At 63.1% G+C, this 57,325-nt stretch carries 51 protein-coding genes (2 of these 51 cut by a window edge); 24 read left to right on the top strand and 27 right to left on the bottom strand.

Features of this window, described 5'->3' with window-relative positions:
- Positions 1-1,308, bottom strand: the 5' portion of a protein-coding gene (locus art_RS11305; RefSeq protein ID WP_038465042.1) for a DUF5129 domain-containing protein. It extends 141 nt beyond the left edge of the window; 1,308 of the gene's 1,449 nt are visible here — the first part of the coding sequence; its start codon is at positions 1,306-1,308; the stop codon falls past the left edge of the window.
- A 196-nt stretch (positions 1,309-1,504) separates the two neighbouring features.
- On the opposite strand from art_RS11305, the gene art_RS11300 reads away from it, so the two are divergent.
- A complete protein-coding gene (locus art_RS11300) occupies positions 1,505-3,532 on the top strand; it encodes a PhoX family phosphatase (RefSeq protein WP_038469786.1) in 2,028 nt (675 codons plus the stop codon).
- Here the strand turns inward: art_RS11300 and art_RS11295 are convergent.
- The 5 genes from art_RS11295 to art_RS11275 all read right to left on the bottom strand — a co-directional run bounded on the left by art_RS11295 (position 3,529) and on the right by art_RS11275 (position 13,764).
- On the bottom strand, positions 3,529-4,710 hold the full coding sequence (locus art_RS11295; protein ID WP_052136315.1) for a Wadjet anti-phage system protein JetD domain-containing protein: 1,182 nt from the start codon (positions 4,708-4,710) through the stop codon (positions 3,529-3,531). The genes art_RS11300 and art_RS11295 overlap by 4 nt on opposite strands.
- Complete coding sequence (locus tag art_RS11290; protein ID WP_052136313.1) at positions 4,700-8,080, bottom strand: ATP-binding protein; 3,381 nt, start codon at positions 8,078-8,080, stop codon at positions 4,700-4,702. The genes art_RS11295 and art_RS11290 overlap by 11 nt, the downstream gene beginning before the upstream one ends.
- On the bottom strand, positions 8,077-8,763 hold the full coding sequence (locus art_RS11285) for a DUF4194 domain-containing protein (RefSeq protein WP_082000250.1): 687 nt from the start codon (positions 8,761-8,763) through the stop codon (positions 8,077-8,079). Before art_RS11285 ends, art_RS11290 begins: the two co-directional genes overlap by 4 nt.
- On the bottom strand, positions 8,760-10,202 hold the full coding sequence (locus art_RS11280; protein ID WP_038465040.1) for a DUF3375 domain-containing protein: 1,443 nt from the start codon (positions 10,200-10,202) through the stop codon (positions 8,760-8,762). The genes art_RS11285 and art_RS11280 overlap by 4 nt, the downstream gene beginning before the upstream one ends.
- A 364-nt stretch (positions 10,203-10,566) precedes the next feature.
- Positions 10,567-13,764 carry a type I restriction endonuclease subunit R gene (locus art_RS11275; protein WP_038465038.1) on the bottom strand — a complete coding sequence of 1,066 codons (3,198 nt, stop codon included), beginning with the start codon at positions 13,762-13,764 and terminating at the stop codon, positions 10,567-10,569.
- A gap of 162 nt (positions 13,765-13,926) precedes the next feature.
- Here art_RS11275 and art_RS11270 point away from each other — a divergent pair, with 162 nt between their 5' ends.
- On the top strand, positions 13,927-14,379 hold the full coding sequence (locus art_RS11270; protein WP_038465036.1) for an OsmC family protein: 453 nt from the start codon (positions 13,927-13,929) through the stop codon (positions 14,377-14,379).
- 98 nt (positions 14,380-14,477) lie between these two features.
- Here the strand turns inward: art_RS11270 and art_RS11265 are convergent, their stop codons facing one another.
- A complete protein-coding gene (locus art_RS11265; protein WP_038465034.1) occupies positions 14,478-15,554 on the bottom strand; it encodes a YhcG family protein in 1,077 nt (358 codons plus the stop codon).
- Between the two features lie 213 nt (positions 15,555-15,767).
- Between art_RS11265 and art_RS21060 the strand changes: the two genes are divergently transcribed.
- A complete protein-coding gene (locus tag art_RS21060) occupies positions 15,768-17,585 on the top strand; it encodes a plasmid pRiA4b ORF-3 family protein (protein WP_052136310.1) in 1,818 nt (605 codons plus the stop codon).
- A gap of 12 nt (positions 17,586-17,597) precedes the next feature.
- On the opposite strand, the gene art_RS21055 is transcribed toward art_RS21060, so the two are convergent.
- From art_RS21055 to art_RS21045, 6 genes are all read right to left on the bottom strand, one after another.
- Positions 17,598-18,092 (bottom strand): DUF1801 domain-containing protein, encoded by a 495-nt coding sequence (locus art_RS21055; protein ID WP_052136308.1) that lies wholly within the window; start codon positions 18,090-18,092, stop codon positions 17,598-17,600.
- Between the two features lie 189 nt (positions 18,093-18,281).
- Positions 18,282-19,298, bottom strand: a complete 1,017-nt coding sequence (locus art_RS11250) for a helix-turn-helix domain-containing protein (protein WP_038465031.1) — start codon at positions 19,296-19,298, stop codon at positions 18,282-18,284.
- Positions 19,299-19,360: 62 nt separating this feature from the next.
- Positions 19,361-20,323, bottom strand: coding sequence for an alpha/beta hydrolase (locus tag art_RS11245; protein WP_038465029.1), 963 nt, complete (start codon positions 20,321-20,323; stop codon positions 19,361-19,363).
- Between the two features lie 181 nt (positions 20,324-20,504).
- On the bottom strand, positions 20,505-20,642 hold the full coding sequence (locus tag art_RS22245; protein ID WP_157875242.1) for a hypothetical protein: 138 nt from the start codon (positions 20,640-20,642) through the stop codon (positions 20,505-20,507).
- Between the two features lie 64 nt (positions 20,643-20,706).
- Entirely contained in the window at positions 20,707-21,411 is a 705-nt protein-coding gene (locus art_RS21050; RefSeq protein WP_253901595.1) for a DUF418 domain-containing protein, read from the bottom strand.
- A gap of 50 nt (positions 21,412-21,461) precedes the next feature.
- Positions 21,462-21,881, bottom strand: a complete 420-nt coding sequence (locus tag art_RS21045; protein WP_052136304.1) for a heparan-alpha-glucosaminide N-acetyltransferase domain-containing protein — start codon at positions 21,879-21,881, stop codon at positions 21,462-21,464.
- Positions 21,882-22,288: 407 nt separating this feature from the next.
- Between art_RS21045 and art_RS11235 the strand changes: the two genes are divergently transcribed.
- From art_RS11235 to art_RS11225, 3 genes are read left to right on the top strand one after another with little or no spacing between them, the layout of a single operon-like run.
- Positions 22,289-22,612, top strand: coding sequence for a helix-turn-helix domain-containing protein (locus art_RS11235; protein WP_038465027.1), 324 nt, complete (start codon positions 22,289-22,291; stop codon positions 22,610-22,612).
- Positions 22,613-22,614: 2 nt separating this feature from the next.
- Complete coding sequence (locus art_RS11230; protein WP_038465025.1) at positions 22,615-23,499, top strand: ImmA/IrrE family metallo-endopeptidase; 885 nt, start codon at positions 22,615-22,617, stop codon at positions 23,497-23,499.
- A gap of 14 nt (positions 23,500-23,513) precedes the next feature.
- Positions 23,514-24,119, top strand: coding sequence for a hypothetical protein (locus tag art_RS11225; protein ID WP_038469773.1), 606 nt, complete (start codon positions 23,514-23,516; stop codon positions 24,117-24,119).
- 150 nt (positions 24,120-24,269) lie between these two features.
- Here art_RS11225 and art_RS21040 read toward each other — a convergent pair whose 3' ends face one another.
- The 3 genes from art_RS21040 to art_RS11210 are packed head-to-tail and all read right to left on the bottom strand — an operon-like array spanning position 24,270 to position 29,193.
- Entirely contained in the window at positions 24,270-25,463 is a 1,194-nt protein-coding gene (locus art_RS21040; RefSeq protein ID WP_052136302.1) for a restriction endonuclease subunit S, read from the bottom strand.
- Positions 25,460-27,037, bottom strand: a complete 1,578-nt coding sequence (locus art_RS11215) for a class I SAM-dependent DNA methyltransferase (protein ID WP_052136949.1) — start codon at positions 27,035-27,037, stop codon at positions 25,460-25,462. The genes art_RS21040 and art_RS11215 overlap by 4 nt, the downstream gene beginning before the upstream one ends.
- 41 nt (positions 27,038-27,078) lie before the next feature.
- Positions 27,079-29,193, bottom strand: a complete 2,115-nt coding sequence (locus art_RS11210; RefSeq protein ID WP_052136301.1) for a hypothetical protein — start codon at positions 29,191-29,193, stop codon at positions 27,079-27,081.
- A gap of 320 nt (positions 29,194-29,513) precedes the next feature.
- Between art_RS11210 and art_RS21035 the strand changes: the two genes are divergently transcribed.
- The 4 genes from art_RS21035 to art_RS22530 all read left to right on the top strand — a co-directional run bounded on the left by art_RS21035 (position 29,514) and on the right by art_RS22530 (position 32,254).
- Entirely contained in the window at positions 29,514-30,041 is a 528-nt protein-coding gene (locus tag art_RS21035) for a hypothetical protein (protein WP_052136299.1), read from the top strand.
- Positions 30,042-30,247: 206 nt separating this feature from the next.
- A complete protein-coding gene (locus art_RS11200) occupies positions 30,248-30,895 on the top strand; it encodes a hypothetical protein (protein ID WP_157875241.1) in 648 nt (215 codons plus the stop codon).
- A gap of 131 nt (positions 30,896-31,026) precedes the next feature.
- On the top strand, positions 31,027-31,794 hold the full coding sequence (locus art_RS21685) for a TM2 domain-containing protein (RefSeq protein ID WP_082000246.1): 768 nt from the start codon (positions 31,027-31,029) through the stop codon (positions 31,792-31,794).
- Between the two features lie 130 nt (positions 31,795-31,924).
- Positions 31,925-32,254, top strand: a complete 330-nt coding sequence (locus tag art_RS22530; RefSeq protein ID WP_052136297.1) for a hypothetical protein — start codon at positions 31,925-31,927, stop codon at positions 32,252-32,254.
- A gap of 570 nt (positions 32,255-32,824) precedes the next feature.
- Here art_RS22530 and art_RS11185 read toward each other — a convergent pair.
- Complete coding sequence (locus art_RS11185) at positions 32,825-33,256, bottom strand: PLD nuclease N-terminal domain-containing protein (RefSeq protein WP_038465020.1); 432 nt, start codon at positions 33,254-33,256, stop codon at positions 32,825-32,827.
- Between the two features lie 82 nt (positions 33,257-33,338).
- Here art_RS11185 and art_RS11180 point away from each other — a divergent pair, with 82 nt between their 5' ends.
- Positions 33,339-33,665, top strand: coding sequence for a DUF4229 domain-containing protein (locus tag art_RS11180; protein WP_038465018.1), 327 nt, complete (start codon positions 33,339-33,341; stop codon positions 33,663-33,665).
- 23 nt (positions 33,666-33,688) lie between these two features.
- Here the strand turns inward: art_RS11180 and art_RS11175 are convergent, their stop codons facing one another.
- From art_RS11175 to art_RS11160, 4 genes are all read right to left on the bottom strand, one after another.
- A complete protein-coding gene (locus art_RS11175) occupies positions 33,689-34,573 on the bottom strand; it encodes a 1,4-dihydroxy-2-naphthoate polyprenyltransferase (RefSeq protein ID WP_038465016.1) in 885 nt (294 codons plus the stop codon).
- Positions 34,574-34,673: 100 nt separating this feature from the next.
- Positions 34,674-35,816 carry an AMP-binding protein gene (locus tag art_RS11170; RefSeq protein ID WP_038465014.1) on the bottom strand — a complete coding sequence of 381 codons (1,143 nt, stop codon included), beginning with the start codon at positions 35,814-35,816 and terminating at the stop codon, positions 34,674-34,676.
- A gap of 29 nt (positions 35,817-35,845) precedes the next feature.
- Positions 35,846-36,802, bottom strand: a complete 957-nt coding sequence (locus art_RS11165; protein ID WP_038465012.1) for a 1,4-dihydroxy-2-naphthoyl-CoA synthase — start codon at positions 36,800-36,802, stop codon at positions 35,846-35,848.
- A gap of 44 nt (positions 36,803-36,846) precedes the next feature.
- Positions 36,847-37,281: a VOC family protein gene (locus art_RS11160; protein ID WP_038465010.1), complete on the bottom strand. Its 435-nt coding sequence runs from the start codon at positions 37,279-37,281 to the stop codon at positions 36,847-36,849.
- 291 nt (positions 37,282-37,572) lie between these two features.
- On the opposite strand from art_RS11160, the gene art_RS11155 reads away from it, so the two are divergent.
- The 5 genes from art_RS11155 to art_RS11135 all read left to right on the top strand — a co-directional run bounded on the left by art_RS11155 (position 37,573) and on the right by art_RS11135 (position 42,992).
- Positions 37,573-38,196 (top strand): GNAT family N-acetyltransferase, encoded by a 624-nt coding sequence (locus art_RS11155; protein WP_038465008.1) that lies wholly within the window; start codon positions 37,573-37,575, stop codon positions 38,194-38,196.
- Positions 38,193-38,876: a tyrosine-protein phosphatase gene (locus art_RS11150; RefSeq protein WP_038465006.1), complete on the top strand. Its 684-nt coding sequence runs from the start codon at positions 38,193-38,195 to the stop codon at positions 38,874-38,876. The genes art_RS11155 and art_RS11150 overlap by 4 nt, the downstream gene beginning before the upstream one ends.
- Positions 38,877-38,908: 32 nt before the next feature.
- On the top strand, positions 38,909-39,592 hold the full coding sequence (locus art_RS11145) for a peptidylprolyl isomerase (protein WP_052136295.1): 684 nt from the start codon (positions 38,909-38,911) through the stop codon (positions 39,590-39,592).
- 331 nt (positions 39,593-39,923) lie between these two features.
- Positions 39,924-42,347 (top strand): accessory Sec system translocase SecA2, encoded by a 2,424-nt coding sequence (secA2, locus tag art_RS11140; RefSeq protein WP_038465002.1) that lies wholly within the window; start codon positions 39,924-39,926, stop codon positions 42,345-42,347.
- Positions 42,348-42,416: 69 nt separating this feature from the next.
- On the top strand, positions 42,417-42,992 hold the full coding sequence (locus art_RS11135; protein WP_038465000.1) for a dihydrofolate reductase family protein: 576 nt from the start codon (positions 42,417-42,419) through the stop codon (positions 42,990-42,992).
- On the opposite strand, the gene art_RS11130 is transcribed toward art_RS11135, so the two are convergent.
- Positions 42,989-43,747 (bottom strand): M50 family metallopeptidase, encoded by a 759-nt coding sequence (locus art_RS11130; RefSeq protein WP_038464998.1) that lies wholly within the window; start codon positions 43,745-43,747, stop codon positions 42,989-42,991. The genes art_RS11135 and art_RS11130 overlap by 4 nt on opposite strands.
- A gap of 93 nt (positions 43,748-43,840) precedes the next feature.
- Between art_RS11130 and art_RS11125 the strand changes: the two genes are divergently transcribed.
- Together art_RS11125 and art_RS11120 are read left to right on the top strand one after the other, a co-directional pair.
- Positions 43,841-44,923, top strand: coding sequence for a hypothetical protein (locus art_RS11125; protein WP_038464997.1), 1,083 nt, complete (start codon positions 43,841-43,843; stop codon positions 44,921-44,923).
- 236 nt (positions 44,924-45,159) lie between these two features.
- Positions 45,160-46,905 (top strand): ABC-F family ATP-binding cassette domain-containing protein, encoded by a 1,746-nt coding sequence (locus tag art_RS11120; protein WP_038464995.1) that lies wholly within the window; start codon positions 45,160-45,162, stop codon positions 46,903-46,905.
- Here art_RS11120 and art_RS11115 read toward each other — a convergent pair.
- Positions 46,902-47,186, bottom strand: coding sequence for a hypothetical protein (locus art_RS11115; RefSeq protein ID WP_038464993.1), 285 nt, complete (start codon positions 47,184-47,186; stop codon positions 46,902-46,904). The two genes, art_RS11120 and art_RS11115, sit on opposite strands and share 4 nt — an antisense overlap.
- Positions 47,187-47,407: 221 nt before the next feature.
- On the opposite strand from art_RS11115, the gene art_RS11110 reads away from it, so the two are divergent.
- The 3 genes from art_RS11110 to art_RS11100 all read left to right on the top strand — a co-directional run bounded on the left by art_RS11110 (position 47,408) and on the right by art_RS11100 (position 48,596).
- Complete coding sequence (locus art_RS11110) at positions 47,408-47,698, top strand: hypothetical protein (RefSeq protein ID WP_052136293.1); 291 nt, start codon at positions 47,408-47,410, stop codon at positions 47,696-47,698.
- A gap of 108 nt (positions 47,699-47,806) precedes the next feature.
- Positions 47,807-48,046 (top strand): hypothetical protein, encoded by a 240-nt coding sequence (locus art_RS11105; protein WP_052136291.1) that lies wholly within the window; start codon positions 47,807-47,809, stop codon positions 48,044-48,046.
- A gap of 220 nt (positions 48,047-48,266) precedes the next feature.
- Positions 48,267-48,596: a type II toxin-antitoxin system HicB family antitoxin gene (locus tag art_RS11100; protein WP_038464989.1), complete on the top strand. Its 330-nt coding sequence runs from the start codon at positions 48,267-48,269 to the stop codon at positions 48,594-48,596.
- Between the two features lie 87 nt (positions 48,597-48,683).
- Here art_RS11100 and art_RS11095 read toward each other — a convergent pair whose 3' ends face one another.
- Entirely contained in the window at positions 48,684-49,649 is a 966-nt protein-coding gene (locus art_RS11095; RefSeq protein ID WP_253901328.1) for a serine protein kinase RIO, read from the bottom strand.
- A 126-nt stretch (positions 49,650-49,775) separates the two neighbouring features.
- Complete coding sequence (locus tag art_RS11090) at positions 49,776-50,519, bottom strand: hypothetical protein (RefSeq protein WP_038464987.1); 744 nt, start codon at positions 50,517-50,519, stop codon at positions 49,776-49,778.
- Between the two features lie 170 nt (positions 50,520-50,689).
- Here art_RS11090 and pta point away from each other — a divergent pair, with 170 nt between their 5' ends.
- Together pta and art_RS11080 are read left to right on the top strand one after the other, a co-directional pair.
- The gene (gene pta / locus art_RS11085; RefSeq protein ID WP_038464985.1) at positions 50,690-52,792 is read left to right on the top strand and encodes a phosphate acetyltransferase; all 2,103 of its coding nucleotides are present in this window, start codon (positions 50,690-50,692) and stop codon (positions 52,790-52,792) included.
- The gene (locus art_RS11080) at positions 52,792-53,925 is read left to right on the top strand and encodes an acetate/propionate family kinase (RefSeq protein ID WP_038464983.1); all 1,134 of its coding nucleotides are present in this window, start codon (positions 52,792-52,794) and stop codon (positions 53,923-53,925) included. The genes pta and art_RS11080 overlap by 1 nt, the downstream gene beginning before the upstream one ends.
- 93 nt (positions 53,926-54,018) lie before the next feature.
- Here the strand turns inward: art_RS11080 and art_RS11075 are convergent, their stop codons facing one another.
- The gene (locus art_RS11075) at positions 54,019-55,503 is read right to left on the bottom strand and encodes an aminotransferase class V-fold PLP-dependent enzyme (RefSeq protein WP_038464981.1); all 1,485 of its coding nucleotides are present in this window, start codon (positions 55,501-55,503) and stop codon (positions 54,019-54,021) included.
- Positions 55,500-56,882 carry an MFS transporter gene (locus art_RS11070; protein ID WP_038464979.1) on the bottom strand — a complete coding sequence of 461 codons (1,383 nt, stop codon included), beginning with the start codon at positions 56,880-56,882 and terminating at the stop codon, positions 55,500-55,502. The genes art_RS11075 and art_RS11070 overlap by 4 nt, the downstream gene beginning before the upstream one ends.
- A gap of 250 nt (positions 56,883-57,132) precedes the next feature.
- On the opposite strand from art_RS11070, the gene art_RS11065 reads away from it, so the two are divergent.
- Positions 57,133-57,325, top strand: the 5' portion of a protein-coding gene (locus art_RS11065; RefSeq protein WP_038464977.1) for a GNAT family N-acetyltransferase. It continues 380 nt past the right edge of the window; only the first 193 of its 573 coding nucleotides appear in the window; the start codon lies at positions 57,133-57,135; its stop codon lies off the right edge, out of view.

Raw genomic sequence — 57,325 nt, 5'->3', positions numbered from 1 at the left:
CACCGGGTAAAACATGTACCAGTTGGAGACGGAGCCCAAGATGGTCGCGGGGCGGGCGCCGATGTTGTCGCGGCGGCTGCGATCCATGGCTTTTTGCATGGAGGTCCGCTCGGAGCTGGTTTTGGCGTAGAGGCCGATCATGGCCTCCGAATGCTGCTGCAGAAGGTTTGTCAGCTCCACTTGAATATTCCGGAGCTCATCCAAGGCCACATCCGGGGTGATGATGCCCGCTTGGACGTCGGCGGACAATTGCTGGAGTCCCTGCGTACGTTGGGCTTGAAAGGCAGCCAGGGCTGCGGTGCTGGGCTGGCCCTGTGCTTCGCGTTGGGTCAGCAGCTCGGGCAGCCGGGCCAGGTCTTCCGTGAGCGATCCTGTCTGCCTGTCCCATGCGGCGCCCCAGCCCGAGTACTTGTTCAGCAGGGTGTTGGTGTCCGCGATGACGTCATCCAGGCGGTCCAGTTCTTCGGCCAGATCGGCGTACTGGGCCGTGACCTTCACATTGCCCGCCTTGGAAAGTTCCTTCTTGCTGAAGGCATGGCACTGCTGGTTTAAGCCACTGGCCTCATTGTAAAGCGTGCTGAAGTTGCGGTATTTTTCCAGCACCAGTGAGCCGTAGGTGGAGGATTGCGGGATGGTTTTTGCGTTTAGCTCGGTCACGGGAAGGTCCAGGCTGACGTTTGCAAAGCCTGCGTCGCCGCGCTTGAGATGCCCGGCGGCCTTCTTGCGGTTATTGGACCGGATGACGGCGCGGGTGCCAAAACCCAGGGCGGCAATGCCACCGGTGACACTGGTGATGATGATGAATCCCGCAGACCGGTACCAGGGCTGGTTGATCAGCTTCGCCGCCTTCTTGATGCCGGTGATGGTGCCTTCGGTCCACTGCGCCTCGCGAAAGAGGTCCCCGGTGGATTCCTGGATGGCTGCCTGCTTCGACAACGACACTTTGCGGTCCTCGCCCATGTACGTGCCAACCTTGCGTGCAATGGGATCCACGGCAAAGATGAACAACCCGTCGGCCCACTTCTGCTCGTCCGAGCTGAGCCACTCCGGGTGCTGTGCACGGGCGAACTCCAGCACGTCGGAGTTGAGCTGGTCGGTGTCGGGTTCGCCGTCGATGGTCACGACGGCCACCGTGGTGGGTTCGTAGAAGTCGATTTCCTTGAGGGCTTCCAACAGCTGTGGCTGGTACAGCACACCTGCCGCGTCCTCAACGATGATGTCCGTTGGAGGGGCCGCCGCCGTGGCTGCAGGGGCCATACCCAGCATCGTCATGAACGTCAGAGCAAGAATCGCCAGAGTCTTCTTCATGGGTACAGCCCACCATTGAGTACCCGCCGAGTGCAAACGGGGACGCATAGCAGATCCTCATGACTACAGGGTTGGCCGTCAGTTCATTCTCCGTTTACCGTTTCCTACCCGTTTGGTCTCCGCCCTTTGCCACTGTGGCTGTCATCGCACTCCTAAAGGAAGATTTGTCTTGACTGATTTGAAGAAGTTTCTGCCCATGCTCGGCCACACACGCGGCAAGCGCAGCGCCGTTACCTGCGCCCTTAAATGTGACAACGCCTGCTCGAAAGCCGTTTGCAACACCTCTTCCAACAGCTATTTCCGGGACATCGTTTCCACTGAGATCTCCCGCCGTGCGGCGCTCGGCTTCGGGCTGGCCGGCGCACTCAGTGCGGCCGTGGTGCTGACCGGCTGTCAGACCACGCCCGACGGCGGCACCCCCGGTCCCACATCCTCCGGCAAGTTGGAGTTCACCGCCATCAAGCCCGTGGACGCCGCCGTGGACACCTTTGTGGTTCCCGAAGGCTACAAATGGTCCCCGATCATCCGCTGGGGCGACCCTTTGTTTGCCGACACCCCGGACTTCGACTTTGCCCAGCAGACGCCGGAGGCGCAGGCCGGACAGTTCGGCTACAACAACGACTACACCGAGATCCTGCGCCAGGCCGACGGCAAAAAGGGTCTGTTGGTCTGCAACCACGAATACGTCAACCCGGAAATCATGTTCCCGGCGGTCCCAGCCGACGAGGCAGAGGAAAAGCTCCGACGGAACATCTTCCGTAACGCCGTCGGCATGAGCGTTGTGGAGCTGTCCCGTGCCAAGGCCGGCACACCGTGGGAGTACGTACGCGGCGGCAAGCTGAACAGGCGCCTGACCATGGACACCACGTTTGAGCTCACCGGCCCACTGGCCGGTTCAGATTTGGTCAAGACCGTGGATGACACAGAAGGCCGCATGGTCTTGGGTACCTTGGGCAACTGCGCCGGCGGCACCACCCCCTGGGGCACCATCCTCTCCGGTGAGGAAAACTTCAACGGTTTCTTCCGCACCGCTGGCACCTCTGTGGAAGACCGCCGCTACGGGCTGGAAGACAAGGAAACCGGGATGGGCTGGGAGAAGGAAGACCCCCGCTTTGACGCCCGCGGCGAGGACTACCGCAATGAGCCGAACCGTTTCGGATACATCGTGGAAGTTGACCCGGAAAACCCGAACTCGGTGCCGAAAAAGCACACGGGCATGGGTCGCTTCAAGCACGAGGGTGCCAACGTCATCATCGCCAAGAACGGCAAGGTTGTGGCCTACTCCGGCGATGACGAGCGCTTCGACTACCTGTACAAGTTTGTCTCGAAGAACAAGTACAAGAAGGACGACAAGGCCCACAACATGACCTTGCTGTCCGAGGGTGACCTGTACGTTGCCCAGTTCACGGGGAACTCTGCCTCCGAGATTGACGGCTCAGGCACAGTGCCGGCGGACGGGTCCTTTGATGGAACAGGCGCGTGGCTGCCGCTTGTGGTCAACGGCAAGAGCGTCATCGACGGCATGAGCGTGCCCGAAGTCTTGGTTTACACCCGCCTCGCCGCGGATAAGGCGGGGGCCACGAAGATGGACCGCTGCGAGGATGTGGAGCCGAACCCGACCACGGGCAAGGTCTACGTTGCCTGCACCAACAACTCCAAGCGTGGCGTGGACAAGGGTGCCAAGGCCGATGAGGCCAACCCGCGCACCGAAAACCGTGACGGGCACATTGTGGAAATCACCGAGAAGGGCGACGACTCCACGGCAACGGTGTTCAACTGGAACCTGCTCATGTTGTGCGGGGATCCGGCCAAGAACCCTGAGGCGTACTTCAGCGGATTCCCGGTTGATCAGGTCAGCCCGATCTCCTGCCCCGACAACCTGGCCTTCGACTCCGCAGGCAATCTGTGGATTTCCACCGATGGGGCGCCGTCGGTCATTGGCCTCAACGACGGTCTGTTCAAGGTTGGTCTGGAGGGGGACAACCGCGGCAACGTGGAACAGTTCCTGTCGGTGCCGCGCAACGCCGAGACGTGCGGGCCCATCATCCACGACACCGAATCAATGGTCTACGTCGCTGTTCAGCACCCGGGTGAGGATGGTAGCTACGGCTTGCACGAGTCGCTCTTCCCGGACTTCGTTGCTGAAGGTGCGACGCCGGCCCCCGGCCAAGTGCGTGCGCCCCGTCCCACGGTGGTCCAGGTATTCCCGACGGCCGCCGGCTAAGGCAGGCGGGCCAGCACCCAATCCCACCGCAGCAGTTCCTGTTCCAGGCGCAGCTGCGGCTGGTGGGTGCTGGCCTTGAGTGCTTCGTACAGCGTGTTTTCGGAGGCGTCCAGGTGTGTCAGGACTGCATGGCTGGGTAAGGCTTCGCGGCCCCAGAAGTCGCGGTGCGCCAGCAGCGTTTCCTCATCCATCAGGATGCTGTGGACATGCGGGTGGTGGGAGCGCAGCTGGTCCAGGATGTGGAAGCCGTGGGTGTCGATGTCACCCCAATACAGCACCTCGACGTCCTTCAGCCAGGCCGCATCCCGGATGCCTTCGAAACCGTAGCCGCCACCAAAAACGGCCAGTGTCCGCGGCGCCGGCGGCAGTGCCAGGAAATTGATCAGGTTTTCCGTGGTGATGATCCGGTCAACATCCAGGGGGTGGGCGGCGAAGGCAGCGGCGGTCATCTCGACGTCGTCCATCCCCGGAACCGGAGCCTGGGCGGAATCCAAATATCGCACCCGGACCCTGTCCGGTGCGGCGTGGAAGCCGTGCCTGCGCGCGTAGTTCTTGCCCACAAGGGGCCGCTCGGGGGCCAACACTGCCAGTATCCCGTCGATGAGCCTGCGATGGTTTTCCACGAACTTTGTGTGGACGCCGGGCAGGGACAACTGGCGCAGGTAAATCCCCGGCGCCGGGTTGGCGGCGAACCAGAGTGCCACCCGGGCAGCAGTCAGGGCATCTTCGCCGTACTTGAGCAGCTCGAGCGGGCGCAGCATCGCCCACGCCGTCAATCCGGCGTCGAGCTCTGTCACCCGGCGCGAGAGTTCGGTGAACTTCGCGGACTCGCGACCCAGGCCCAGAAACAAGATCTCATCACTGGCCGAGGCAAAAACTGCCGCGGCGGGCAGGGTGTTTGCGCCGATGGTGCTGGCCCCCACGGAGACATGGTCCAAGGAACAGCCTTGCGGCGCCGGGACCCACGAGGCAGCCCATGCCGCGGCCAAGGCGTAATCGGTGCGCAGTTGCGTGGCACTCGGGTGTTTCAACGCACGACGGCGAGGATGCAGACCCGTGGGCAGGGCCGCCTCGCGCAGCAACTCACCACTGTTCCAAGCACGCAGCGACGCTGTGCGCACATCGGCGGGAGTGGTCCAGGCGGGCGCCTTGCCGGCCCCCGACGGTTTAGCGGCCACGCTTGTCCCGTTCGGCCCGGTATTCCTGGATGGACATGTTGCGCAGTTGGGAGTCTGCGCCGGTTTCATTGGCCACAAACCCGACGTTGGCTACGAAGGGCTCGATGACATGGATTTTTTGCAGCGGTGTGACGATCAGCAGCTGAAGTTTCAGGCGCTTGAACAGTTCCAGACCGTACTTGGCGGACTCGTCAGAGCCGCGCCCGAACGCCTCATCAATGACCACGAAGCGGAAGGAACGCTGGTTGCCGGGGCCCGCCGCGATCCCGAACTGGAACGCCAGCGCCGCGGCAAGGATGGTGTACGCCAGCTTTTCCTTTTGACCGCCGGACTTTCCGCCGGAATCGGTGAAATGCTCATGCTCCTCACCGGTCTCCGTCCATTTTTCGGAGGCCGAGAACGTGAACCAGTTGCGCACGTCGGTGACCTTCGCCGTCCAACGCTCGTCCAGACTGGTGCGCCCCTCCCGTCCCCGGAAACGTTCCACCAAGGCCTCCACCTGCAGGAACTTCTGTTCCGAATACTGTTCCTGCGCACCAATGCTGCCTTCGGAGCAGGCCCGCAGGTCGGTGCCGAACTCGCGCACCTCTGGGTCCGAGGTTGCTTGTGGTTCCAACTGGATGTGCCGGCCGGTGTTGTATTCAATCCGGGCCAGGGACTCGTTGATTTCACCGATGCGGGAGACAATGTCCTGCTTGCGGGCGTCCAGGAACGCGTTGAAGGCCACGATCTCATGAATGGTGTTTTGGGTCAGGGATTCCTTGAACCGCTCGGCAAAGCGGGGAAGATCGTTCTCCACCAGCTGTGTCAGGATCTTGGTGAATTCGTCGGCAGCTTCAAGGGACGCGTCAAGGTCGGTGGTCTCAGCAGGATACTTGTTCCGGAAGTCAGCCATGAACTTGATGGTGGCCTCCGACGCGCGAATCACCTGCCTGTTGAGCGCGTCGATGGCGGCGGTGAGCCGGTCGCGAACCTTGCTCTCCATCTTCGCGGTGGTCTTGTACGTCAAAGACGCTGACTCAAGTGCCGCCTCGGTGAGTTTGCCCAGCTGAGCCAGGAGCCCGGCGTCGTCCGTCATTGGCGTCTCGGCGAGGGATTCGCGGCAGTCCACAATCTGCTCGGTGATGTCCTGGATGGCCTTCTTGTTGGCGCCGATCCGCTCCATGAGGGTCCGCAGGCGGTCGTTGGCCGCCTCCACCCGCTCCGCCGTTTCCGCCTCGCGGCGGGTGAGTTCACGCAGGATGTCACTGGAGGATTCCAGCGCGGACTTCTCCTCCTTCAAGCCTTCCATGGCGCGTGCGGTGGACTGCCAGTTCAGGTCCGCGAAACTTGCGACGGCGGTGACCGTGCCGATGAGCCGCTGCTGGCGGCCTAGATTGCCCAGCTGCGTGTCGATGCGTGCCAGGCCGTCAAGTGCCGTGCGGGCCTGGCCCTCGGCGTGATCCAGGGCGGTGCGCAGGCGGGCGATCTTGTCGTGGTTGTCCCAGCCGAGCACGTAGGTGGAACGGTCGGTCAGCGCCTTGCGGTCATCCTTTTCGTGGCGCCCGCCACCGCTCTTGAGCTGGCCGTTGACGGTCAGCGCCTTGGGATAGCGGCGGAACTCTTCCATGGTTTCGCAGCATTGGTGGTCAAAACGGCGGCCCAGTTCTTCCAACAGGAACTCTCGCATGGGTGTGCCGGGCTTGATACCGATTTTACTGGCAAGCGTGCCCGGTGCTGCGGTGCGCGGGGCAGGGTTGTCGGAAACCTTCAGGTAGACGAGCCGGGCGCGCAGGTTGTTGGAGTCAACCCAGTCGCTGACAGCCCCATAGTGTGCGCCGGTGACCAATAGTGACAGGGCAAAGCCGTGCAGGGTTCGCTCGGCGGCGCCTTCCCAGGGCGCCTCGGAGTCGCGGACCTTCAGGAGTTCCCCGGCGAAGGGCAGCTCCGATTCGGCGATGCCCGTTCCCGTACACAGCCTTTGGCGCAGTGCGATCAGCCAGCTGGGCAGCAGGTTTTGCCGGCTCAGCAGGCTCTTGAGCTCTTCCTGCAACTCGCCCGCCTGCTCAGCAGCCTCGGAACGTTGGCGGTCCAATGCTGTGCGCTGGTCCTGCAGTTCGGCGTTGGCCTCGACCAGATGCTTCTCGACCCCGGGGAGGGCGGCGGCGTTGGCGTCAAAGACCACCTGGTCTTCGGGCTCAAACAGCCCCAGCACGGTGGCGGCCTCGGAATATGTTGTGTACCGTTCGCGCTGGGCGCCGGATTCGATGGACATGCGGGCCAGCTCCGCCTCGATGGCGGCGATCCGGCCCCCTCCGCTGCTGCGGATGTCGTCGCGCAGGTCAGCCAGCTCCCGGCTGAAGGTGCCGAGCTCGGCGGTCAGCGAGGTTTGTTGCGCCTGGACCTTGGCGCCTGCCCGCTCCAGTTCCAGCAGGTGGGCTTCGCTGAGCTCCAACTTCCGGGTGGTGAACCACGGTGAGAGCTGCTCACGCTGCTGGTGGGAACTGTTGTAGTCGACGGTCAATGCGGCGTGGCGGGCGGCGTTGTCCCGCACCGGCTCCAGCATGCGGATCTGGTCCTTGGCCCGCAACACGGCGTTGTGGGCCTTTTTTAGGTCGTCAAAGTGGTGGAGCAGGTTCTTGATGCGGGTTTCAACATCGTCTTCCTCCAGCATGTTGGTGCGCACAAAGTGGGTGATGTTTTCCACCTGCTTCATGGACACGGTGCGGTGGAACAGGTCCATCGCCTGGGCGGAGCCGATGCCGAAGTGGCGCTTGAACGCGGCACCGTACTTTTCAAACACGTCAAAAATGGCCACACCGTCATTGCGCAGGCGACGCTTCAGCTTCGCAATGTCCGCCCCAAAATCGGAGAAGTCACCCTTGATGGACTGATCGCCCTCCGCGATCGAATAGAAACGGGTGGGCTGGCCGGCTTCTTGGGTGGCCCACAGCGTGATCGCGAGGGTGACGGTCTTGTCCAGGGTGGCGTTGTGGAAGACGCCCAGCACCACGGTGAAGGTGCCGGGGCCGCGCAGCGCCACGGGGCGGGAGGCGTCGCCAATGCCGCTGCGGGCGCTTTTGTGGAAGCCGCGAACGTATGACATCAGGCTGCGTTCCTTCTTTTGCGCACCCGCAGCCTTGTTGTATTCAATCCGGTTGGCCGGCAGGAGCAGCGTGGTGATGGCGTCCACCACGGTCGACTTGCCGGAACCGATGTCGCCGGTGAGCAGGCTGTTCTCGCCGTCGAGCCGGAACGTGCGCACATTCTTGTTGAACGTGCCCCAGTTCAGGAGCTCCAAACGCTGCAGCCGAAAGCCTGGGCGGGTTCCCGCGTCGTCAATGGTCAGGTCATCGAGGCTGAACAGGCCCGCCTGTGCCTGGGTGCTCATGCTGTGGCCGCCTTTGCTGGGGAGGGTGCGGTTTTGGTTGGTGAACGGCCGACGGCGGATTTGTCGCCTTCCAGCTCGGCCCGGTAGTCGGCGAGGCGGGCATCGAATTCCTCGAGCCATTGTGCGTCGACGTAGGCCTTGAGAATGCGGGCCACCTCATAGCTGCCGTCTTGGCCGCGGAGCTTGCGCAGGAAACCGAGCTCCGTGACCTTCTTGATGTTGGTGGCCAACTGGTCCAGGATGCGGGCTTCGTTGCTGGATTCGGGCAGGAACACGGAGACCATGTCGCCAATTTGGCTGGCGGTCATGATGAGGCGCGTTTCGCTGTTTTGCTGATCAAACTCGGCCAGCCGGGCCCGCAGCAGGGCCAGTAGGAGGCTGACGTGGAAGGTGAGCTGGCGTCGGGGGATGAGGCGGGGCAGCTCCGGGTCGGCGTCGGGGCGCGAGCGCAGGAATGCGTAGCCTTCGGCGTCGTCGAGGACCAGCTCCAGGCCGAGTACCGCCACATGGTCGCGGGTATGGGCGGAGAGTTCCATGAGCCGTTGCCACAGTTTTTCGTCGGCGTCGCGATAAACGACGCCCTTGAACAGTTTGGTGACAACAAGGGGCAGCCCGTCGGGGGTGCGCACCGTTGATTCCGGGGTTTCTAGGGTTTCCTGAAGGTAATCCGGGGTGGTGCTCATGAGGGCCTCACAAAGATGATTTTTTCAACGGTGGCTTCGCGGAGGCTGCCGTCGGGAAGCGTCCAGGAGAGGGTTTGGGCCGCGTCCGAGTCAATGGTTGCCGACGGGGACTCGGTGGCGAGCTGGAAATAGCTGACAATTTCTGCCAGGCCCTGGCTGAGGGGGAAGGCATCGGTGACGTCCGCGAGGGTGGCTTGTTCGGCGTCGGTCAGGACGGCGTCAATGTTGGACTCCAGGCGCTGGGTGTCCACGAAGAACTGGTCAAAGAGTGCCTGGGCATCCACGTCGAGATCATCGGCGACTTGGACGGCGTCGTCGATGGCAACCTGCTGGCTGGGCTCGTACAGCGGGCGTTCAAAGGGGAGCGCAACGGGTACGTCGTGTCCGGAAAGATCGGCAAATATGCCGGCGGGCGGGGTGGCACGGACCGCGACGGCGCCGGATTCAATGTTGCGGATCAACGCCATGATGCGCTTGTTTTCCAGGAACACCTTGTCATCGAGCAGGCGCCGGATCTGGGCCGACAGCTGGCGCACCGTGGATTGTGTCTGCTCCACCGCGGGCAGCCAGTCTTTTTGCATGGAGGTGATCTGCGCCAGGCCGTCCTGCGTGGCGAGGGCCTCGATTTGGGTGGCGCGTTCCAGCAGCTCGTGCAATTCCGAGCGCAGTTGCGGGGACATGAGGTAATCCCAGAAGCCTTGGAAGGTGCGTCCCTGCAGAGAGCCGCTGATGTCTTGCTGGGAGGAGAAGATGGATTCCAGGAGATCGCCCTGGCCGCCCTCCCACATGGAGATCTGCTCGCGCAGGTTGCGGTCAAGCTTGCGGAAGTTTGCCTCCACCTCGCGGAAGTCGGAGAGCAGGTCCTTGGCCTGGGTGGTCAGCTGATGGAAGTGGTCCACGGCTTCCGGAGCGGTCATGACGGGGATGGTGCCTGAACGGATCTGCTCCATTTGCGTGTCGATGTCGTCCCGCTGGCGTTGCAGTTCCGCAAGCCTGGCCTCGGGGTCCGTTTCCGAACCGTGGACGAGGGTCTTGAGCAGGTTGAAAATGCTGGAGAGGCGCGATTGCGTGGGCACAAAGTCGCGCCCGCGCAGGGATTCGACCCAGCGGATGACGTCCTCGGTTGACGCGGTGAGGTCGTAGACGGGTTCGTCCCGGTTGTCGGCATAGAACTTTCGCAGCCAGGCTTTGTCCGGCTCGGCCCAGTCGTCCAGATACTCTCCGGCCGATCTTGGGAACCTTTCCTCGCCCAAGGAATCCCGCAGACTGAACAACACGTCATCAAGGACATCGATGAGGTCCTGGCGGCCCAGGTTCCGCTGGTTCACGTCTGTGAACGCCGTCATGAAAAACGTCAGGGCCAGCGGAGCGTTTTGGGCGCGAAGCAGCGACCAGCCTGCGTGGTTCTCACGCAGGGAATTGATCGAAAAGTAGTCCACGACAGTGCTCCAGGGTGCTTCGTTGTCTGCTGGCTTAATAGTAGGCGCAGGGTCTGACAAAGCAGCATTGTTGCCGTATATCAGGGGCGCTCCGGCCGATTTCAGTCGCTTCTTCAACTTCGACGATAAGCAATGGAACGACGGAGGAGGTGTCCCCTTAACGTGATCATCCACGCCGTTCGGTCACAAGATCGCTGCTGGGACCTCCCACATTCAAAGGGGTGCGGGCGGGGAGCCGAGGCCAAAAGCCCAACTCCCAACGAACTCCCAACTTTTTTGGGAGGTGGGGTTCAGCCGAGGGGAGGCAGAACTGGTGGAGCGAACTATTGACTCTGAGTTAAAGGTTCGCTCCGCCCAGCCGCACTTACGCCCCGGCCCGCGCCTCCGCGTACCGTGGCGCCATGGATTCCATCTGCTCCATGACCAGCTTGATCGCACCGGGCTGCTTGTCCGGCGGGTAGCCGTTGAGGACCAGCAGCCGCTTGATGGATGAGCGAAGCTTGGCGCGGACGTCGTCGCGCACGGTCCAGTCGGTGCGGATGTCGCGGCGCATGACCGACACCAGTTGTCGGGCGATGTCCGCCAGAACCCCCGTTCCCAGGACATCCACGGCGGATGCGTTGTGCGAAATGGCGTCGTAGTACGCCAGCTCATCCTGGTTCATCGGTGGGCTGAAGGATTGTCCGCGGTTGCCCTCGGCCGCGACCTCCTTCGCCATCTCGACCAGCTCGGCGATGACCTCGGCAGAAGTCAGCTGCTGGTTCGTGTACTTGCGCATGAGTTCGGTGATGCGTTCCGAGAAGGCCCGCTGCCGCACAACATTGTTCCGCGTCGTCGCCACCGATTCCTCGGCCACAAGTTTCCGCAGCGCCTCAATGGCAAGCTGCGGGTTGCGGGCCGTCTTGGTTTTGGCGATGAACTCGGGAGTGAGGTCGTCCAGTGACGGCTTGGGCATGCCGGCGGCGGCGTAAATGTCGAGTACCTCACCCGACGAAGTCGCCCCGGCGATCAGTTCGCCGAGCAGGCGCTGGATGTCCTCGGGGATGGGCTGGCCGGATGCCTGGCGGTCGGCGGCGTCGAACTTGGCCATCCAGACACGGATTTCCTCATACATCTGCACATCCGGCCGTAGCACCTCCAGCGCGGACGAGCCGGAACACAAGGCCCATGCCCGGGAGAGTTGTCCGCTGTACCTGCGGTATCTGGATGCCAAGGTTTCCGGGTCTGACGGCGCGTTCCCCGGTGTGGCGGGGTCGCGCAGGTATGCAGTGGCGCCGGTTGCGGCGTTGATCCAGGCTTTGGGGCCGCCCTTGTGCAGCACGGCCTTCCAGTCGTATCCGGATAGCAGCTGACCCAGCGACCCCAACAAGGTCACCGTCATGGCGATGGCCTCGTCCACGTTCTTGCCAACGGGCTTGTTCTGCTGGTCCGACTGCGTGTACTCGCCCAGCGCCTTGGCCAGGTTGTCGGCCAGCGGTGCGTAGGCAACCAGTAGCCCGTCCTCCTTGCCGCGGAACGTGCGGTTCACGCGGGCCAGGGTTTGCATGAGCAGGGCGCCCTTCAACGGCCTGTCAAGGTACAGGGTGTGCAGCGGCGGGGCGTCAAAGCCGGTGAGCATCATGTCCTTGACGATCACCAGCTCCAGCTCGTCGTCGGGGTTCTTCAGCCGTGCCTTGATCGCGGCATTTTCCGAATCGCGCCGCACATGGCCGGACACCGGGGGAGCGTCCGTCGCATCGCCCGAGTACACCACCTTGATCTTGCCCGCGGCGAGATCGTCTGAGTGCCAGTCCGGCCGCAGTCCCACAATGGCCGCATACAAATTGGCGCAGATTTCCCGTGTGCCGCCCACGATCATGGCCTTGCCCGGGCCCTCGATGAACTTGACCATGGAGGCGCGCCGGCCCTCCCAGTGCTGGACCAGGTCCACCGCCAGTGCGGCGATGCGTTCCGGTGCACCATATACGGCATTGACGACGGCGACACTTGCCTCGATGCGCGCACGTTCCGTCATGTCCAGGCCCACCGTGGCATCGTCCGCCGCGGCGTCCAGCTGCTCCTCGGTCACCGAGCCGGCCAGGCCCACCTTGATCAGCCGCGGCTCAAAATACACGGGCACGGTTGCGCCGTCTTCTACTGCACGGGTGAGGTCATAAATGTCGATGTAGTCGCCAAAGACATCGCGGGTGTTGCGGTCCTCGAAGGAGATCGGGGTTCCGGTAAACGCGATGAGTGTGGCGTGTGGCAGGGCGTCGCGCAGGTGACGGGCGTAGCCGTCAAGGTCGTCATAGTGGCTGCGGTGTGCCTCGTCCACCACGACGATGATGTTGCGCCGGTCGCTGAGCAGCGGGTGGTCGTTGCCGGCGTCCTTCTCAGCCTTGCTGCGGCCGAACTTTTGCAGCGTGGTGAAGTAGATGCCGCCGGTGGTGCGGTTGCTCAGCTCGTCCCGCAGTTCTGAGCGGCGCTTGACCTGGCGTGGCTTCTCGGGCAGCAGCTGGCTTTGGGCGAACGTCTCGTAGAGCTGGCCGTCGAGCTCGTTGCGGTCCGTGATGACCACAACTGTCGGATTTTTCAGCCGGGGGTGGCGGATGACCCGGTTGGTGTACAGCTCCATTTCCATGGACTTGCCGGACCCCTGGGTGTGCCAGACGACGCCGGCCTTCCCGTTGGATTCAACAGCCTGGACGGTGCTTCCCACGGCTTTGGTGACGGCAAAGTATTGGTGGGGCTTGGCGATGCGTTTGGTGAGGCCTTCCGAGTTTTCATCGAAGGCTGTGAAGTCATTGAGCAGTTGCAGGAAACGGTCCTGGTTGTAGAGCCCGTCCAACGCGGTCTCCATACTGGTGACGGCCTCCCCATCGACGGTGAATCCCGGTGGGACGGGCACGCCGTCGTCGTCTACGTTCCATGGGGAGCAGTGGTTGAACGGGGTGAAGGGGGTGCCGTATTTCGCCTGGATGCCGTCGCTGGCCAGGGTCATGACGCAGAAGCGGAAGGCCATGGGGAATTCGCGCAGGTAGGTCTGCAATTGTGCGTGGGCTGCCCGGAGGTCTGCCTGGGCGCTGCCTGCCTTCTTCAGCTCGATGATGCTGACCGGCATGCCGTTGCAGTACAGGACCAGGTCAAAGCGGCGCTTGTAGTCACCGGCCACAAGGGTTACCTGGTTGACGGCGAGCCAGTCGTTCCGGTCCGGGTCGGCGCTGATCAGGTGGATGGTGGCGTTGACGTCGGTGCCGTCGTTGTCGATGTAGCTGAGGCGGTAGCCGTGGACCAGGTAGGCATGGATGCGCTGGTTCTCGCTGATGGCGTCGTTGGACTTGGGGGCGGTGATTTCTGCCAGCGCCTGCTTGAGGTACTGCAGGGGAACGGTCGGATTGTGCTGCTGCAGGGCGTTGAGCATGCGGGGGCGGATCAGCAGCTCAGACCATGATTCACGCTCGCCCTTGCCTGGCGCGATCTCCTCGCCGCGCGTCGGCTTCCAGCCCAAGTGTTCTTCTGCCAGCCGCTCGAGGGCAACGCCCTCCCAGTCGGCCTCGGAAAAGCCGGTGGCTGCGAGTGTCATGGTGTTCTCCCCGTGTACTGGATGGCGATCTTCAATGACGCTATCAGCAGTGCCGGTCGGTGGCGGGTTGTGAACTGTTATGCGGGGTTATCAGCGTAGGAGAGGGGCCAAGTAAAACTAAAAATCCGCCCGTTGCGGCGCTCTCGGTGGCATGATGGGCAGATGAGTGAAAAAGATGATTCCATGGTGCGTTCCGTCGAGCTGACCCGCACGTCCACGGCCGTATATACAGTACGCAACGCCGCGGGTGCGCAGATTCAGTTTGGTCACGGTGAGGGGCTGCTGAGCCCCGTCGAATTGTTATTGGCGGCCATTGCTGGCTGTTCGTCGATCGACGTCGACACGGTGACTGCCCGCAGTGCCGAGCCCACCAGCTACACGGTGGAGGCCAGCGGCAACAAGTTGGTGGAGGACGGCGCCACCCGCGTGGACAATCTCCACATCTCTTTCAACGTGGACTTCCCCGACACCGAAGGCGGGAGAAAGGCTGCAGGAATGGTGGAACGTCTCGCAGCACTTTCGCATGACAAATACTGCACAGTGTCGCGGACGGTGGAGCGCGGCACTCCCGTTTCGCACGAGGTCAACGTCTCGATTGGCGGAGTCTCGGGCTGACCGGAGCCCTCAATAACCTAAAGCAATTGTGCAAGCGGGGCTTGCACAATTGCGTCCCGCGCAATGTTGCAACAGCCTGTTGCAACATTGTGTTGCACTCATCCGTCGCCCAGCTCCTCCTCCAGCAGTTCGATGCTCGGCAGGCTCGACTTGAATTCCTCCGGCAGTGACTCAACGATCTGTGTCTTCCACTCGGCCACTCCAATCGGAGCGCTGTACCCGCGAAGTGCATACTCGGCGACTACGTTGTTTTTGGTCTTGCACAGCAACAGGCCGATGGTCGGTTTGTCGTCCGGGTGGGCCATCAAGTCATCGACGGCGGCCATGTACATGCCCAACTGGCCGAGGAATCCGGGGTCAAACTTGCCTGCCTTGAGCTCAACCACCACAAAGCTGCGCAGCCGGAAGTTGTAGAAGAGGACGTCGGCAATAAATTCGTCTCCGCCAACCACAAGCCGGACCTGCCTGCCAACGAACGCAAAGCCCTGTCCGAGTTCCAGCAGGAGCTTCTCAACGTGATCGACGAGCTGAGTTTCCAACTCTCTCTCGTTGTGCCGGTCGGTCATGGCCACGAAGTCGAAGACGTACGGGTCCTTCATGGTCTGCTGCAAAAGGTCCGAGTCTGCGGCTGGAAGAACCGCCTTGAAGTTGCTGACGGCCTGCCCGGAGCGTTCGTGCAGGCGGGTCTCGATTTGGTGAACCAGCACGTTGCGGGACCATCCATGTTCGACGGCGGCTGTTGCGTACCAGAGGCGGGTTTGGGTGTCGCTGAGCTTCTCAAGCAGAGCAATATTGTGTCCCCATGGCAATTGCGCAACAGCTTGTTGCGTAATTGGAAAGTCAGGCCAAGCGTAGGCAAACTGTCGCATATAAACGAAGTTTCGGGGCGAGAATCCCCTTGAGTCTGGAAATCTTTCCCGTAGGTCAGCAGCCAACCTGTCGATGACTTTGGTTCCCCAGCCCTCGAGGCCCTGGCGCTCTAGGATTTCCTTACCAACAGCCCAGTAAGTGGCAACGAGTTCCTGGTTGACCGCTGCAACCGCCCGGACCCGGCCGGTGGAAACCTTGTCTGCAACGGATGCCAGCATGTCGGGATACCAAGCGGGCATCAAGCTACGGGCGGGAACGGGTGGGAATGCCGGAACCTCTTCGGTGGGGTCGTTGTGCGTGGACATGAGCAAACCTCTTTCGAATCTTGCGATGTTCCTATGTTTCAGAAGCTACTCGCAGGGTCTGACACGGAAGCCGGCAGAAGCTACAGCAAGGCAGTACCTGTGGATAACCATTGAAAGGTTCTTTGCGTGTTCGCGCGATGTTTAAAGTTTTCGGCGTTTTCTTTACATGCCCCGGACTGGGTGCGACTTGGCCCAATGTGGAAGCATGGTGCCATGGCTAAGAATTCCAAGGGCAACAAGAATCAGAGGGTCTCCACGTCGGTCAGCGAACTGCGCGCCATCCGTGCCGTGGACGCCGTCACACCCGCATTCGCCACGTGGTGCAACACGATGGACGGGCTTCCGGACGGGGCAGTCCAGGATTTGCTCGAGGCTGTCGGCAAACTGGCCATCATCTATTTCGAGCAGACGCCGGCGTCGGATATCACCAGCTTTGCACCACTCCCGTTTGGCCAGGCCATGTCCACCCTCGTCACAGCCCAGGTTGAGGAGGACGTCGAATTCGTTTTTGTGGCGATTCGGACGTACCTGACATTCCTGGAGGAAACGAAGCTGTGGACCGGCACGCAGGAAGAATTCGAGACAGTCTCCGGGCTGTTTTACGAGGACGATGAACCGGTCTTCCCGGACATTGACCAGCCGGATCTGACCCCGGAACAGGAACTGGCCGGGCTCGAGGCCACGCCGCTCGCGCAACGCATGGAAGCCCTGCTCCGGTGGATCGGTCCCGGTGCGGCGGTGACCTCCACCGGCGCCTTGAAACTGAAGGACATTGAGGCGGCCGCCGCCGCAGTTGGTGTTGCAGCCACGGGTGCAAAGGCCAACGCGAAGCGGGAACAGGTACCGTATTTTGACCGGAAGAACTTGCCGCAGGGCCAAGTTCCCATCGTGAAATCCATGTATGAGGTCCCGATGCTGGCCAAGATGTGGGCGGCGCTGGAATCGGCCCAGCTCATCGAGATCGGCTCCACAAAAGTGTGGCCCACCCCGTCCGCCCAGAGGATCCTTCAACCCGGCCACCCGGAACGACGCGAGACTCTGGGTGGGTTCATTACCAACTTCCTTTCCGTTGCGGTTTTTGGGGAGCAGGACTGGGCACCCTGGGTGGGGCAGGCCGCTGCTGCGCAGGCGGCGATTCTCTATGCGGCGTGCACCGGGGTGCCCGTCCCGATCGGTGCCCTCTCCGATCCCATCAGCCTGCAAGCGTTGGGCCTCGACGAAACCGCGGCACGGCATCTTCGGGACCGCATGGCTGAACTCGCCGAGCTGGGCCTGGTCACCTTGGATGGCACCATTTCGGTGCCGCCCGCGATGGTGCGCGCCGCCGTCGCCGTCACCCAGAGGGCCTACGAGGACCAGGAGGACGATGAAGACCCCGACTTCAGCGCCAACGAGTATGACCCGTTCCCGACCGCCGTCGAACCTGCCAAGAGGAAATCCAAGGGCAAGAAGAAGAACCCCAACGCTCCGATCTACCAGCTGAAGGTGTCCATCAACCGCGCGTCGCCTCCCATCTGGCGGCGGCTGCTGGTGCGCTCGGACGTGCCTCTCGGAGACATACACACCATCGTGCAAAACTCCTTCGAGTGGGAGAGTTACCACCTCCACGGCTTCCAGGTTGGCGGCCCCGGGGGAGCTGTTTACGGTATCCCGGAGCCCGACATGTTCGGCAAGCGGGACCTGGACGAAAACGCCTACACGCTCGGCGAGGTGCTGCCTGCGGAGGGTGATTCCATGGTCTACACCTACGATTTCGGTGATAACTGGGAGCACCTCATCAAGGTGGAGAAGGTCCTGCCGGCCGAACCCCAGGCCCCGGTTGTGCGCTGCACCGGTGGCCGCGGCCGCGGTCCTGCCGAGGATTGCGGCGGTATCTGGGGCTGGGAAAACCTCATTGAGGCCATCAATGATCCCAAGCACGAGGAACACCGCCGGTATCGAGACTGGCTGGAGCTTTCGCCGGGCGAGACCCTTGACCACAGGGCCTTCGACAAGGCTGAGCTCAATGAGGACCTCGCCTACCTGTTCTAACTGACCCCAGGCTCAGCGCTTCTTGCTTCCAACGCCCGGCATGGACGTGATTGTTTTCATCCATGCTGCGATTTGGCGTTCGTCGATGTCGTCGACGGATTTGAGTTCCACGCCCCGAGTCAACTTACCCATCCCAACCGGTGTCACCGGCGGCACCGGTTCGAGCGAAGCACCATTGATAAACATGAGCTTTACATGGCCAACAAAGCCGCCGCAGCTGAAGCACCACCCGTCACCGATGCCGTAGTAGGCCATCCCCCATTTCACGGAGCGTTGGAGGCCAAGCAAAGTCTTGGCTGCCAGTGCATCGACCGCTTCGGCGACGCCGCGCTGCGGCTGCGGCAGGCTTGCGATGTATGCAAAGACGGGTTTGTCGCCGACTGCTGCTTTCGCGGGGCTCGCCCTGCCGGTCATGGCTTCCGGCAGCGTGAAGGGCACTTCGGCTTGTGTTGTAGCGCGAGTTGCCGGTTCTTGTGCTTCTTGCTTACCAATCTCCCTGCTGGACATGCAGGAGATTATCCTCCAGTCATCGAGAGAAGCACCAGAAATTTGCCCACACAACCCGAATAAGAAAGTTAAGTTTCGGAAGGTGAACGTCGACGAGTATGCAATGGCGACATGCGCCCACGATTGTGGCGACGACTGGGGAACACCTCATCATGGTGGAAAAGATCCTGCCCGCGGAGCCTCAGGCCGTCAGCTGCCGTCGTCGAATTTGGCGTTGGTCAGGCGGTGCAACATTAACGCGACATCAAGCCTGGTGCGGCCGGACGGCGTCGACGGGTCGTAGCCAAGCGTTTCGGGCAGCTTATCCAGCCGGACGCCCATGGTCGAATGATGTACGCCAGCCTGAGTCGCAAGGCTCCGCCGGCTGGCTCCTCCTGCAAGACCCCTCAGCAGGGGTACTGTCCATTGAATGCCGAGCAGCGACTCAATTGCAGATACATCCGGATGTCGAATGGTGTTTTGATCAGTTGCATCGGCCAACACAAGAAGTGCACCGAGGTCGGAGGCCCTCAGTACGGGTTGTTCGGTGTCGGTGAGGCGAAGTGCGATGAGAGCTGACCGCCATGACTCACGTATGGCAATGGGAGTCTGGGCTGCAATGCCAATGCCCGCGCGGGATGCCGAAGTGGTGTCACCAGACGCCAAAACTGCACGAACCACTCCGAGCCGTGTCCCAACCAGCGTGTGGGCCAGTGACTGGGCGATCGGGACAGCCGCTGGAATAGCGATCGCATATGTCGGTTCGTGTGTGCCAAGGGAGAGGCGTGCGGCTGCCTCTTCGCACTCTTCAGGACTGGCGTCGCCAGAAAGCAAGACTTCGATGGCACGCCGGGCGGGCGCCAATGTATCCAGGCGCATGGTGGTGATGGACAGTGCAATCGCAAGCCGCTCAAGGACCATGGGATCGTTGGCATGAAGTGAGCCCGCCCGCTCCAGCCAGACGATGGCGCCTTCATCTGCTGTCGTGTTTGGCCAGACGCCCGACGGGCCCGCTGCCATTTCGGTGCCATCGGCGGCAAAGCGCCGGCCGTTGTCCTGGCCAGCGCGGCGGTAGCCGATCGGGCTCCCGCAAAGAACTGCCGCTCCGCGCAGCATTCCTTCGTGGCCGACGCGGCCGTCGACGAGTTTGTCGAAGTACGTAATGACTTTGAGCGTTTCGCTCGCTTCAGGGTCCAACGCGCTCAGTCTGCCAGCAAGTTCCTTCATTGACATCCCCTACATCGCTGTTGACCCCATCATAGGTGGACAGGGTCAACAGTCGTGTAGTCTCAGGCCGAGATCATCCGTTTGAGCCAGCGGTGCCGTGTCTCGACCATGGCGATCGACATCTGTGCGTGTGGGGCGAAGCCGTCGAAACCGTGAAAACCTCCGGGCCACACATGCAGCTCTGCGACACCGCCTGCAGCCCAGATTCGGGAGGCATAGGCGACGTTTTCATCGCGAAAAACCTCGGCACTGCCTACATCCAGAAAAGTGGGTGGCAGGCCTGAGAGATCCTCAGCACGTGCAGGGGCAGCATAAATCGAAACTTCATCGGTGCCGCGTTTGTCGCCCAACAAAGCATTCCAGCCGGTGAAATTACTGGTGCGGTCCCATACCCCGATACCTTGAATCTGGTGAGATGAGACTGTTTCGTTGCGGTCATCGAGCATCGGATATATCAGCAACGATGCACGCAAGGCAGGGCCCTTTCGATCGCGGGCAAGGAGGGTGACTCCCGCTGACAGCCCACCGCCTGCGGATGCGCCCGCGACAACAAGGCGGGTTGGATCGATGCCAAGTTCTTCCGCGTTGTTGGCAGTCCACACCAGCCCGGCATAGGAGTCCTCGACCGGGACGGGGTCAGGATACTCGGGGGCCAAACGGTACTCGACGCTCACCACAACGGCCCCGTGGCTGGCGATGTACGGGAGAAAGTCTTGGACTCCCAAAAAACGGTTGCCGATAATCATGCCGCCGCCGTGGATGTGGTAAATCCCCGGACCCGCCGTTGTCTGCTCGGGGCGGCGGTAGATCGAAACGACGATTTCCTCACCCTCGTAACCGGGGATGGTGCGTTCTTCATGTACTGCTCCGACGCTGGTGACAAGTTCATCCAGTGCCGGATCCACCGGCATTTGCCGCATAAGCGGAATCATGTCGGGAGTGAGAGTTGATGGAATGACCTCGGTAACGAGCTCAAGGGCGGCATTGAGTTCAGGATCGAACGGGGGAGCGACTAAGTTTTGCATGAGGGCCTCCGGTGGTCGGATCGCCGCGACGTTGCGGCTTGGTCCAATACTCGCAAGATCCTCGGGCTACCGCGACCGCCACCCGGTCCGTAAACGTGGCCAAATGCCCGCCAAGTGGCGGATTCATGTACGACGCCGGGCCCGCGCCTCCCAGCGCAGGCCCGGCACTGTGCACCGTCACCTAAGCAGGGAAGTCCGTGCCCTCGGACAGTTCTTCCCATTCATCGATCACTGCCTGCTGCGCCGTGAGCACTCCGCGCACGGCTCGCAAGGCATCGGTCCCCAGCAGCAGCAATGCAGGTGTTTCCGGAGAATCCACCGCGGTGGTGAGGGCCTGGGCGGCGCGGGCGGGATCGCCCTTCTGGGTGGCGTGGCGGATGTGCTCAGGTGCGTCGGAGTTGCCGGCCGGAAGTCAGTGCACCCAGCAGCGCCTCCATCGGCCCCTTGCCGGCCAGCGCTGCCCACGATGAGCAACCGATGAGCACCCCGACGGTCATAGGCCAGAAGGGGGCAAGTTCTCGGAAGTCGGTCCACTCGTCGAGATTCGGGTCGCGCCCGCCCTCGACCGAAATCCACACCGCCCAGATGATGATGTGCGACACATAAGCTGTCAGCGGCATCGATCCGGCGGCTCGGATGGGCCAGAGCAGCCAACGCATTGGAGTCGCGCAGATCAGCATGCACACTCCGATCGCTGCCAGTGCAAAGCCGCCCGAACCGAGAGCCTCTCCGATGCCTGAGGAGTGAGGTCCGTCTTGCATCACCGACTGGATCCATGCATCCGACCAAGCCTCTTCGTTGACGAAGCTGTCTGATGCAATCACCCGATTGCCTATCGGGCCGATAATTCCGTAGCCGACAAATGAGAACGCCGCGCCGACAACGAGGAGGATCCAGGCGCGATGGGGACCTGCGCTTAGCACTCGGCCGGCACCCATCCCCGCGGCGATGAAAGCCGTCCACAGAAGAAATGGGTAGTTCCAGCCCAGTATCCGCAGGGCATCCTCGATTTCCTGTTGGTCGGAGCTGTTTGCCACGTTGTAGTCGATCGCCATGACGACAAAGGGCATGGTCAGGGCCAGCAGCATGGCGAGCACGAACAGGGTGCTCGCAGGCAGACGCAGCAGCGGTATGCCAATCAGGAAGACGATGGCGTAGGCAGGATGACGAATATTGGAACCTCGAGTCCGTCGAGGATGATGCCGAGGACCCAGATGAGTATGGCCCGAAGCACGAGCTGCGTCCGTGTTCCCCACAGTCGGGTCGGTGCATCGTAATTGTTCTTCCGGGCAGTCGCGGCAGCCGTGACGAGCGCCAAGGAGACACCGGCGAGGGTGGCAAACAGGATAGATGAACGGCCAGAGACAATGCCCGACCACGTCTCACCCCGGCCCCATTCCAACGGCGTGATGACGGTGAGGTGCGCTGCGAACATGCCGAAGACCGCGAACCCGCGGGCCAGATCAATGCCGGGCAGCCGGTGCGGCGGTTCGAGCCGGGCGAAGTTTGTCTTGAAACGCTCGAACAGCCGACGATCACGTCGCCGGGGGTTGCTCATGTAGCGCTCCGCTCATCTGTCCAGTCTGATCGCGGGCAGGGAATGCCGAGACGACGTAGTTCAGACTGCCGCGACCGAGATGTCGTTCCAAGCTTCCCACGCGGCGACGCGTCGCGTGTAGTCGGTTTTCGCGACGTCGAGTGGATAGTTGCCGAGGAAGAGCTGGAGCGGAGGCTCACCGGCGTCGACGACTGCGAGCACCGTTTGAGCGGTCGCTCTAGGAGAGCGGCTTGTGCTGAAGACTTTCGAATCCGAGTGACGGTGGGAGCCAAGGGGTGTATTACGTTGACGGTGAACGGTCAGCGGCGGTTTCCACTGGGAGACCCGGCTGCAGAATTCTCGCGTTCGTGTCCGCGCGCGGTGCTACGATTGAATCAAGTTGAAATTTTGATTCAAGGAGATGTGCCATGGACGCGACCAGTGTGGGGGGACGCGTAAAAACAGCCTACGAGACTGCCGGTTTGAACCAGCGGCAGCTCTCTGACCTGACGGAAATTTCTCAGTCGACACTTTCCCGAATCGTTTCCGGTGATCGCGTGGCAAAGACCAGCGAGCTGGTTGACATTGCCAGAGGAACGGGCGTTTCCCTGGCGCAATTGACCGGATCCGGTGCAGCCTCCCGGGTGCTCTGCGCGCCCCGGGCTACCGATGGGTCCCAGATGTCGGTCATGCGTGACAGGCTTCTGCAGTTTGCGGATCTCAACGCCTACCTGGATTCCCAGGCAATTTAGGCATGAGCAGGCTTTCAGCTGAAGAAGACGGCAGGGCTGCCGCTGCTAAATTCCGGTTGGACCATGGGCTTGGGGTGTGGCCGCTGAATGATTTGGTGGCACTGATTGAAACCCGCCTGGACATTGATGTAGCTGTCTTGGAAGTAGAGGCAAATGGTGGAGAACATGGCCTCACAATGTTCGACCCGAAAAGCGAAGCGACATTCATTGGCGTAGCCAAAACGAATCACCCGATGCGGCAACGAAGCACGCTCGCCCACGAACTCTCCCACGCAATATTCCGTGACTGGACGGACTACGACCAACAGGTGCCTGTTGCCCGCGCGTTCCGGGAGCAGCGTGCCGATGCATTCGCACGGCATCTGCTCGTTCCCGAGGATTCTCTTCGGTGGTTTCTGCGAGATCGTACGGCAGGAGAAATATCCCTGGCGCACCTTTCGTCCGTCGTGCAGACATTCCTCGTGTCCCCTGCCATTGCTGCAATCGCCCTGTGCTCGGCGGGATTTATCGGCGCCCAGACCAAAGCTGAATGGATGGTTCTCCGTACTCCGGGGTTGGCCACCCAATTTGGCTGGCTCGACCAGTACCGGACACTTCAAGCTGATTCTTCCCGGACCCGAGCACCTCAGCGTCTGCTCACTCGCGCCATCCGCGGCTATGAGCAAGGCGTGATCACAGTTGAGACTGTGGCATCCATTCGAGGCATCCCTGCGTCCGAGGTTAAAGATGAATTGGATGCCGCTGGCATCGTGCCCAAGACAGTGGAACCTGAATTCTTGCGTGCCAAGGACCTTCCTGCTGTTGAATCGGATCGAGCCTTCCTTGAAGCTCTGGACACACTTGACGATCTGAATGAATCCGTGGACGAGCGGATCGCAGGGATGTGAGGGCGCTTCCGATTATGGACGCGGGCCCCGGCCTGAACTTCTTCTCACTCAATAAGGAGAGGATGTTGTTTGAGGCGCTCGGGCCGCTATGTGTTCCCGAGACGGTCCATTCGGAAATGATGCGCAAGTCTCGTACCGACGAACGTTTTTCGCGCACGCAAAGCGTTCTTGGGAAGCTTCCGCAGGCGTTGCTGGAAATCCTCAGTGACGATGCTGCCGGACCCCTGAGTGAGAGCTTTGAACGTATTGCGAAAATGCCCATGGCCGACCGAATGAGGAACGGTAAAGATCTGGGCGAAATGATGGTGGTGGCCCATGCTGCCACTCAAGCTGAACGAGGACACAACGTCACGGTTCTCATTGACGATCGTGGAGGGCAGCTCCTCGCTACGCACGAGTCCCGACGGTTGGACCGGCTCAGAATTGTCGAACCACAGACCGGGCACTTGCAAATGATTACGAGCGTGACAGTGCTCGAGCGTTCTGTCGCCGGCCACTATCTCCCTGACCATGCGGCTCTTCGTAAACTGTATGCGCGGATGAGGTCTCTCGATGACGGCCTCATGCCCCTGGAGATGACTGGTCTTCTGACATTGCCCGGGTGGTCAGCGAGCCGCTAGTCCAAGCACGACGCCGGACACTTGCCTCGATGTGCCACTTCACCTGCCGCTGTGCATACCGCGCACTAACGTCCTCGATTTCGGGACATTGGTGGTTATCGTCTCTATTGTCTCGAAATCGAGTGCATTAGCGCATGGCTGACCGAAGAGTCACACAGCGGCCGAGACGACGCGCTCAGCGTCCTTGACGCGTAGCTTGCCGGACATCAGCTGGGGGAGCAGCGCGTCGCGGGTTGCGGCGAGGCGTCGATTTTCCATCCGAGTTTGCGTCGCGCGCAATCCGCTACTCGTGACACTGTTTAGGACCCCGGTAGGAATAGAACGGGGATCTAGAACGAGAGTTGCCAGCAGGTCCGCAGGCTTCACTCGCTGATGGCTGCCCGAAGTTCCGGCAACCTTTGATTCCAACGATGCGCTAAAACTTGCCTGTGACAATATTGCCCAGAGAACCGTTGTCGAGGAGTGGCGTGGTTCGAGAACCAAGAACTCGGTTGACGCCAGCGCCGGGATGTTGGGAACCTCAGATACATCCCAAATACGCGGAAAACGTGGATTCAGTTTCGATACGAGGACTGCTGGCCGCTCGATGAGGAACTTCGAGCTCTTGATATCGAGTGGGCTGGACTCCTCAGGGAGTTGGCCAGTATCAAATGCAGGCAGGCTGTATTGAGCGACAGAAATGTCCTCAAGCAGTTCAGGTTTCGTTGAATTCTTGTGATAGTTCACGATCTCGTTGAGAGCCACCGACGGCTGGAATTGGCTCAAGAGAGCAACTACCAAGGCTTCCGCAGTTGCGGTGAGTTTGGTGTTGGCGTCGATCTTGTCGTCGAGGGCGCCCAGGACTTCTGCGATGGCTTGCTGCTGGCTTAGTTCTGGAAGCTCGATGGTGATACCTCGAAGCGAGGTAAGCGGCTGACCAATTCCAGGTGTCCCGACGGTCGATGCACGCATCAGAAGTTCACGTTCGCCAGGACCTCTGAAGAAGTAGAGAACAAATTTCGGATCCGCTTTATTCGGGTCAACGGTTAGTTTCATCATGCTTGACGAAAGCAGCATACGGCGCTTACCGACGATCCCGACCCGACCGATAGCTCCCCTGTGAGGAAAAACAAGATCGCCCTCATTCAACATCGAGGATGAAAGCTTGTCAGCGGTCTCCTGTGAAACGAAAACTAAATCTTCCTCGTTCAGATACGGGCTGGTCTTGATATTTTGTCCCCGTACGACAGGTACTCCGGAAGGAGTGTAGAGGTCCGCTTTGAGGTTGGAGCCAAAAGGCCCGATCGCAATTGACCGAGCGGCTGGAGCCGCGATGTCCTGAATCTTGAAACTTCGCAGACTCATGAAACCCTCCCCAACTGCTCGCGCACCACTGCCGCCAGACGGTCGGACTCGTCGAACTGGGCAAACAGATCAGCAGACAGACGTGCGATCTTTTCCTCGATCGGCTCGCCGTCGTCTTTGACTTCAGCGGCGCCAACGTAGCGACCGGGGGTCAGTGCGTAGTCGGCGGCCTTGATTTCCGCCAGGGTGGCGGACTTGCAGAAGCCGGGTTCGTCGTCGTACTCAAGACCGGAAGCCACAGCGGAAGCGGACCCGCGCCAGGCGTGGAACGTCCCCGCGATGCGAGCAATGTCCTCGTCAGAGAGTGCCCGCTCAGCACGATCCACCATGTGTCCCAGGTTGCGGGCGTCGATGAACAGCACCTGCCCGGTGCGGTCAACGGACCCGTAAGCACCAGCAGACTTGTCCTTCGCGAAGAACCACGTGCACACGGGGATGCCGGTGGAGCGGAACAGCTGCGTGGGCAGCGCGATCATGCACGAAACCAGGTCAGCCTCCACCAGCTGCGCGCGGATCTCGCCCTCGCCGCCGGAGTTGGAGCTCATGGACCCGTTCGCCATGACCACACCGGCCGAACCGCCCGGAGCCAGCTTGGAAATGATGTGCTGAATCCACGCATAGTTCGCGTTGCCGGCCGGCGGCACGCCGTACTTCCAGCGTGGGTCCGACTCCGAGCGCGCCCAGTCCTTGATGTTGAACGGCGGGTTGGCCATGATGAAATCGGCCTGCATGTCCGGGTGCTGATCGCGCGCAAAGGTGTCACCCCAACGCGCGGCCAGGTTTCCGTTCAGGCCGTGGATGGCAAGGTTCATCTTCGCCATCCGCCACGTGCGCTCGTTCAATTCCTGTCCGTAGACCGAAATCTCCGAGCCCTCTTTATTGTGCGATTCCAGGAACTTCTCCGCCTGCACAAACATGCCGCCGGACCCACACGCGGGGTCGTAGACGCGCCCGTGGGTGGGCTCCAAAACCTCCACGAGCACCCGGACCACGCCGGCCGGCGTGTAGAACTCGCCTCCGCGCTTTCCCTCGGCGCGCGCGAACTTCTCCAGGAAGTATTCGTACACTTCGCCCAGCAGGTCGCGCGCCTTCGTGGCGCCCTCGCCGGTGAACTTGGCGGAGTTGAACAAATCCAGCAGCTCGCCCAGGCGGCGCTGGTCAATGTTGTCGCGGTTGAAAATCATCGGCAGCGTGGCCGCCAGGGTCGGGTTCGACCCCATCACGTACGCCATCGCATCGTCGATCAGCTCCCCAATCGACTTGGCATGCTCATCCAGCGACGCAGCCGTGCCCTTCGCGTTCTGTGCCAGGTACGTCCACCGCGCCCGCGCCGGAACCCAAAACACGCCGTTGCCGGTGTACTCGTCAACATCGTCAATGAGCTGGGTGATCTGGTCCTCGTTCAGCCCATCGGCAGCCAGCTCGGTGCGGATCTGCTCGCGGCGCTCATCAAAGGCATCGGAAACATACTTCAGGAACACGAGCCCCAAAATCACGTCCTTGTACTGCGAGGCATCCATGGACCCGCGCAGCTTGTCCGCGGCCTTCCACAGCGTGTCCTTCAATTCCTTCATGGTCGACGGCAGCGCCTCAACCTTTGCCTTCTTCGCAGCCACTAGCTGGTTCCCTCCATAGTCGTACTCAAATCCGTCATGTCCAAAACTTCAAAACTTCCGTGCGCGGCGCCATCCATGAGCAGCCCCGACAGCCCATCCAACTGCTGCAACCGTACCGCCAGCCTCCGACGTTCAGCCGCCACCTCCGCCAGCGCCGCACCCAAGGCGGGCCGTGCGCCGTCGTCAATCCGGCGAACCGGCCGCTGTTTCCACGGCCCCAGCCCCGCCTGCCCCACATCCTGAGCCAGGATCGCAGGCATCAGCCCCCGCGGGCGCCTGGTATTGATGCGCAGGATCCTTGCCGGATAAAGCACGACGGCGGCACCCACCTCATCGACCATGGCGCCGCCTTGCGCTCCGGTTGTGAAGATGACGTCGCCCGGTTCGGTCAGCCGGCCCTGTGGGTAGGAGTCGGCAAAGACGAGTTGGCTGATGTGCCGCGACCCGCGGACGGTGTTCCCGGTGAGCTCTGCAACACCAATAATGGCCAGCGGGGCACGTGCCGATTCTCCCATTCCCATGTGGGCATCAGCGATTCTGTGGCCCTGCAGGTACTTCAGCGATCCGTCCTTGAGTGCGGCACTCACCGTGGTTGGCAGCATTGTCGGCAGGGATCCGGCCGCGAGTGAAACCAGCAATTGTTGCTGGACGTTGCCGTTGACGGCGTCCAGGACAGCCTCGGCCTGAATGAGCTCGGCGGCAGCGGCCCTGGTGTGCGGAGCGGGCCGTCCCGACGAGTTTGAGGCCAAAGTCTCGGCCGTCAGACTGCCGGATCCTGCCAGCAGGGAGCGGGTGGGTACGAGCCGGGCAAAGCGGAATGAATGGGCCCGGATCTCCTCACGGGTGCCCAATGAGGCCGCCAGGTCGCTGACCAGATCCTGTCTGACGTCCATGGTGAGTTCTGCCCCGGAGAGGTCGGCGACCATGGTCCAGCGGTCGGCGATGTTCACCCGTGCGTGGGCATCGCCCAAAACTGCGTGGGCATCGCCCAAAACCCAGAGGGCCTGGGCTTGGCGGGGTTTGGTCGGCATCAGGCCCCGCGGCAGGCGCACGATGGCGCGGAGCCGGCCAGAGCGCAGAACATCAGAGCGGATAGCTTCGGCCTCACGATTATGAGTCGTGCGCTGCAAAGCGTCGGTCAGGATGGCGGCCGGCGCCAGAACCACGGCGGATGAGTGGCCATCCATGCCCAAGGCCATCTCATCAATGGCCGTCAGAATCTCGGCGGGGTTCGTGATGGGCTGCGAAGGGGACGGGAACTGGGCCAGCCGGACCATCCTGGCTGGGCCTGCACGGTTCGCGCTGACTTGGTTGGCCACGTCCACGTTGTCCCTGGACCGGCCATGCACGTGCATGCGGCGCCGCGCCAACCTGGCCGCTGCATTGCCCCACGTCCCCACACACAGCGTTCCCGATGCCACCTCGCCCAGAATATCGGCGACGGCCAGCAGGAAGTCGCTCCCGCCGTCGTCCATAAAAACAGGAGGCTGCTCACTGTCCACAGCCAGTTCGACGGCGGTCGCGGCGACGAGGTCGACGGCCTCCGCAGCCAGCAGGGTGTCCGCATGGACCGATGGGCCGGCGCGGAACCGGTCCTTGAGGAGCTGCTCAAACGCGGCCGCAGACGTATAGGAAGCATCCGTCAGCAGGTCAGCGTAGGCGGCCAGCGGGAGCAGCTCCGGCCCAAGTCCCTCCAGCTCGGCGAACAGGAATTCGTCGTCCGGGTCAATCTCATCGGCGAGATCCAGCAGGTCATCGCCGACTTGGCCGCCCAGTGGCATGTCTGCGAGGCAGCGCAGCGCCAGGAGGGCTGTGAGGGCGGTGAAGTGGGTGTTCCTGGTTTCAGGTCCCAGTGGTGCTGCGAAAGCCGCCGCATCTTCGGCTGCATGAGGATTATTGCCGCGGCCGGTGGCTGTGAGCCAGTCGGTGATGTCGGCGGCGCTGAACAGTTCCTGGCGTCCGTGGCGGCCGGTGGGCGTTGGGAACGGGCTGCCGGTGTTCCTGCTGCGCGAACGCCACATGGAAACCACCGGGCGCTGGACCTGAGCCAGCGCGGCGATGTCGGACAAGGTGATCTGCAGTTGCTGCGGCGTTTGCGGTGCGCGGTCGCTCATGCGGATCTCCTTGTCTTGCGCGGTGGATTTGTGCGGTGCAGTTCCAGCATAAAACATTTGTGGACAAACTCTGTGGATATGTTGATAACTCTGGTTATCAGCAAGAACTTAGCAAAACTTTGCCGGCCTGTTTAGTGTCGATACCCAGAGCGCAGAGCAAGTGCTTCGACGTCTTGGGGAAGTGCGGGGCCGGCTATTGGGGGCGGTCCGGCGTGTCCCCCGGCACTGCGGATCGCGGGTCTGCCGGGAACGGACGAAGAAGTGCAGAAGGTCGTCGACCTCCTGCCGGAACAGTTGAAGTTTGAGATTGAGGAAAAACCATGAGCACCCCAACCACACCCCAGGTTCCGCCGCATGGCGCGGACGATTCCGTTGACCCAGCGGTTGCCGGGCGTGCTGCGTTTCCCGAGCTGCCGTCGGTTCCTGTGGTTCCAGTGAAGAGCCGCAAGCACATCTACTTTGGCCTGGGCGGGCTGGTCGTGGGGCTGGCTGCGGGACTGGCGCTCGGCGCGTTTGTTGGTGCCGTGAGTGGTGCTCTGTCGGAGTCGGGCGCGATTCCGAGGGCTGTCGAGGTGTGCTCCGCGACTGACATGGAAGGCGTGTCCGTCATGGATGGCGGGAAAAGCCTGAACTTGCAGACAGCGGGTGAGGAATCCGAGGGAACCACTGCCCTCACGGTCGTCTGTGTTCTGGGCGAACTTGATGCACCGGACAGCCTTTACACCAAGCTCGAATCGACACGTGCCTTGGACGGCAACAAGTCCGCCGACTGGGCCGGCTTCACGGCGTCATGGACGTACCACCCGGACGACGGGCTGAACATCATTGTGGAAACCGCGGCCAAATAGCGTGGCCATTTTAGCCAAGGAGATGCCGTGAACGAGAAGTTACCGCCGAAACAGGCCGTTCCCAACGGCGATGACGCAGATGAACCCGCCGAGGGTGCTTGTTCGGACGTTCCCTGGAGGGCACTGTTTCCCATTCAGCTGCCGCAAAGACTCGGCCACTTGGGCATCATGCCGCAGGGACGGCCACCAGAAGATAGGGGAGAGAAATGAGCACGTTGAAAGAACCGGGCACCGGCAAACCCGCCGGCAAGCCTGCGAAAGCCGGGAAGAAGCGCAAGTACACCCTGGCGATCGTGGTGATGGCCGCCGTCGTACTCTTTGGCGGAGGATTCCTGACAGCAAACTTGACCGCCGACCCGACTGCCAGCGACGAGTACATCGAAATGGACGCGTTGGCAAGCAAGGCCTCTGGGGAGCGGGACAGCATAGACGCCCAACGACTCCGTCTGGAGGAGACCCTGGCCGAGCAGCAGGCCGCCATGACCGAACGCGAGAATGCCGTGGTGGTGCAGGAAGCAGCCGTCAAGACCAAGGAAGAGGAATCCGCAAAGACGATTGCCGAACGCGAGGACGCGGTCAAGAAGCGCGAAGACGCCGTCGTCGGGGCGGAGCAGAAACAAGCCGCAAACACTATCGCGGACGGCACGTGGGTTGTCGGTGTGGACATCGAGCCCGGCGTCTACAGGACGAAGTCAGACGTGGGTTCCAGCTGCTACTGGGCAATACTCGCCAGCGGCACCAACGGCGACGACATCATCGCCAACGACATTCCAGGCGGAGGCTTTCCCACCGTGACGCTGGCGGCAGGCCAGGACTTCAAATCCAGCCGCTGCGGAGCCTGGGTCAAGCAATAGCCAAAAGCCCTCACAGGGGCCACCATGCGGCAGGACGTTCAAGACACGGCCTGGCACTTAAATACTGGTACCTAAATACTTCACCAACAAAACCGGCTCCGGCAGCTTTGCCGTGCCCGAAAGGAATCATCATGTCGCACAAAACTTATGTTCAAACGCCCCAGAAGGCGCCGTTCAACCCGGCCAAGACGGAGGGGACCAAATCCTTCGTGGTCACGTGGCTGCTGTCCCTGTTCCTCGGCTTTTGGGGTGTCGACCGCTTCTACCTGGGCAAGGTGGGCACCGGCCTGCTGAAGTTGTTCACGCTTGGCGGGTTCGGTATTTGGATGTTGATCGACCTGATCATCACGCTGGTCGGCAAGCAGACCGACAAGTCCGGGAACTTGCTGGCCGGGTACTCGAAGAACAAGGTTGTTGCCATTGTGGTCACCGTGGCCCTGATGCTGGTTGGCGGAATCAGCGGCGGTGCGGCTGGCACCTCGGGCACCAACCCTGTCGTTGAGTCGGGGGTCGAGGCACCGGCAGCTCCGGAGGCAAAGGCACCCGTTCCCGAAGTGCCCGCTGAAAAGCCGGTTGAGAAGCCGGTCGAGGCCACGTGGGTGGAAGTTGTTTCGCTGAGTGGCGCGGCAGACCAAGCCAGCCAGGTCTTCGCATTGTCCGGCAAGGAAACTCGCATGGTCTACGAATTTGTCGGCTCCGAAGAGGACTTCGCCATCGGCAGCATCTATCTGGAAAAGGAAGGCACCGACATCATGGTTGACGGTGGCATCCCGGTTGTCATGATCACCAAGCCGGAGAGTAACACCACGGCGCTGCACAAGAAGGCCGGCAACTACTTCCTGGACGTCAAGGCGGCGAACCTGGATTCGTGGACCGTGAAGATCGAAGAGAAGCAGTAACGCAGCCCTAACGTTCCGCGAGATCGCAGGTGTGACCCTAAGCCACGTTTAGGGCCACCACTGCGATCTCGCGGTGGAGTTCGGGTACAGACAAAGCTGGCGCCTCCGCCCGGGGCCTGACCGCGATGCTTTGATCGGCTCCAAAGCCAGCACCCGTTCCAACGATCAGATGGGTCGTCGCCTGGCGTCGACACTCATAGCGGTTTCCCTGGGTGAGGGTGACTTCATCACCCGCCTCCACGAACCCTTTCCCTGGATGACTTTCTTCTCGAACGAACCGCAACGGAAATTTGCCGACGAAGTGGTTGAAGTTGCTCGTGGGTGCGCGTTCGTGGGTCACTTCGGACGTCTGAGCATCACCATTAGCGCTTGGGAGGCCAGCGCCACGGCATTGGCAGAGGGTTTCCGATCCAACGGATCCGACCTGCAATACCTGGACGAGCCAATCATCGTCCAGTAGCCATAGTCATGATGGCGAAAAGCGGCAGGTACTCCGTCCGGTTAGAACCACAGACTACTTGCTGCTCCACATCACGCGTGAAGCCGAAAAGGATGGGCTGACGCCTGTGCCACGGAGCGCAACAAGATGGCAGATGCTTGGGAATTCCTGACGACGACACCGCAGAGCGAGGATCCAAATTCTTGCTACCGCATGCGCGATGAGTTGGCTGTTCTGTCATTTCAGGGCCAGGACTATGACCGGTACCAATACAAGGTCAATTACAGTGGCAGAATTTGGTGCGCCGTCGTCCCTGCTGCTGGCAAGGGGTCCGGACGAACGCCGGGCCGTGTCCTCATTGAGAGAGTGACAACGGGCCATCCGAATGAGTTGGATCCGACGAAGAACTATAGGTGGGGCATCGGCGGCCGGGAGCCCTCAAGTTCGTCCCCAACAAAAACTGGCCCTCCCCACCGGCTCCCTAACCTCGTACCTCGGCCAGGGAGCTCTGCCGGCGTGGGCCCAAGAAAACAGCGAAAATCGCATCCAAACGCATATTTTCGCCGTTTTTTGCGGGCCGGCTGAAAGAAGCTACTTCTTGTTTTCGTCGTTCGGGTGCTGCTCGCGGAGCTTTGCCTCGCGGGCCTCCAACTCGGCCTTGAGCTTGCGGAGCCGTTCGGCTTCCATCTTCTGCGTTCTGTTCACTTCAAGGTTGCGCAGGAACTGGGGGTCGTCGTCGGGGGCTGTAGACCGTGCATAGCTGCCGGGAGCCGCGGTACGGTTCGGGCCGGATGAAGGGCCGCCCGTCCGCTGTCCAACGGAGGAGCCGGCGCCTGACGCGGCGTATTGCGGGCGCCCAAACAGGAACCACAGAGCAACACCAATCACGTTCAAAAGCACGATGACGAGGATCCAGGCGGATTTGGGGATGCTGCGCACGTCGTTGGTTTCGCTACGGAGGCAGTCAATGAGTCCGTAAACGAAAATCACAATACCGAGGGCAACAGGAATGATATAACGCATACTTCATTCTACCGTTGAGCGACAAATCGGCACCCTCCCGGGCACTGGGGTGACACTCAGCTTTAGCGGCTAAACTTGGCCCGTGGCTTTCTTCAAATACTCCCTGATCCGTGGCGTTCTTTTCCTGGCATTCTTCCTCATCGCCTACAAAGCGCTGGACTTCAGCCCACTCACCGCGGCCCTGATCGGCGCCCTGTGCGCATTCCTGGTCAGCTTCCTGTTCTTCCGCAAACAGCGCGAGGGCGCCACCGCCGCCGTCGCCAAAACCTTCGCGCCGAACGCCACCACCACCCAGTCCGCGGGTGCCATGGCCGATGCCGAGGCTGAGGACGCGCTCATCGACGAGAACCCCGATATCTGGATCGACGCCGACCGCAAGCCCGGAACCACCAAGCCCGAAGCGCTCTAACCGGCCCCGCTGCGGCCGCGCAGTTACAGTCGCAGCGCGGGCAGCACCATGGCCGCCGCAAACAGCACGCTGAAGCCAAGGTTGATCAGCCCCGTCTGCTGCAATACGGGAATCAGGGACTTGCGCTTCTTCCCCTTCAGCATGAGCCAGCTGGGCATCAGCATGAACGGCACCAGCAACAGCACCAGCAGAATCCACGGATTTTCGGGCACCAGGAACATCATCAGCCCCAGCGACAGCGCCAGCATCACCACATAACTGAGCCGCGCATTCTTATCGCCCAGCCGCACCGCGAGTGTCCGCTTGCCCACTTCGGTGTCCGTGGGGATGTCGCGGACATTGTTGGCCATCAGAAGTGCGACGGCGATCAGTCCCGTGGAGATTGAACCCAAGACTGCCGCCGTGCTCACCCCGCTAGCTTGGGTGAAGGTGGTGCCCAAGGTCGCCACGGGCCCGAAGAACACAAACACAAAAACGTCGCCGAGGCCCATGTAGCCGTACGGGTTCTTGCCTCCCGTGTAACCCCACGCTGCCAACACGGCGCCGGCGCCCACCAGCAGCAGCCACCACGCCTGGGACAGGATCACCAGTGCCAGTCCGGCAACCATGGCAAGACCAAAGGCGGCAAACGCTGCCATCTTCACGTTGTGCGGGCGGGCCACACCGCTGCCCACGAGACGCAACGGTCCAACCCGGACTTCGTCGGTGCCGCGGATTCCGTCGGAGTAGTCGTTGGCGTAGTTCACGCCAACCTGCAGCAGCAACGCAACGAGTGCGGCCAAGATGGCACGGACCCAGTGCAGGCCACCCATGTCAAAGGCCGCCGCGGTACCGATAATCACGGGGGCAATTGCCATGGGCAGGGTCCTCAGCCGGGCCCCGGATATCCATTGACCCACAGTGGCCACAGCGTTACTCCTTATGTGCAGTTGAATGAAATATTCGTAGCTGAATAAAATTGGTGCCCGAGCATCGGGCCCACAGGATTAATTGTGCCGCTTGTCGGCGCTAGGCGGCGTGTGCGGCCTCGGTCAGCGCGGCCAAAATTGCCGCCCTGTCGGGCTTTCCATTGCCAAGCAGCGGCAGCGCCGAGACGAACACCACAGTCTTGGGCAGCAACTGGGCCTCCATGACCTCGGCCGCACTGGCCAGCAGCTGCGCCTCGGTGCCCGAGGAAACCACCATGGCAGCCACCTGCTGTCCCCATTCCTGCGACGGAACCGGCACCACAAACGCCTCGCGGACACCCGGCACGCGGTGCAGCCCGTCGGTGACGGCACCGGCGGAAATCTTCAACCCGCCGCTGATGATGACATCGTCAACCCGCCCCAGCACGCGCAGCCGTCCCTCACTGTCCAGCTCGCCCAAGTCGCCGCTTTGGTACCAGCGCACCATCTCGCCGTCGTGCTCTTCTTCGGAGAAGGATGCGGAAGTGAGCTCCGCATCGTCCAGGTACCCGGCCGCCACCACCGGGCCGCCGAGCCAGACTCGGCCGTCGCGGATGGCGAGCTGCACGCCGTCGAGAGGGACGCCGTCATATACGGCGCCGCCGCAGGTTTCGGACATGCCGTAGGTGGTGACGACCTTCAGCCCGGCACCGCGCGCGGCCTCAAGCAGGGCGGGGTTGATGGGGCCGCCGCCAAGCAGGATCGCGTTGAAGCGGCGCAGCACGGTCAGCGTTTCAGCGCTGGGGTTGGTCAGGAGGCGCGTGAGCTGGGTGGGCACGAGCGAGGTGAAGCGGGTGTTGTCGGTCAGCTCCAGCGCGGCCTCGGTGAAGGCTTCGGGGGTGAATCCGCCGCTCAGGTCCATGGCCCAGGGCCGCGTGCCGGCGAACAAGCTGCGCACCAAAACCTGCAGTCCGGCCACGTAATTCATGGGCAGCGCGAGCAACCACTGTCCCTCGCCCTGCAGCGCCATGGCCGTGCCCACCGACGACGCCGCCAGCGCCTCCACACTCAGCAGCGTCCGCTTGGGTGTGCCGGTGCTCCCCGAGGTAAGCACGACGGCGGCAACGTCGGTTTCGCTTCCGGCCGGGCGTCCCAGCTCGGTCGCCGGGATGAGGGTGAAGCTGCCGTCGGGGGCGATTTGGACCGCAGGGCCCTCACCGGAGAGTGCTTCGGAAAGTGCCTTGAGCAGGGGTTCAATGTTCATGGGTGCCTATATATAGGAGTTGCGGGGGATTAGAAGTAGTACGGGAAGGGGGACCAGTCGGGGTCGCGTTTTTCCAGGAACGCTTCCTTGCCCTCCACAGCCTCATCGGTCATGTAGGCCAAGCGTGTGGCCTCGCCGGCGAAGACCTGCTGGCCGGCCAAGCCGTCGTCGGCCAGGTTGAAGGCGAATTTGAGCATGCGAATGGCCTGCGGGGACTGGCGGGCAATGTCCGCCGCATATTCCAGTGCCACCTTTTCCAAATCCTCGTGAGCCACGGCCTCGTTGACGGCACCCATGGCGACCATGTCATCGGCTGAATATTCGCGGGCCAGGAAGAAGATTTCCCTTGCCGACTTTTGCCCGATTTGGCGGGCCAGCAGGGCCGATCCGTAGCCGGCGTCGAAACTTCCGACAGTGGCGTCCGTCTGCTTGAACTTGCCGTGCTCGCGGGAGGCGATGGTCAGGTCCGAGACCACGTGGAGGGAATGCCCGCCGCCTGCTGCCCAGCCGTTGACGACGGCGATGACCACCTTGGGCATGGTGCGCATGAGCCGCTGGACCTCCAGGATGTGGAGGCGTCCGGCGCGTGCGGGGTCGATAGTTTCCTTGGTCTCGCCCTCGGCGTACTTGTAGCCGTCGCGGCCGCGAATGCGCTGGTCGCCGCCGGAGCAGAAGGAATGGCCACCATCCTTGGGGGAGGGGCCGTTGCCGGTCAGCAACACGGTCGCGACATCGGGGGTCATGCGGGCATGGTCCATGGCACGGTACAGCTCATCGACCGTGCCGGGGCGGAAGGCGTTACGGACCTCGGGCCGGTTGAAGGCGATGCGGACGGTGGGCAGATCCCTGACGATGCTGCCGTCTTCGCCGCGTTCCACCTGGCGGTGGTACGTCATGTCGGTGAAGTCGAAGCCCTCAACCACGCGCCAGCGGGTGGGGTCGAAGATGTCGGATACCTGCTCGGGAAGATTCGTTGTGCTGCTCACCCTTGTGATTCTAGCTGGCGGGCGCTGGGCTGGGATTCGTGGACCTAACTGATGCAGAATTCGTTGCCTTCGGGGTCGGCCATGGTGAACCAGGCATGAGGCCCCTGACTGGCGTCCCAGAGGAAAGAGGCGCCGCGGGCTTCCAGTTTTGTGCGGATGGTTTCCTTGTCATCCCCGTCCAGCCGGACGTCCCAGTGGATGCGGTTCTTGGAGGTCTTGGCAGCGTCCGCGGTTTGAAACAGTATCCGCGGCCGGTCGGGTCCGGGATCGGGTCCGGGTGTGATTGCGGAACCGAGTGCCCACACAAGTACGCCGTGGTGGACAAGCGTTTGGTCTTCCGTGGCGAAGCCCTTGTCCACCATGGACCGGATGAAAGCCTCGTCGGAGGGCTCCACCTGCCATCCCATGGTTTCGGCCCACCAATCGGCAAGATCATGCGGATTAATGCAATCAACAACTATTTGCAGTGAGTAGCCCATACAGCCAGTCTGCCGCTGACAGATACTTGAGTCCATAGCCCGGCCCATGCCAAACATTTGGGGTTATGCGCATGCGGCAGGGCGACTCCGCGTATACGCAAACTACCCGAAACTACCCCGGGAACATGCTCCAGACCCGGCCCGGACCAGGCGCATACCGAAAGCCTCCGTACCGTATGCGCCACGCCGGGCCGTTTCCTTGCGCGTACGCCGAGGGCAGCCCTGCCAGTAGGGCCGGGACTCAGGGGCCACACAAGAAGCCGCAACGGCTGCATCGGATAGTGTTTTTCCATGACCGCCATTGCGCCCATCACCCTGTCCGGAAAATACGTCACCCTCGAACCGCTGCGCATGGACCATCACGATGCCCTCGTGAACGCTGCGTCCGACGGCGAGCTGTGGAACCTTTGGTACACCACAGTTCCCCGCCCCGAAGCAATGGAGGCAGAGATTCAGTGCCGCTTGGCTGCGCAGGACGCCGGGACCGAGCTGTCGTTCACCACCCGAAAGAACGACCCTTTGACGGGGGAGCCCGGCGAGATCATCGGCCTGACAAGCTACTATGCCATTGACCTTGCCGTGCCACGTTTGGCCATCGGATCCACCTGGAACGCCGCCAGCGCCCAGGGGTCGGGGACAAATCCGGACAGCAAGAGGCTGCTGCTCGGCCATGCCTTTGACGTGTTGGGTTGTGAGGCCGTGGAGTTCCACACCCACTGGATGAATACCCAGTCCCGTGAGGCCATTGCCCGGCTGGGCGCCAAGCAGGACGGCGTCCTCCGCGCCCACCGCCGCCTGGCCGACGGCTCCCTGCGGGACACCGTTGTGTTCTCCATTCTGGCCGCCGAGTGGCCGCAGGTCCGCAACGGTCTTGATTTCCGGCTGGCCAAACAACGGCTCCCCAGGCAGCCGTGACCGGCCCGCACTGGGAAGGTGCCGTCAACGCCCGCCTCCTCGCCGGCGACATCTACCGGATGGGCCGCAGCGAATGGCTCACCGAGCACGGTTGGGACCAGCTGCATGACGACGGCGTGCGCACTGTCATCGACCTGAGGAACCCCGCGGAGCGCAAGCGCAGGCCGACCGACCCGGTGGTGACCGGGGAAACACTGGCGAGGTTCGTCGTCGTGCATTCACCGACGGAGAACCCGGACGATCCGCGCTACCAGGACCACTTCCACCCTTATCTAAACCATCCCCGGCTGTATGCGGACATGGTGCGGCTGTTTCCGGAGCGGGTTGCGGCCGTGTTCAAGGAACTGGCGGTGGCGCGGGGCAAGGTGGTGATTCATTGCTCGGCCGGGCGGGACCGGACCGGCCTGATTGCCACGCTGCTGTTGGTGCTGGTGGGGCAGGACGAGCTCGCGGCACGGGAGGACGAGCAGGCAACGCGCGGCATCAATGAATGGCATTTGGTGGCGCCCGTGAAACATCCCCATGAACGCCACATGGAGCCGGGGGAGCTGGCCGAGGTGGTGCAGGGGCGCGGAGAGGCCGTGGCAGAATTCGTGGGCGGCCTGGATGTGCGTGCGTTTTTGCTGGCCAATGGGCTGACAGCGGAGGAGATCGACGCCGTTATTGCGCGGTGCCGCTGAGGGTGCGGACGAAATCTCCTAGACTTGTCCGCATGCACACCACCAAAACACCGCAGCCAGCCACGTCCAATTCCAAGAAGATGGTGGTGCTGATCGTCGCGATAGTCGTGGCGATGGTTTTGCTCGTCTGGGGAGGGACTGCGTTGATGTCCAAGCTAGGCGAGAGCAGCGACAAGGAAACATTGGCTGCCGCGGCGGCGCCGGACCCGGCAACTGCGCAGAACCGCGAGTGGACCGGAACCATGGACTTCAACGGTTCCGAGCTGGGGGTGACCCTCTTTGGCGACGAAGCCCCGAAGGCGGTGGCGTCGTTCCTTCACTTGGCGGAGACCGACTTCTTTGTGGACACCAAGTGTCACCGGCTGACCACAGGCGGCTTTGACATCCTGCAGTGCGGGGATCCCACCGGAACCGGCTCCGGTGGACCGGGCTACGAGTTTGGTCCCGTGGAAAACGCGCCAGCCAACAATGTGTACCAGCGCGGCACCCTTGCCATGGCCCGCACCAGCGATCCGAACAGCAACGGCAGCCAGTTCTTCATCGTTTACGGCGACACCACCATCCCCAGCGGCGCCGGGGGTGGCTACACGGTCTTCGGCGAGATCACCAGTGGCCTGGACGCCGTGGAAAAGGTTGCAGGGCAGGGAACATCCAACGGCCAGCAGGACGGACCGCCCGCGGCACCGGCCGTGCTGGGTGTGGCGCGCTTCAAGTAGCGGCTGAAGCGCCAGCCGCCTTTTGTCCGGCGCTAGGTCCTTACTGGATTGGGGGAGCTGGTCAATGCCAAGCGCGCGCCCTTGAAGCGGATGCGAGACCGCGTCTCCACCTGGTCCCCAGAGTCAGCTGCTGTGGTGGTGACGCTGGCCGTGCACGCCTAAGTCACCGCCTCTGACACAATCTGTGCTGCAAAATTAAGCAAGTACGCCGGCCGGCGACTCGCCGAGCCGTGAGATATGGCGACCTAGACGCGCCTAAGTCGCCATATCTCACGACTCGATATGATGCGGATAGTACCGGCAGTTCCACCACGACGAGACGGAAGAGTCCATGCGGATCAACAAGTTCAAGAACTGGCTGCTCAACGTCCCCGGTGTTGTTGACACGGCAGGGTTGGACAAGATTGCCGCCCGCGCAGCCGGCAGGGCCGAGGCGCTCCAGACTGACGGGCGGGCACCGGCAAAGGCTCGAAAAATCTTGGACGGCCTCCGCGAGCCCCATGACGTGGCAGGCGGGCATTCCGAAACCCCAGCCCCCTGGAACGACTCAGACCTGGAGGACTACCTCGCGGCCGCCAACGTCCTGGCGCAGGAAACCCTGGGCATGACACCCTTTGGCAGCCAGCTCCTCGCCGCCGCCAACATGCTGCGGGGCACCGTGGTGGAAATGGACACCGGCGAAGGCAAAACCCTGGTCGGTGCGCTGGTTGCCGGCGCCCACGCCCTGCAAGGAAACCGCGTCCACGTCCTCACCGTCAACGACTACCTGGCCCACAGGGACGCCACCTGGATGGACCCGTTCTTCGAGGCTCTCGGCATCACGGCCGCATCCGTCACCGAAGCAGCGGAGGCGCCGGGCCGAAAACAGGCGTACCTCGCGGACATCGTCTACGTCTCCGTCAACGAGCTGGGCTTCGACGTGCTGCGGGATCGGAGCTGCACCGAACCGGAGGAAGAGGTCCTGCAGAAATTCGGCGTCTGCATCGTGGATGAGATCGATTCGGTCCTGGTCGACGAGGCCACGGTCCCGCTGGTCCTGGCCGGGCGGGCCCGCAACGAACTGCAAGCCGTCGACGTGGCCGGTTTCGTCAAAACGCTGCGGCCCGGCATCGACTACACGGTTGAGGCTGACAAACGGAACGTCTCCCTCACGGATTCCGGTCTCCACAAGGTCGAGGCGAGCTGGCCCGGCGTCGAACTTTATTCCGTGGCAGGAACGCCACTGTTTTCCTCCATCAACACCGCACTGCATGCGGAGGTGCTGCTGCAGCGCGATGTCGACTACATTGTGCGCGACGGCAAGGCCGAGATTGTTTCCGACTCCCGCGGTCGGGTGGCTGCCCTGCAGCGTTGGCCGGACGGTTTGCAGGCGGCGGTGGAGACCAAGGAGGGGCTGCGCAAAACCGAACAGGGGGAGGTCTTGGACCAGCTTTTGGTGCGGGACCTCATCAAAAGTTTCACGAGCGTCACCGGGATGAGTGGCACCGCCGTGGCCGTTTCGGAATACCTGCGCACGCATTACGAGCTCGACGCCGGACGGGTTGAGTCCCACAGGCCGTGCATCCGCGTGGACCGCCCGGAGCAGATTTACGCCACCGCAGCCCAGCGCGACGCTGCCGTGGTCAAGGCTGCGCATGCGGCCCATGCCACGGGCCAGCCGGTCCTGATCGGCACCCACGACGTTGCAACATCCGAGCGTTTCGCCGCAGCGCTGGAGGCCGCAGGCATCGACGCCCAGGTCCTGAACGCCCGCAACGACAGTGCGGAGGCGGACATCATCGCCCAGGCCGGGCGCCGCGGAACGCTCACCGTGTCCACCCAGATGGCCGGGCGCGGCACCGACATCCTGCTGGGCGGGAACCCGGCAACGCCCGCAGGGCACAGCGGCGTGGCCGCCTTGGGTGGGCTGCTGGTCATCATTGTGGGCCGCTTTTATTCACCCCGTTTGGATGCGCAGCTGCGGGGCCGCGCCGGGCGGCAGGGAGATCCTGGCGCCAGCATCATCTTCTCCAGCATGGAAGACCCGGCAGCGAACGGGCAGGAGGCGCACGGCCTGGAACTCACCGATTCGGTGGCCAATGAAGCGGACGACGCCGGATTGGTCACCAAGGCGGGCGTGTCCAAACTCCTCGACCGGGCACAGCGGCTGGCCGAACAGGAACGGTTGACGACGCAGCAAAATTCGTGGAAATACAACGAGCTGATCGCCTGGCAGCGGCGGGTGGTGCTGGCCGAACGCTCCCGGGTGCTGCACAACCCCGGGGCCGCGCTGGAGCTCCTTGAGGGGCTTGTAGACGAGAGCCTTGCCGGAAGGGGTGTTTCTGAAACAGGCGTTGGCGACGAAGCCCGGGCCGGCAACAAGCTGGTGGCCATGCGCGGGATACTGGGCGAAGCGGAATTGTCACGTGTGTGCCATGTTGTTCTGCTCTTTGAACTCGACGCCCTGTGGAGCGACCACCTGGCCCTGCTGTCCGAGCAGCGGGCGGCCATCCACCTGCGCGCACTGGGCCGGCAAAACCCGCTCGACGAATTCCGGAGGGAAACCATCCGCGCCTTTGAGGGTTTCCTCGAGGACGCCCATGCCAACGCGCTGGAGACCGTGGAGGCGCTGGACATCACCGACGGTCACGTGGATCTCGAGGCTGCCGGGATCCGCAGGGGCTCCACCACCTGGACGTACGTTGTGGATGAAAACCCGTTCGGCAACCAAACTGACCAAGCCGTAAAGTGGCTGCTGAAAAAGCTGGGCAGATAGCTTTCGGCGACCACCAAATGCGCGAATACTTGAAGGGGTCAACCCTTCCAAGCGCAGGAGGCTGCGGCCATGGCCAAACTCATCTACACAGCACTGACGTCCCTCGACGGCTACATCAATGACAGCGACGGCAGCTTTGACTGGGCTATGCCGGACGACGAGGTCCACGCCTTCGCCAACGACCTAGAACAGGGCATCGGCACCCACCTGTACGGCCGCCGGCTCTACGAAACCATGATGGTGTGGGAGGAATTCTACGCCCGGACGGACCTGATCAAGGTGGTTCGGGACTACGCGGACGCCTGGCACCAGATCGACAAGGTGGTATTCTCCCGGACCCTGGAGAAACCCGCCACGGAACGGACCCGGATCGAACGGAAATTTGAGCCGGAGGCCATCCTCCGCATGAAGGCGGAATCCGTCCACAACCTGTCCGTGGGCGGCGCCGAGTTGGGTGGGCAGGCGCTGACTGCGGGGCTGGTGGATGAGATCCACCTGCTGGTGTCACCAGTCCTCGTTGGCGGCGGCAGCCGAGCCCTGCCCGATGGCATTAGCACCTCGCTGGAACTGCTGGACCAACGGAACTTTGGAAACGGCGTCGTCCATCTCCACTACGCTGTCAACAACCCGACGGTGAAAAACTAGCGCGCCAGCATTCCCCACACCAGGCACCCGGAGACCGCCGCGGCGCCGAAGATGACCACGGCAAAGCCGCTAAGCCAGAGGAACGACGGCGTTCGGCTCGCCTGTGCCAGAAGGTGCGCGTCGGAGCTGGCGAGCTGGCTGCGGCGGCGCGTGTGGACGGCGGCGACCTTGAAGAAGTCGCGCACGGAGCCCACACCCAGCGCAATGCCCAGTGCCAGGACCGACCAGCTGACAGTCTGCGGGCTGGCGAACATGACCAGCAGCTGGGCAACGACCGCGCTCAGCAGCGCCACGACGATGCCCGTGAAGTTGCGCAGAAAAATCAGGGCCAGCAGCAGGATGAGTGCGCCGATCGAGGCCGCAGCGCCCGCCCAGCCCGCCGAGACCGACCACACCAACGCCAACCCCACAACGGCGGGCGCCGGGTAGCCCCAAAAGCCGGACCACAGGGCGCTGAAACCGCGGCGGCCGCTGCTGACCAGCTGCCCGGAATGGTCCAGTCCGATCTTCACGCCGTGCACCACCCGGCCCGTCATAAGAGCTGCAAACGCGTGGCCGAGCTCGTGCACAAACGTCACGTACAGCCCGAACCAGCGCCACGTCACGCGCGGGATGCTCAGGATGATGGCCGCCGCGAGAATGCCCAGCAGAATGCCGGCCGGCACGCTGAGGGGGTCGGTGCGGGTGAAGCCGTTGAGGATGGCCGCCCACCACGTCGACGCGGCATGTCTTAGATCCTCTGCGGCATTTGTCATGCCAGCAGACTAAACGATGAAGCTGGCAGGAAAGCCATCCGCTGAGCGTGAAAAGGCCTTGCCCGGCCGTGTGTAACGCGGTTGGCTGGAACCATGGCAAACATTTTGATCCTGGGCGGCACGGGATGGCTCGGCCGGTCGGTGGCGGGGCTGGCGCTGGCGTCCGGGCATGCCGTCACAGCCCTGGCCCGCGGGGAAAGCGGCGATTTCCCGGAAGGCGCCACCGCCGTCGTGCTTGACCGGGACAAGGCTGGTCGGGACGAAGTTGGCCGGAACAAATCTGGTGGCAGGGCTGTTGGCTACTCCCAAGTGGCCGGGCAGGACTGGGATCTGGGGGTGGAGCTTACCCGTTTTCCCGCGCACGCCCGGGACGCCTTGGAGGCGCTGTCGCCGCAGGCCAGGAACTGGGTTTTCGTGTCGTCCTGCTCCGTGTACGCGGACCACGCCACTCCGGAAGCGCGCGAGGATGCGCCGCTGCTTGACCCGCTCGGGCCGGGGGAGGAGTACTCACCGGAGCTGTACGGGGAGGCGAAGTCCGGCTGCGAGCAGCTGACCCTGGCAGCCCGGGGCGGCGCTGCCCTGCTGGTCCGGGCCGGTCTGATCGGCGGGCCCGGGGATCCCACCGGCCGCAGCACATACTGGCCGCTGCGTATGGCGGATCCCGGCGGGCCGGTGCTGGAGCCTGCCGACGACGGCCCAAACTACCCCCAGCACGTGCAACTCGTGGACGTCCGCGACCTCGCCGACTTCGTTCTTGCCGCCGGACTTGGCGGGCACACCGGGGCAGTGAACGCTGTGGGTCGGTTGGTGCCGCTGACCGATGCCCTGGCGGCGGCCAGGGAAGCAGCACACTCCCAATCGTGGTTGGCCGCGCATGCCGAACCTCGAATGGTTCCCTATACCATTTCCGCCATGGCGGACGACGGCGTTGCCCCCTGGAGCGGGCCCCGGTCCCTGCCGCTGGTGTTGCCTGCAGAGACGGAATACGCCGGTTTTGCCCGCCGCTCCGACGCCCGGGCGCTGGAACTGGGACTGCACCGGCGCCCGCTGGCTGACACGTTCCGGGACATCATCGCCGCCTGCGATCCCTGGGCCGGGCGGCAGCTCGCATCCGGCCTGAGCGCCGCCGATGAGGCCTCGCTGGTTGCCGGGCTTGATGGGCGTCGGGAAAATTAGACCCAGTAGGTGAGGGAGCCTTCGCCGAAACGCCCCGTTTGGTGAGGGAGCGTCGGGAGGAAAGGTTGACAGCTCTGCCCCTTCCTGTGCGACACTGGGAAAGTTCTGTCCCCGCCGTGAGGAAAATCCGTTGAAGACTTGGTTTGCTTTCGCCTAATCCGCGCTGAAGTGATGCACGCTGCGCCCATAAAGGACCGGCCTGCACTCCCGGCGCATCCATTTGCGCAAGGAGAACCATGGCGAACACCCACCCCATTTCGCTGTCCCAGCTCAGCTTCGCCTGGGCCGACGGCACCGCCGTCTTTACCGACCTCACCGCCGTCTTTGCCGCCGGACGCACCGGGTTGGTGGGCCCCAACGGCACGGGCAAGACCGCCCTGCTGCGACTGATCGCCGGGGAACTGGCACCCGGCAGCGGCACTGTAGCGACGTCGTCGTCCGTCAGTTACCTGCCGCAGAAGCTGACGCTGCGCACGGAACAGACCGTCACGGAGTTGCTGGGCATGGCCGAAAAGCGCCGTGCGCTCGCCGCCGTCCTCGCCGGGAGCGAGGACAACATGGCGGAAAATCTCGAGCTCATCGGCGACGACTGGGACCTGGAGGAACGCGCCGTCGCACTGCTGGCCGGTTACGGGCTGCCCGCGTCCGGCCCCGAGTTCCTGGACCGGACGGTCGGCACGCTGTCCGGAGGCGAGGCCATGATCACCGCGCTCGCCGGGCTGGAGCTGGCCGCACAGCCCATCACACTGCTCGACGAGCCCACCAACAACCTGGACCGGACCGCCCGCGAGCGGCTCTACCATGCGGTGGAACGGTGGCACGGCACGCTCGTCATTGCCACGCACGACAGGGCCCTGCTGCAACGCGTCGATGCCATCGCCGAGCTGCGCCCCGTCCGCAGCCGCGCCTGGGCCCGGGAGCGCGTGGAGCTCATCCGGCACGGCGGGAACTGGGACGTTTTCCAGGCGGAGCTGGCGGCCGAGCGTGAAAGAACCGAGCGTACGGTCCGCGACGCCTGCGCCAAGCTTGCCACCGAAAAGCGCCAGCGCATCGAGGCCGAAACCAAGATCGCCCGGCGCGCCAAGGCCGGGCGGAAGGCGGCTTCCGGATTGCCGCCGATCATCGCGCATGAGCGGCGCAGGCAGGCCGAGCAGTCGGCCGGAAAAATGCGCGGAATCATGGGGCGCCGCGAATCCGGGGCCGCCACGGCACTCGCCGACGCCCGCGACGCCATCCCCGTCGAGACCCGCATCCGCATTGACTTGCCCGACACGGCCGTGCCTGCGGGGCGGACAGTGCTGGAGGTGCCCGCCTCAGTCATTGCCCTCGGCGAGCTGCACGACGGCGGCACACCCGTTGCGCCCGATGCCCGCCTGGTGCTGCGCGGACCCGAGCGGGTCATGCTGACAGGGCCGAACGGCGTGGGCAAGACGACGCTCCTGAATGTGTTGGTTCCGCTGGCCGCTGTGCCGGTGGGGTACCTGCGCCAACGGATTGGAAGGAGGAGTTCAGACGACGTTGAAACAGGCAGTGCTGGCCCACGCAATGCGGGACCGGGTGATTCCTGGGAGGGCCTGGACGATTGCCTCTCCGTGCTGGAGAACGTGCGAGCCGCGGCACCGTCCGTGGCCCTGCCCGAGGTGCGCGAGCAGCTGGCCCGCTTCTATTTTCGCGGCGAAATGGCCTACCAACCTGTGGGTGAGCTGTCCGGCGGGGAGCGCTTCCGGGTGGCACTGGCCCGGATTCTGCTCGCCCGCCCCGCCCCGCAGCTGCTGCTGCTGGATGAGCCAACCAACAACCTGGACCTGGTGTCCACGGAGCAGCTGCTGTCAGCGCTCGCCGACTACAAGGGTGCGCTGGTGGTCTCGAGTCACGATGCGGCATTCCTTGAGGCGCTCGCACCGGAACGGCAGTGGGAGCTTCGGCGGGTCGACTCGGAAGGCAGGGAGACGGTGGAAAGTGCGGAGACAGCAGAAGGCTAGGGCCGCCGATAACGAAGCGCGAACACCCAGAGCGGCACCGCGAGGACCAACGCCACCAGCCCAGCCGCCCACCAGTTTCCTTGCACGGTTACTGCGGAAGAGCCGCCGTTGTCACGGAAACCATCGAACGTCGCCACGAGTGGGATCGCTATGGTCGTCTCATTCGTGAAGGCAAGGGCAGCGAGGAGCATGCCCGCAATGGCCACGACCGAGACCGCGATCACCGTGGAACCCCCGATGACAAACGTCCGATCGATACTAAGGGAGCTTGCTCTGGTCATGCCCGTCCTCCTGTGAAGTGGTTGAGTCCACGGGCTCGCGTTGCAGCCGCATTGTGCAGCATCACCGTGAGGCCAAGACCTTGACTACATTACATAAGGAAGGTGCTCGAGGAACGCGTCAAAATGCGTAACGCCTCGGCGGGCCGACGCGGACGGCGGGGATACGGTGGACTTGTAGTGGCGCCGTCGTCCATCCAGCGACAGCGGATAGGCTGGCAGGCGTGACTGAAGCCCCGAAAGCAACGCGCCGATTTGAACTGACCCTCCGCAAGCCATGGCTGGGCTGGTATCCCAACCCCACCGTGGTGGTGGACGGGGACGCCCAGCCCACCCTGTGGGGCACGCGCAACTGGAAGGTGGCCGGGACGGATCCCGTCGTGGTCCACGTTTTCCTGTTCAACCGGCTGTGGAAGTTCGGCGAAGCCGCCATCACGGTGGAAGCGGGCACGAAGGTGAGCTACCGCGCGCCCTGGTTGCCGTTCGGTCCGGGTAAGTTCACCACCAAATCTTGAATGCCCGCACTGAACAGGTTTGCTACGTCGGCGGACATCCTGGCCAGATGCGCTACTGACGTGGATCGTCGCCGGTCGCCGGCTCGGCAAACACGCATTGTCCTGTCCATGGGCGTCAATGACACCACCCACGCACGTGGCACACCGCGCATATCCGTCGAGGAATCGTGCACCAATCTGGGACGGCTATTGGACGCGCTGGCTGAAGCTCCCGTCCTGGTGGTGGGACCACCAGCCGTTGCTGACGATGCGCAAAATGACCGGATCCGCGAGCTCACCGGCCGCTACCTCACGTCGTGCCGGGACCGCAGGACGGACTTGCACAGCGCACCTGGGGCAAAGGAATAACCAGCCATCCACACCGTCGTAAGCAGTATCGAAGTTGATACTACTGGTGTATGGCAAGTGTCGATAAAACCTTGGCGAAGATCCGGTAAAGCCCGAGTTCCGTGCGGTTCTCTGACTTGGAAAAAGTCTGTCTTCATTACTTCAGGGAACCAAGACAGTGAGGTACTTCCCATCAGGTTCGGCAGGTACTTGCAGCGATTGAGAAATTGGAGGAGCAAAAGTGAGCCACGAAGATCACTACACCTATCGTGTTCGTTGGTCAGGCGAGGACGGGGAATTCGTGGGCACTGTGGCAGAGCTGCCCTCTCTGTCCTGGCTTGACGCGGACAGGGCGTTGGCGTTTCAAGGGATCCAAGACCGGGTCGGTGAGGTTGTTGCGGACATGCTTTCCGCAGGCGAGACACCACCGGCAGCCATTGCCGACCGTGAATACTCAGGAAAGTTCATGATCAGGGTACCGCCGGAGGTGCACCGCCGGTTGGTCCTTGAAGCTGCAGAGCAGGACGTTTCGCTCAACCGGCTGGCCACATCGAGGTTGGTGGGCTCGTAGGCGTGACCGTGAACTGGCGGTTTTGTCGCTAACCGGGTGGGGGCCGGTTGGGCGGCCGGACACGATGACCCGCCCAACCCGCCCGGTTTACCAGGTTTCGGCCAGCAGTTCGCCCAGGAGTTCGCCGTCGCGCACCTCGAAACCGCGGGCGTTGAACCAGGCGCACATGTTCCGGCAGTCCCGCGCCAGCAGCTCCATTCCCTGCACGTTGCCGGCCAGGTCCACCAGCTGCGGCAGGTCGATGACCACGAGGCGATCCCCGGCTGCCAGCACGTTGTAGGGGGAGAGGTCGCCGTGGGCGAACCCCAGCCGGGCGAAGGCCTTCATCGCCTCCACTAGCTGGTGCCAGTAGTCCGCCAGCTGCCCGTGGTCCGGGCGCACCGACTGCAGGCGCGGCGCCGCGGCACCTGGGTTTTCCGGATCCTCGATGAACTCCATCATGATCTCGGTTCCGAAGATTTGCACGGGATAGGGGACGGGAATGCCATTTTCGTGGGCCATGCGCAGGTACGTCCACTCGGCGTCCGCCCAGCGGGCAGCCTCCACCTCGCGGCCATAGGTGCTGTTGTTCTTCAAGGCCCGGGCGTCCCTGGAACGCCGCACCGACCGGCCCTCCGTGTATGCCGAGGACCTGTGGAACAGCCGCTGGTCCGCAGACCTGTAGCGTTTGGCAGCCAAGAGTGAACGCCGCGATGCGGTGGCACGCTCAACGAGGAAGACATCCGCCTCCTTGCCGGTTTTGAGGACACCAAGGTCGGTGTCAATGGCGGCAGCGTCCTCAATGACGAACGGCGGATAAGGGGCCGGGCCGCGCATGAGCTTTTCCAGGTCTGGCCACGTGGACCAGCGCTGGTTCTCAGCGAGGGAATCGTCCAGGACGCTCCAGTCGGCCGACTGCGGATTTAGGCCGGGCGCGCTGCCTGCGGATCGGGGCTGGCGGGACTTGCGGCTGATTTTTTCGAATTGCTGCTGGTCAGCGGAAAACTTCATGGGTGAATCGACTCCTGTGGAGGAAAACATGAGTGTTGTGGGCGCGAAAAGCTGCTTGAGCAATCATTGGGTCCTCCTTCGGATCGATTCGTGTGGCGCGGCAAGCCACTTAATCTCACCACTGCGGGGCAGGCTGTGTCAATGGTTTGCCACAAGGCGGGCCGGGCCCCGCCGGGAGCGGGCAGGACGCTAAAAGGTGGGCTTGGCCGGCGTCGGGCTTGAAGAAACCGTCTGGCGGGGGATGGCGCCCCAGCGGCCCCAGCCGTAAAGTGCCAGGGCACCCTGGCACAGGTAGAGGAAGATCAGCACGGAACCTGCAGCGTGGACAACAATGCCCGCCATGGACAGCGCGGAGACGGCGACGACCAGGAACCACGCCCAGCGGGAGCGGTTGGCCAGCCCCAACAGGGCAGCGGGCAGCAGGCCGGCGACGATGCCTGTGAGCATCATCTGGCCGAGCGGGAAACGGGACAGCGCATCGGCACCCAGGATGTTGATGAAGATCGCGATCATGGAAAGCATCGTCGCAGCGCCGTACACCACGGCCAGCAGCAGCGGGGACAGGAAATCCAGGGCCCGGGGCTGCTTCAGCGTGATGGCCCGGGTCAGCCCGGACTCCAGCGGGTGCTTCCGGAACAACAGCAGGCCGTACATTGCCACTCCCACGGACAGCACCAGCGGGATGACAAAGCCGGCCACGGACAGTAGCAGGCTCGCAGGGGTGGGTGCGCCATTGCCGAAAATGCCGGTCACCCCGGAAAACCCGGACAGCAGGAACGCCGCGCCGGCCAGCCACCATCCCAGCTCATTGCGGCGCCCCAGCAGGAACAGCGAGGCACACATGAGCAGCACCCCGAGGATCCGCAGCACAACGATGGCCAGCGAGAGGCCGCCGTCGACCCGGCCGAACAGGAGTTCAAAGATTCCGTACATGGGTCAACCCTATGCGGGTGGCACGTCGAATCGCGGCGGGCGCGGTAGGTGGGCCGGCCGCCGTCGAACATGGCAAGCAACTTCACAGGTGATCCGTGCCGCTAATCAACCCGGAACGGGCCGGCACATGCTTGGATTGAGACAAACGTGCGAAAGGTAAGAAATTGACCATGTCCCGTGGAATTTATGTCAGTGCAACCACCCCTGGTTCCGGAAAAACGTTGGTGTCCCTTGGCTTGGCGGATGCCTTGCACAGGCGTGCGGACAGGATCGGCTTCTTCCGCCCCATCACCTCCGCCCAAGATCCCGAACAAGACCCCACGGTGGCCATGCTGCGCCGCATGTATGAGCTGGATCCGCAGGTCTGCCGCGCAGGAATGACCAGTGCCGAGGCCCGCGCCCTCCTTGCCGCCGGCCGCAGGGAAGAAATCGATGCCCGCGCCGTGGAGATCTTCAGCGAGATCGCCAAGCTGGCCGATGTCATCATTGTCGAGGGCACCGAGCTCACGGGGCAGGACGCCGCCGTCGAATTTGACCTCAATGCCCGCCTGGCCAACAACCTCGGCCTACCCATGCTGGCCGTTGTCGGCGCCCGCGGGCTGAATGCGGAGGAGATCGCCGACGCCGTCGACGTGGCCCGCAAGGAGCTGGCCGCCGAGAATTGCTCGCTGCTGGCCATGATGGTCAACCGCGCCGATCCGGATGACATGGACGCCATCACGGCCGCCATCCGTCCCGGCCACAGCCAGCGCCCCGTCTATGTGATCCCGGAGATTGCCGAGATTTCCCGCCCCACCGTGGGTGAGGTGGCAGCGGCCCTGCGCCTGCGCCAGATGGCCGGCAGTTCCGAGCTCGAGCGGGACATCCACGCCATCAAAGTCGCCGCCATGACGGTGGGCAACTTCCTGAGCCAGCTGGACACCAACGATTTGGTCATTGTCCCCGGCGACCGCGCCGACATCATGGTTGCCACGCTCGCCTCCGCGTTTTCCCCCGAATTTCCGGTCCCCAGCGGCATGGTCCTGACCGGCGGCCTGGCCCCTGACCCGCACGTGCTGCCGTTCTTGGCGCACGCACCCTTCCCTATTTTCGCGCACGACGGCGACACGTTCAGTGCCGCCCAAGCCGTCAGCGAGGTGCGCAGCGAGATCCATACGGGACAGCGGCGCAAGGTTGCCGCCGCCATGGGCGCCTGGGCCCGTAACGTGGATGAGGACGAATTACTGGAGCGGCTCACCCTGCCCCGGCCCGCCACGATGACCCCGCTGCGATTCCTGCACGAACTCATCGAACGCGCCCGCAGCGAACGCAAGCACATTGTGTTGCCCGAAGGTACCGACTCCCGGGTCCTTGCGGCCGCCGAGATCCTGCACCGCCGTGACGTCTGTGACCTGACAGTCCTGGGCTCCGTGGCTGCCGTCGAGGAACTGGCCGCGTCCCACGGCATTGACCTTAGCGGCATCACCATTGTTGACCCAGCCACGTCGCCCCTGCGCGAATCGTTTGCCGTGGAGTACCAGCGGCTGCGCGCCCACAAGGGTGTTGACCTGGCCCGTGCCCGAGAGATCATGCTGGATGGCTCCTACTTTGGCACCATGATGGTCCAGCTGGGCCACGTGGACGGCATGGTCTCCGGAGCTGCCCACACCACGGCCAACACCATCCGCCCCGCCCTGGAATTTGTGAAGACCCGTCCCGGCGTGAACATCGTGTCCTCCGTGTTCCTGATGCTGCTGGCGGACAGGGTACTGGTGTACGGCGACTGTGCCGTTAACCCGGAACCCAATGAGGAACAACTGGCGGACATCGCCATCGCCTCGGCGGAGACCGCTGCCCAATTCGGCGTTGAACCCCGCATCGCCATGCTCTCCTACTCGACCGGCGGGTCCGGCTCCGGCTCTGCGGTTGATGAGGTGCGCCGGGCCACCGAGATCGCCCGCGCCGCTCGTCCCGACCTGGCCATCGAGGGTCCCATCCAGTACGACGCCGCCGTGGATGTCTCCATTGCCGCCTCCAAACTGCCCGCCTCGGCAGTTGCCGGGCAGGCAACCGTGTTCATCTTCCCCGACCTGAACACGGGCAACAACACGTACAAGGCGGTGCAGCAATCCTCGGGTGCCGTCGCCGTCGGGCCTGTCCTGCAGGGCCTGAACAAGCCCATCAACGATCTCTCCCGTGGCTGCACCGTGGAAGACATCGTGAACACCGTGGCCATCACCGCCATCCAGGGCCAAGCCCCTGCCGCGGACACCCCCGAAGTGAAGGACTCCTAATGCGCGTGCTCGTCATCAACTCCGGCTCGTCCTCCCTGAAGTACCAGGTGCGGGACACCGATACGAACCAGGTTGCCGCCAGCGGGCTCATTGACCGCATCGGCGAGGGTGCGGGCGGGCCGGCCGACCACGGCGAGGCCATGGACCAGGTGGCGGCCGCGCTGGAAGCAGAACTGGCGGCGCGGCCCATTGACGCCGTCGGACACCGTGTGGTGCACGGCGGGGAGCGCTTCAGTGAACCTGTCCGCATCAACAACGAAATTACGCGCGCCATCGAGCGGCTGAACCCCTTGGCCCCGCTGCACAATCCGGCGAACGTGCTGGGCATCCGCGCCATCACCGCCAAGTGGCCGGACATGCCGCAGGTGGCTGTTTTTGACACGGCGTTCCACCGCACCCTGCCCGAACATGCCTGGCGGTATGCGGTCCCGGACGAGCTGTACCGGCAGTACGGGATCCGACGCTACGGCTTCCACGGGACCTCACACCAGTTCGTGACGGGGCGCGCGGCGGAGCTGCTGGGCGTGCCCCTTTCCGAGTTCAACGCGGTGGTGGCGCACCTGGGCAACGGGGTCTCGCTCACCGCCATCCAGGACGGCGCCAGCATCGACACGTCCATGGGATTCACGCCGTTGGAGGGCCTGGTCATGGGCACCCGCAGCGGCGACATTGACCCGTCCATCTTGATTTTTCTGCAGCGGCAGGGCATGTCAGCCGACGAGATCGACACGCTCCTGAACCGGGATTCCGGGCTCAAAGCGCTCTTCGACGACAACGACATGCGCGCCATTGTCGACGCCGCTGCCACCGGGGATGCCCGCGCGAAGCTGGCCCTGGACATCACCTCGTACCGGCTGGCGAAGTACATTGGTGGCTACCACGTGGCCGTTGGCGGGGCGCACGCGATCGTGTTCACGGCCGGGATTGGCGAGAATTCCGCCGATTTCCGGGCCCTGGTCGTTTCGCGCCTGGGTGCGTTGGGCGTGAAGCTCGACGACGGTGCGAACCTCGTGCGCTCCGGTGAGCCGCGCGTGGTGAGTGCGCCGGATTCGGCGATTCCGGTGCTCGTGGTTCCCACCGACGAGGAACAAGCGATCGCGGATGCGACGGCCGCCGTCGTGCGGACTACCTAAACCCTCCTTCGCCGAGATGTGGGCTCACGCCCTGGCCATTTCGCCGAGATGTGGGTTCACGCCCTCTCTGCAACGGATTTAGAGGGGGTGAACTCACATCTCGGCGGGCGGCAGCGGCGGGGGTTCCACCAGCCCGGCCAGCAATTCGGTCAGCAGCCATTCGGTGACATCACGTGGCAGGGCTTCAACCAGTGCCAGGACCGGCGCCATGGCGGCAGGCAGCCCGTCCCCAGCCAATCCAAGGGCCCTCAAAATCTGGCGGGCGGTCTCCGAATTCTTGGTGAACCCGGAGGTGCCCAGCAGTGCTGCCGTTGGCCCGTCCAGTGCCGCCAGTATCTGCTGCGGCTCGATGCCGGGCACCCCTCGGACCTCTTTGCCCGCCTGCACCATGGCCTCCACGAGTTCCGCCAGGCGTGATTCCGTGACAGGAGTGATGGTCAGGTGGGTGGTTCGCGGCAGGATCGAGCCATCGGACTGGGTGAAGGACGGCTGCAATTGGGCGGTAAATCCGTGGACCTTCAGGCGGTCTGCCCAGTGGTGCGGATCGATCTGGCGGTCGGCCGGAACAAGAGCGTCAACAGCCACGGCAAAAAGCGGTCCGGTGGGATTTCCAACAACGCGCAGGCCCTCGATTTTCGCCACCGCACCCAGCAGCGAGGCAGTGGAGCGATGGCAAGACGCCGCCAAATCCGCAAAGCCCGCGGTTCCCAACAACTTGATGATGGCCCAGGCGCCGGCCAGGGGCGCCGCAGACTTGGAGCCGAGCAGCGTCGGATTCACCACGGGGTACCCGGGCCAGGACGTGGTGGCAAAATATTGTGAGCGTTGACGGTCCCTGCCGCGGGTCAGCAGCACCGATGCGCCCTTGGGCGCGTAGCCGTATTTGTGCAGGTCGGCCGAAACGCTGGTCACGCCGGAAACGCGCAGGTCCCAATCCGGGAGCCCCGGCCAGAAGGGGAGCACGAGCCCGCCGATGCAGGCATCAACATGGCAATCGATACCCCTCGACTGCGCGGCGGCGGCGATCTCGGCCACCGGGTCTAACACCGCGTGCGGATAGGAAGGGGTTGAGGCCACTACCAACGCGGTGTCGGGACCCATTGCCGCCGTCATGGCAGCAGAGTCGGCCAGCCCGTCGGCGTCGACCGGGACCAGCTCAAGGGTGAGCCCGAAGTAGTGGGCGGCTTTGTGGAAGGCGGCATGGACCGACGCAGGGGCCAGCAGCCGCGGAGTCCCAGTTCCCCGGAAATTCTCCCGCGCCGTCTTGACCGCCAACATGCAGCTTTCGGTCCCGCCACTGGTCACAGTTCCCACCACATCCCCGCCCCCGCCCAGCAGTGTGCGCATGAATCCGATGACCTCGCGCTCCATGACGGCGATCGACGTGAACGTGGTGGGGTCCAGGCCGTTGAGCGGCTGGACCGCCAGCATGGCCGCCGCCGCAAGTTCGTCAACGGCGGACAACCCCGAATCGTAGACATAGGAGAGGACCTTCCCGCCATGGGTGGGGGCATCGGCCGCGCGGAGTGTGGCCAGCTCTTGGAGAATTTCTTCGGGGGTGGCGGCAAACGGGATCATGGGGCTCCTTCGGAACGGGATGCAGCTGCATTGTTGGGGCCTGCGTCGATGTCGTGTTGGCGCAGTGGGTAGCGGCGGAAGACCAGCAGGCTGACGGCGATTAAGACGGCCGGAACCAAACTGAAGCTCAGGATGATGCCGCTTATTGCGGCCGGTCCCTGGGTGAGCGTTTCCCCCGCCACCGACTGGACGTAGCCGCTGGCGGCCAGCACCAGGGTCAAGACGGTGGCACCCAGGGCCATCCCCGTGGTTTCGCCCGCCGTCCACACCCCGCCGAAGATTCCGGCCGAGCCCTCGCCGTAGGTTTTCGCGTCGTGGGAGATGACGTCGGGCAGCATGGACATGGGCAGGGACTGCATGCCGGCATACCCGGCTCCGGCCAGTGCCACCGGAAGGTAGATCCAGTCACCGGGGGCGCCCAGCATGCCAACGAGTGCCAGGGCTGCGATGCCAAACATGATGCTGGCGTAGCGAAATGCCCGTTCCTTGCCGATCCGGCCCGCCACAATGCGCCACACCGGGGCGAACAGCAGCGCCGGCCCGATAAGGGCGATGAACAGGAACGTCACGGCCGACTCCGAGTGCAGCACCCACGTGGCCACATATTGCGCACCGGCAAGCATGACCCCCGTGGCCAAACCTTGGAGGGCAAAACAGAGCAAAAGGATGCGGAAGGCAGGGCTGCGTTTCAGTGCGCCCAGCCCGTCCTTGTAGTTGCTGGCAATGGAGCCCGGAACAGCCGGACGGGGGACGCCCCGCTCTGCCACGCCCGAGGTCACCATCATGGCCGCTCCGATGAGCAGGCCGGCAACCAGCGCCATGATCAGGTACCCCAAGGACTCGTTGTCCCCGCCCAGAGAACGCAGGGCCGGCCCGCCTGCGCCGAACAGCAGAATGGCAACCGACAGGACCACGACACGCACCGACAGCAGGCGCGTGCGCTGGTCATAACTGGACGTAAGTTCAGCCGGCAGCGCTATGTAGGGGACCTGAAAAAGGCTGAACGCCGTGGCTGTGGCCATGAAGGCGACAAGCACCCACAGCCCGGCGAACCCAGGGCCCATGCCGGACGGCACCGCGAACGTGAGGATGAAGAACAGGGGCAGCAGCATCCCGCCCAGCAACATGAAACGACGCCTGGAGCCCGTGACGGCCAGTGAATGGTCCGACCGGGCGCCAATCACAGGATCGATGACCACATCCCACACCTTGGCCAGTGTGACCAGCAGCCCGGCCGTGATCGCTGCGATGCCCAGGGTGTCCGTCATGTAGTAGATCAGGACCAGCCCCGGGAGGGTTGCGAAGCCACCAGTGCCCAGGGAACCGATGGCATATCTGGCGACTGTCCGGACCGGCAGCGGCGTATCTGTCGTGGTCATGACTTGAAGTGTACGCACACACTGAGACGGCCATCACTTTGTGGCGGAAGGGGCAGCGAACGGGAGGTTGCCTTGGCGGCGAAAGGTGACCTCCCGCCGTCGGACTTCTTGGGCATTGCGCACACCGTGAAGCAGGTATGTGGTGAGGACGACGGCGGAAGGCCGGGAGCCGCCGTCGTGCTTGGTGACGCTGTGGCTGGCGAGGCCGGTGAGGGTGGCTCCAATGCTGGAATGGTCTTAGGGTTTAATCATGCTTGACATCCCGTACCCGCTGACCACTGAGAGGCTCGTGCTGCGGCGCTTCACCACTGGAGACCTGGACGACTATTACGCCTACCAGCGGCTGCCCGAGACGGCACGTTATTTATATGGCGAGGCCCGCACGTATGCGCAATGCATGGCCAGAATTGCCAAGTATGTTGAGGAGCCCTTCGATGAGCCCG

The organism is Arthrobacter sp. PAMC 25486 (assembly GCF_000785535.1).
Lineage (GTDB): Bacteria > Actinomycetota > Actinomycetes > Actinomycetales > Micrococcaceae > Specibacter.
The sequence above is the reverse complement of the archived record's forward strand: the minus strand, read 5'-3'. Positions and strand labels throughout refer to the sequence as shown.

Excerpts from the sequence above, each read along its gene's own strand:
- art_RS11300 (WP_038469786.1), top strand. The coding sequence starts at position 1,505 with ATGCTCGGCCACACACGCGGCAAGCGCAGCGCCGTTACCTGCGCCCTT.
- art_RS11290 (WP_052136313.1), bottom strand. The coding sequence starts at position 8,080 with ATGAGCACCCAGGCACAGGCGGGCCTGTTCAGCCTCGATGACCTGACC.
- art_RS11285 (WP_082000250.1), bottom strand. The coding sequence starts at position 8,763 with ATGAGCACCACCCCGGATTACCTTCAGGAAACCCTAGAAACCCCGGAA.
- art_RS11275 (WP_038465038.1), bottom strand. The coding sequence starts at position 13,764 with ATGACACTCGCAGCCACCGGCTTTTCCGAGGCCGACTGGGAGGGCGTT.
- art_RS11270 (WP_038465036.1), top strand. The coding sequence starts at position 13,927 with ATGAGTGAAAAAGATGATTCCATGGTGCGTTCCGTCGAGCTGACCCGC.
- art_RS11265 (WP_038465034.1), bottom strand. The coding sequence starts at position 15,554 with ATGTCCACGCACAACGACCCCACCGAAGAGGTTCCGGCATTCCCACCC.
- art_RS21060 (WP_052136310.1), top strand. The coding sequence starts at position 15,768 with ATGGCTAAGAATTCCAAGGGCAACAAGAATCAGAGGGTCTCCACGTCG.
- art_RS21055 (WP_052136308.1), bottom strand. The coding sequence starts at position 18,092 with ATGTCCAGCAGGGAGATTGGTAAGCAAGAAGCACAAGAACCGGCAACT.
- art_RS11250 (WP_038465031.1), bottom strand. The coding sequence starts at position 19,298 with ATGAAGGAACTTGCTGGCAGACTGAGCGCGTTGGACCCTGAAGCGAGC.
- art_RS11245 (WP_038465029.1), bottom strand. The coding sequence starts at position 20,323 with ATGCAAAACTTAGTCGCTCCCCCGTTCGATCCTGAACTCAATGCCGCC.
- art_RS21050 (WP_253901595.1), bottom strand. The coding sequence starts at position 21,411 with ATGCTGCTGGCCCTGACCATGCCCTTTGTCGTCATGGCGATCGACTAC.
- art_RS21045 (WP_052136304.1), bottom strand. The coding sequence starts at position 21,881 with ATGAGCAACCCCCGGCGACGTGATCGTCGGCTGTTCGAGCGTTTCAAG.
- art_RS11235 (WP_038465027.1), top strand. The coding sequence starts at position 22,289 with ATGGACGCGACCAGTGTGGGGGGACGCGTAAAAACAGCCTACGAGACT.
- art_RS11230 (WP_038465025.1), top strand. The coding sequence starts at position 22,615 with ATGAGCAGGCTTTCAGCTGAAGAAGACGGCAGGGCTGCCGCTGCTAAA.
- art_RS11225 (WP_038469773.1), top strand. The coding sequence starts at position 23,514 with ATGGACGCGGGCCCCGGCCTGAACTTCTTCTCACTCAATAAGGAGAGG.
- art_RS21040 (WP_052136302.1), bottom strand. The coding sequence starts at position 25,463 with ATGAGTCTGCGAAGTTTCAAGATTCAGGACATCGCGGCTCCAGCCGCT.
- art_RS11215 (WP_052136949.1), bottom strand. The coding sequence starts at position 27,037 with ATGAAGGAATTGAAGGACACGCTGTGGAAGGCCGCGGACAAGCTGCGC.
- art_RS11210 (WP_052136301.1), bottom strand. The coding sequence starts at position 29,193 with ATGAGCGACCGCGCACCGCAAACGCCGCAGCAACTGCAGATCACCTTG.
- art_RS21035 (WP_052136299.1), top strand. The coding sequence starts at position 29,514 with ATGAGCACCCCAACCACACCCCAGGTTCCGCCGCATGGCGCGGACGAT.
- art_RS11200 (WP_157875241.1), top strand. The coding sequence starts at position 30,248 with ATGAGCACGTTGAAAGAACCGGGCACCGGCAAACCCGCCGGCAAGCCT.
- art_RS21685 (WP_082000246.1), top strand. The coding sequence starts at position 31,027 with ATGTCGCACAAAACTTATGTTCAAACGCCCCAGAAGGCGCCGTTCAAC.
- art_RS11185 (WP_038465020.1), bottom strand. The coding sequence starts at position 33,256 with ATGCGTTATATCATTCCTGTTGCCCTCGGTATTGTGATTTTCGTTTAC.
- art_RS11170 (WP_038465014.1), bottom strand. The coding sequence starts at position 35,816 with ATGAACATTGAACCCCTGCTCAAGGCACTTTCCGAAGCACTCTCCGGT.
- art_RS11160 (WP_038465010.1), bottom strand. The coding sequence starts at position 37,281 with ATGGGCTACTCACTGCAAATAGTTGTTGATTGCATTAATCCGCATGAT.
- art_RS11155 (WP_038465008.1), top strand. The coding sequence starts at position 37,573 with ATGACCGCCATTGCGCCCATCACCCTGTCCGGAAAATACGTCACCCTC.
- art_RS11145 (WP_052136295.1), top strand. The coding sequence starts at position 38,909 with ATGCACACCACCAAAACACCGCAGCCAGCCACGTCCAATTCCAAGAAG.
- secA2 (WP_038465002.1), top strand. The coding sequence starts at position 39,924 with ATGCGGATCAACAAGTTCAAGAACTGGCTGCTCAACGTCCCCGGTGTT.
- art_RS11135 (WP_038465000.1), top strand. The coding sequence starts at position 42,417 with ATGGCCAAACTCATCTACACAGCACTGACGTCCCTCGACGGCTACATC.
- art_RS11130 (WP_038464998.1), bottom strand. The coding sequence starts at position 43,747 with ATGACAAATGCCGCAGAGGATCTAAGACATGCCGCGTCGACGTGGTGG.
- art_RS11125 (WP_038464997.1), top strand. The coding sequence starts at position 43,841 with ATGGCAAACATTTTGATCCTGGGCGGCACGGGATGGCTCGGCCGGTCG.
- art_RS11120 (WP_038464995.1), top strand. The coding sequence starts at position 45,160 with ATGGCGAACACCCACCCCATTTCGCTGTCCCAGCTCAGCTTCGCCTGG.
- art_RS11115 (WP_038464993.1), bottom strand. The coding sequence starts at position 47,186 with ATGACCAGAGCAAGCTCCCTTAGTATCGATCGGACGTTTGTCATCGGG.
- art_RS11105 (WP_052136291.1), top strand. The coding sequence starts at position 47,807 with ATGGGCGTCAATGACACCACCCACGCACGTGGCACACCGCGCATATCC.
- art_RS11090 (WP_038464987.1), bottom strand. The coding sequence starts at position 50,519 with ATGTACGGAATCTTTGAACTCCTGTTCGGCCGGGTCGACGGCGGCCTC.
- pta (WP_038464985.1), top strand. The coding sequence starts at position 50,690 with ATGTCCCGTGGAATTTATGTCAGTGCAACCACCCCTGGTTCCGGAAAA.
- art_RS11080 (WP_038464983.1), top strand. The coding sequence starts at position 52,792 with ATGCGCGTGCTCGTCATCAACTCCGGCTCGTCCTCCCTGAAGTACCAG.
- art_RS11075 (WP_038464981.1), bottom strand. The coding sequence starts at position 55,503 with ATGATCCCGTTTGCCGCCACCCCCGAAGAAATTCTCCAAGAGCTGGCC.
- art_RS11070 (WP_038464979.1), bottom strand. The coding sequence starts at position 56,882 with ATGACCACGACAGATACGCCGCTGCCGGTCCGGACAGTCGCCAGATAT.